Origin of the sequence: Pseudarthrobacter sp. fls2-241-R2A-168 (assembly GCF_030209335.1) — a bacterium.
GTDB lineage: Bacteria > Actinomycetota > Actinomycetes > Actinomycetales > Micrococcaceae > Arthrobacter.
The window spans coordinates 1-56,975 of the sequence record NZ_JARVSG010000019.1 but is presented as its reverse complement, the minus strand read 5'-3'; the positions used below and the strand labels follow the sequence as shown (position 1 = coordinate 56,975).

Annotated in this window: 51 protein-coding genes and 1 tRNA gene; 18 read left to right on the top strand and 34 right to left on the bottom strand. The window is 67.0% G+C overall.

The genetic code is table 11. The features are described from left to right. Positions 1-71 precede the first annotated feature (71 nt). Positions 72-1,085, top strand: coding sequence for a pirin family protein (locus QRN11_RS13145; protein WP_285251339.1), 1,014 nt, complete (start codon positions 72-74; stop codon positions 1,083-1,085). 6 nt (positions 1,086-1,091) lie between these two features. Here QRN11_RS13145 and QRN11_RS13140 read toward each other — a convergent pair whose 3' ends face one another. After that, positions 1,092-2,039, bottom strand: a complete 948-nt coding sequence (locus tag QRN11_RS13140) for an N-acetylglucosamine kinase (protein WP_285251338.1) — start codon at positions 2,037-2,039, stop codon at positions 1,092-1,094. Between the two features lie 9 nt (positions 2,040-2,048). Beyond that, complete coding sequence (locus tag QRN11_RS13135) at positions 2,049-3,056, bottom strand: LysR substrate-binding domain-containing protein (RefSeq protein ID WP_285251337.1); 1,008 nt, start codon at positions 3,054-3,056, stop codon at positions 2,049-2,051. 110 nt (positions 3,057-3,166) lie between these two features. Between QRN11_RS13135 and QRN11_RS13130 the strand changes: the two genes are divergently transcribed. Beyond that, on the top strand, positions 3,167-4,408 hold the full coding sequence (locus tag QRN11_RS13130; RefSeq protein WP_285251336.1) for an MFS transporter: 1,242 nt from the start codon (positions 3,167-3,169) through the stop codon (positions 4,406-4,408). Between the two features lie 67 nt (positions 4,409-4,475). Next, a complete protein-coding gene (locus tag QRN11_RS13125; protein ID WP_091415270.1) occupies positions 4,476-4,979 on the top strand; it encodes an Lrp/AsnC family transcriptional regulator in 504 nt (167 codons plus the stop codon). A gap of 27 nt (positions 4,980-5,006) precedes the next feature. Here QRN11_RS13125 and QRN11_RS13120 read toward each other — a convergent pair whose 3' ends face one another. Then, positions 5,007-6,257 (bottom strand): MFS transporter, encoded by a 1,251-nt coding sequence (locus QRN11_RS13120; protein ID WP_285251335.1) that lies wholly within the window; start codon positions 6,255-6,257, stop codon positions 5,007-5,009. A 149-nt stretch (positions 6,258-6,406) separates the two neighbouring features. On the opposite strand from QRN11_RS13120, the gene QRN11_RS13115 reads away from it, so the two are divergent. Both QRN11_RS13115 and corA read left to right on the top strand, forming a co-directional pair. After that, positions 6,407-6,958 carry an Lrp/AsnC family transcriptional regulator gene (locus QRN11_RS13115; RefSeq protein ID WP_091415263.1) on the top strand — a complete coding sequence of 184 codons (552 nt, stop codon included), beginning with the start codon at positions 6,407-6,409 and terminating at the stop codon, positions 6,956-6,958. A 10-nt stretch (positions 6,959-6,968) separates the two neighbouring features. Then, positions 6,969-7,964: a magnesium/cobalt transporter CorA gene (gene corA / locus QRN11_RS13110; protein ID WP_091415260.1), complete on the top strand. Its 996-nt coding sequence runs from the start codon at positions 6,969-6,971 to the stop codon at positions 7,962-7,964. An 82-nt stretch (positions 7,965-8,046) separates the two neighbouring features. Here the strand turns inward: corA and QRN11_RS13105 are convergent, their stop codons facing one another. Both QRN11_RS13105 and QRN11_RS13100 read right to left on the bottom strand, forming a co-directional pair. Beyond that, positions 8,047-8,217 (bottom strand): hypothetical protein, encoded by a 171-nt coding sequence (locus tag QRN11_RS13105; RefSeq protein WP_285251334.1) that lies wholly within the window; start codon positions 8,215-8,217, stop codon positions 8,047-8,049. 100 nt (positions 8,218-8,317) lie between these two features. Next, entirely contained in the window at positions 8,318-8,857 is a 540-nt protein-coding gene (locus QRN11_RS13100) for a hypothetical protein (RefSeq protein ID WP_285251333.1), read from the bottom strand. 464 nt (positions 8,858-9,321) lie between these two features. Here QRN11_RS13100 and QRN11_RS13095 point away from each other — a divergent pair, with 464 nt between their 5' ends. Further along, on the top strand, positions 9,322-9,720 hold the full coding sequence (locus QRN11_RS13095) for a nuclear transport factor 2 family protein (RefSeq protein ID WP_285251332.1): 399 nt from the start codon (positions 9,322-9,324) through the stop codon (positions 9,718-9,720). A 38-nt stretch (positions 9,721-9,758) separates the two neighbouring features. Here the strand turns inward: QRN11_RS13095 and QRN11_RS13090 are convergent. The 4 genes from QRN11_RS13090 to galU form a co-directional block, all read right to left on the bottom strand. After that, positions 9,759-9,831 (bottom strand) — tRNA-Ala (locus tag QRN11_RS13090). 119 nt (positions 9,832-9,950) lie between these two features. Beyond that, positions 9,951-10,868 carry a hypothetical protein gene (locus QRN11_RS13085; RefSeq protein WP_285251331.1) on the bottom strand — a complete coding sequence of 306 codons (918 nt, stop codon included), beginning with the start codon at positions 10,866-10,868 and terminating at the stop codon, positions 9,951-9,953. An 81-nt stretch (positions 10,869-10,949) separates the two neighbouring features. Continuing rightward, complete coding sequence (locus QRN11_RS13080; RefSeq protein WP_142061447.1) at positions 10,950-11,570, bottom strand: GNAT family N-acetyltransferase; 621 nt, start codon at positions 11,568-11,570, stop codon at positions 10,950-10,952. A 4-nt stretch (positions 11,571-11,574) separates the two neighbouring features. Then, on the bottom strand, positions 11,575-12,480 hold the full coding sequence (galU, locus tag QRN11_RS13075; RefSeq protein WP_091415252.1) for a UTP--glucose-1-phosphate uridylyltransferase GalU: 906 nt from the start codon (positions 12,478-12,480) through the stop codon (positions 11,575-11,577). A 105-nt stretch (positions 12,481-12,585) separates the two neighbouring features. Here galU and QRN11_RS13070 point away from each other — a divergent pair, with 105 nt between their 5' ends. The 3 genes from QRN11_RS13070 (at position 12,586) to cpaB (ending at position 14,419) form a co-directional block, all read left to right on the top strand. Then, a complete protein-coding gene (locus tag QRN11_RS13070) occupies positions 12,586-13,206 on the top strand; it encodes a 5-formyltetrahydrofolate cyclo-ligase (RefSeq protein WP_285251330.1) in 621 nt (206 codons plus the stop codon). Between the two features lie 123 nt (positions 13,207-13,329). Next, the gene (locus QRN11_RS13065) at positions 13,330-13,593 is read left to right on the top strand and encodes an FmdB family zinc ribbon protein (protein ID WP_285251329.1); all 264 of its coding nucleotides are present in this window, start codon (positions 13,330-13,332) and stop codon (positions 13,591-13,593) included. A gap of 100 nt (positions 13,594-13,693) precedes the next feature. Next, a complete protein-coding gene (gene cpaB, locus QRN11_RS13060) occupies positions 13,694-14,419 on the top strand; it encodes a Flp pilus assembly protein CpaB (protein WP_285251328.1) in 726 nt (241 codons plus the stop codon). Positions 14,420-14,535: 116 nt separating this feature from the next. Here the strand turns inward: cpaB and QRN11_RS13055 are convergent, their stop codons facing one another. The 7 genes from QRN11_RS13055 to QRN11_RS13025 all read right to left on the bottom strand — a co-directional run bounded on the left by QRN11_RS13055 (position 14,536) and on the right by QRN11_RS13025 (position 25,537). Continuing rightward, the gene (locus QRN11_RS13055) at positions 14,536-18,765 is read right to left on the bottom strand and encodes a DUF4011 domain-containing protein (RefSeq protein ID WP_285251327.1); all 4,230 of its coding nucleotides are present in this window, start codon (positions 18,763-18,765) and stop codon (positions 14,536-14,538) included. A 130-nt stretch (positions 18,766-18,895) separates the two neighbouring features. After that, positions 18,896-20,485, bottom strand: a complete 1,590-nt coding sequence (guaA, locus tag QRN11_RS13050; RefSeq protein WP_091415239.1) for a glutamine-hydrolyzing GMP synthase — start codon at positions 20,483-20,485, stop codon at positions 18,896-18,898. A 113-nt stretch (positions 20,486-20,598) separates the two neighbouring features. After that, a complete protein-coding gene (locus QRN11_RS13045; protein ID WP_285251326.1) occupies positions 20,599-21,117 on the bottom strand; it encodes a DUF3817 domain-containing protein in 519 nt (172 codons plus the stop codon). Beyond that, positions 21,114-21,974 (bottom strand): SURF1 family protein, encoded by an 861-nt coding sequence (locus QRN11_RS13040; RefSeq protein WP_285251325.1) that lies wholly within the window; start codon positions 21,972-21,974, stop codon positions 21,114-21,116. The genes QRN11_RS13045 and QRN11_RS13040 overlap by 4 nt, the downstream gene beginning before the upstream one ends. A gap of 61 nt (positions 21,975-22,035) precedes the next feature. Then, positions 22,036-22,524 (bottom strand): PTS sugar transporter subunit IIA, encoded by a 489-nt coding sequence (locus QRN11_RS13035; RefSeq protein ID WP_091415232.1) that lies wholly within the window; start codon positions 22,522-22,524, stop codon positions 22,036-22,038. A gap of 39 nt (positions 22,525-22,563) precedes the next feature. After that, on the bottom strand, positions 22,564-24,303 hold the full coding sequence (locus tag QRN11_RS13030) for a glycerol-3-phosphate dehydrogenase/oxidase (RefSeq protein ID WP_285251324.1): 1,740 nt from the start codon (positions 24,301-24,303) through the stop codon (positions 22,564-22,566). 97 nt (positions 24,304-24,400) lie between these two features. Further along, complete coding sequence (locus QRN11_RS13025; protein ID WP_285251323.1) at positions 24,401-25,537, bottom strand: GuaB3 family IMP dehydrogenase-related protein; 1,137 nt, start codon at positions 25,535-25,537, stop codon at positions 24,401-24,403. Positions 25,538-25,587: 50 nt separating this feature from the next. Between QRN11_RS13025 and QRN11_RS13020 the strand changes: the two genes are divergently transcribed. Continuing rightward, a complete protein-coding gene (locus QRN11_RS13020) occupies positions 25,588-26,193 on the top strand; it encodes a hypothetical protein (protein WP_285251322.1) in 606 nt (201 codons plus the stop codon). On the opposite strand, the gene QRN11_RS13015 is transcribed toward QRN11_RS13020, so the two are convergent. The 7 genes from QRN11_RS13015 to QRN11_RS12985 form a co-directional block, all read right to left on the bottom strand. Next, positions 26,190-28,049, bottom strand: coding sequence for an ABC transporter ATP-binding protein (locus tag QRN11_RS13015; RefSeq protein WP_142061419.1), 1,860 nt, complete (start codon positions 28,047-28,049; stop codon positions 26,190-26,192). The two genes, QRN11_RS13020 and QRN11_RS13015, sit on opposite strands and share 4 nt — an antisense overlap. Positions 28,050-28,319: 270 nt before the next feature. Then, on the bottom strand, positions 28,320-29,831 hold the full coding sequence (gene guaB / locus QRN11_RS13010) for an IMP dehydrogenase (protein ID WP_050054391.1): 1,512 nt from the start codon (positions 29,829-29,831) through the stop codon (positions 28,320-28,322). A gap of 236 nt (positions 29,832-30,067) precedes the next feature. Then, a complete protein-coding gene (locus QRN11_RS13005; protein ID WP_502935031.1) occupies positions 30,068-32,146 on the bottom strand; it encodes an acyltransferase family protein in 2,079 nt (692 codons plus the stop codon). A 9-nt stretch (positions 32,147-32,155) separates the two neighbouring features. Then, positions 32,156-33,265 carry a flavin-containing monooxygenase gene (locus QRN11_RS13000; protein WP_285251321.1) on the bottom strand — a complete coding sequence of 370 codons (1,110 nt, stop codon included), beginning with the start codon at positions 33,263-33,265 and terminating at the stop codon, positions 32,156-32,158. Continuing rightward, on the bottom strand, positions 33,262-33,609 hold the full coding sequence (locus QRN11_RS12995; RefSeq protein ID WP_285251320.1) for a hypothetical protein: 348 nt from the start codon (positions 33,607-33,609) through the stop codon (positions 33,262-33,264). The genes QRN11_RS13000 and QRN11_RS12995 overlap by 4 nt, the downstream gene beginning before the upstream one ends. 94 nt (positions 33,610-33,703) lie before the next feature. After that, a complete protein-coding gene (locus tag QRN11_RS12990) occupies positions 33,704-35,338 on the bottom strand; it encodes a helix-turn-helix transcriptional regulator (protein ID WP_285251319.1) in 1,635 nt (544 codons plus the stop codon). A 132-nt stretch (positions 35,339-35,470) separates the two neighbouring features. Beyond that, on the bottom strand, positions 35,471-36,994 hold the full coding sequence (locus QRN11_RS12985) for an ATP-dependent DNA ligase (protein ID WP_285251318.1): 1,524 nt from the start codon (positions 36,992-36,994) through the stop codon (positions 35,471-35,473). Positions 36,995-37,053: 59 nt separating this feature from the next. Between QRN11_RS12985 and QRN11_RS12980 the strand changes: the two genes are divergently transcribed. Both QRN11_RS12980 and QRN11_RS12975 read left to right on the top strand, forming a co-directional pair. Beyond that, positions 37,054-37,650 (top strand): dihydrofolate reductase family protein, encoded by a 597-nt coding sequence (locus QRN11_RS12980; RefSeq protein WP_285251317.1) that lies wholly within the window; start codon positions 37,054-37,056, stop codon positions 37,648-37,650. A 5-nt stretch (positions 37,651-37,655) separates the two neighbouring features. Next, entirely contained in the window at positions 37,656-38,255 is a 600-nt protein-coding gene (locus QRN11_RS12975) for a dihydrofolate reductase family protein (RefSeq protein ID WP_285251316.1), read from the top strand. Positions 38,256-38,334: 79 nt separating this feature from the next. Here QRN11_RS12975 and groL read toward each other — a convergent pair whose 3' ends face one another. Both groL and groES read right to left on the bottom strand, forming a co-directional pair. Then, positions 38,335-39,951 (bottom strand): chaperonin GroEL, encoded by a 1,617-nt coding sequence (groL, locus tag QRN11_RS12970; protein ID WP_091415198.1) that lies wholly within the window; start codon positions 39,949-39,951, stop codon positions 38,335-38,337. Between the two features lie 78 nt (positions 39,952-40,029). Next, positions 40,030-40,326, bottom strand: coding sequence for a co-chaperone GroES (groES, locus tag QRN11_RS12965; RefSeq protein ID WP_050054380.1), 297 nt, complete (start codon positions 40,324-40,326; stop codon positions 40,030-40,032). A 224-nt stretch (positions 40,327-40,550) separates the two neighbouring features. Between groES and QRN11_RS12960 the strand changes: the two genes are divergently transcribed. Continuing rightward, entirely contained in the window at positions 40,551-41,480 is a 930-nt protein-coding gene (locus QRN11_RS12960; RefSeq protein ID WP_285251315.1) for a DMT family transporter, read from the top strand. Here the strand turns inward: QRN11_RS12960 and QRN11_RS12955 are convergent. After that, positions 41,405-41,782, bottom strand: coding sequence for a hypothetical protein (locus tag QRN11_RS12955; RefSeq protein ID WP_285251314.1), 378 nt, complete (start codon positions 41,780-41,782; stop codon positions 41,405-41,407). The two genes, QRN11_RS12960 and QRN11_RS12955, sit on opposite strands and share 76 nt — an antisense overlap. A gap of 54 nt (positions 41,783-41,836) precedes the next feature. On the opposite strand from QRN11_RS12955, the gene QRN11_RS12950 reads away from it, so the two are divergent. Next, on the top strand, positions 41,837-43,066 hold the full coding sequence (locus tag QRN11_RS12950; RefSeq protein WP_285251313.1) for a class I SAM-dependent methyltransferase: 1,230 nt from the start codon (positions 41,837-41,839) through the stop codon (positions 43,064-43,066). An 18-nt stretch (positions 43,067-43,084) separates the two neighbouring features. On the opposite strand, the gene QRN11_RS12945 is transcribed toward QRN11_RS12950, so the two are convergent. Beyond that, complete coding sequence (locus tag QRN11_RS12945; protein ID WP_285251312.1) at positions 43,085-43,903, bottom strand: shikimate 5-dehydrogenase; 819 nt, start codon at positions 43,901-43,903, stop codon at positions 43,085-43,087. 19 nt (positions 43,904-43,922) lie between these two features. Beyond that, the gene (locus QRN11_RS12940; RefSeq protein ID WP_285251389.1) at positions 43,923-45,359 is read right to left on the bottom strand and encodes a glycoside hydrolase family 3 N-terminal domain-containing protein; all 1,437 of its coding nucleotides are present in this window, start codon (positions 45,357-45,359) and stop codon (positions 43,923-43,925) included. Between the two features lie 384 nt (positions 45,360-45,743). Between QRN11_RS12940 and QRN11_RS12935 the strand changes: the two genes are divergently transcribed. Continuing rightward, positions 45,744-46,895: a glutamate--cysteine ligase gene (locus QRN11_RS12935; RefSeq protein WP_142061391.1), complete on the top strand. Its 1,152-nt coding sequence runs from the start codon at positions 45,744-45,746 to the stop codon at positions 46,893-46,895. A gap of 78 nt (positions 46,896-46,973) precedes the next feature. On the opposite strand, the gene tsaD is transcribed toward QRN11_RS12935, so the two are convergent. The 6 genes from tsaD to QRN11_RS12905 are packed head-to-tail and all read right to left on the bottom strand — an operon-like array spanning position 46,974 to position 52,250. Then, positions 46,974-48,062 carry a tRNA (adenosine(37)-N6)-threonylcarbamoyltransferase complex transferase subunit TsaD gene (gene tsaD, locus QRN11_RS12930; RefSeq protein WP_142061388.1) on the bottom strand — a complete coding sequence of 363 codons (1,089 nt, stop codon included), beginning with the start codon at positions 48,060-48,062 and terminating at the stop codon, positions 46,974-46,976. Then, positions 48,059-48,562: a ribosomal protein S18-alanine N-acetyltransferase gene (gene rimI / locus QRN11_RS12925; RefSeq protein ID WP_142061604.1), complete on the bottom strand. Its 504-nt coding sequence runs from the start codon at positions 48,560-48,562 to the stop codon at positions 48,059-48,061. Before rimI ends, tsaD begins: the two co-directional genes overlap by 4 nt. A gap of 44 nt (positions 48,563-48,606) precedes the next feature. Further along, on the bottom strand, positions 48,607-49,278 hold the full coding sequence (tsaB, locus tag QRN11_RS12920; RefSeq protein ID WP_285251311.1) for a tRNA (adenosine(37)-N6)-threonylcarbamoyltransferase complex dimerization subunit type 1 TsaB: 672 nt from the start codon (positions 49,276-49,278) through the stop codon (positions 48,607-48,609). Next, the gene (gene tsaE, locus QRN11_RS12915; protein WP_285251310.1) at positions 49,278-49,907 is read right to left on the bottom strand and encodes a tRNA (adenosine(37)-N6)-threonylcarbamoyltransferase complex ATPase subunit type 1 TsaE; all 630 of its coding nucleotides are present in this window, start codon (positions 49,905-49,907) and stop codon (positions 49,278-49,280) included. The genes tsaB and tsaE overlap by 1 nt, the downstream gene beginning before the upstream one ends. Further along, entirely contained in the window at positions 49,904-51,121 is a 1,218-nt protein-coding gene (alr, locus tag QRN11_RS12910) for an alanine racemase (protein ID WP_285251309.1), read from the bottom strand. The genes tsaE and alr overlap by 4 nt, the downstream gene beginning before the upstream one ends. Before the next feature lie 37 nt (positions 51,122-51,158). Continuing rightward, positions 51,159-52,250 carry a carbohydrate kinase family protein gene (locus tag QRN11_RS12905; protein WP_091415175.1) on the bottom strand — a complete coding sequence of 364 codons (1,092 nt, stop codon included), beginning with the start codon at positions 52,248-52,250 and terminating at the stop codon, positions 51,159-51,161. Between the two features lie 81 nt (positions 52,251-52,331). Here QRN11_RS12905 and QRN11_RS12900 point away from each other — a divergent pair, with 81 nt between their 5' ends. The 3 genes from QRN11_RS12900 to QRN11_RS12890 all read left to right on the top strand — a co-directional run bounded on the left by QRN11_RS12900 (position 52,332) and on the right by QRN11_RS12890 (position 56,847). After that, a complete protein-coding gene (locus QRN11_RS12900; RefSeq protein WP_285251308.1) occupies positions 52,332-53,750 on the top strand; it encodes a family 4 glycosyl hydrolase in 1,419 nt (472 codons plus the stop codon). Between the two features lie 77 nt (positions 53,751-53,827). Beyond that, the gene (gene mshA, locus QRN11_RS12895; RefSeq protein WP_285251307.1) at positions 53,828-55,093 is read left to right on the top strand and encodes a D-inositol-3-phosphate glycosyltransferase; all 1,266 of its coding nucleotides are present in this window, start codon (positions 53,828-53,830) and stop codon (positions 55,091-55,093) included. A 77-nt stretch (positions 55,094-55,170) separates the two neighbouring features. After that, positions 55,171-56,847, top strand: coding sequence for a formate--tetrahydrofolate ligase (locus QRN11_RS12890; RefSeq protein WP_142061602.1), 1,677 nt, complete (start codon positions 55,171-55,173; stop codon positions 56,845-56,847). Positions 56,848-56,975: the final 128 nt, after the last annotated feature.

The window sequence follows — 56,975 nt, the reverse complement described above, 5'->3', positions numbered from 1 at the left end:
CCGTGGACGGCGCCGCTTCCGGCTGGGGGCCAGGCGTACCGCAGGATGGCCGCCCGGCTTAGAGTGGGGACGTGACCAATTTGGAAGTATCCCCCCAGCAGGAAGTCTGCCCGCCGGCGAGCCCGGAAGGGAGTTCCGGCCCGTGCCTGCAACTATGGCCGGAGCGTGAAGTGCCGCTGGGCGGCGTGCGGGCCATGAACGTGCAGCGGACGCTTCCCCAGCGCGGCCTGCCCACCATCGGGGCGTGGTGTTTCCTGGACAGTTTCGGCCCTGACCGCACCGCCATGTCAGTGCTTCCGCACCCGCACATAGGGCTGCAGACAGTGACGTGGCCGCTCGCCGGCACCATCCGGCACCGGGACAGCGTGGGCAGCGACGTGGTGGTCCGTCCGGGCGAGCTGAACATCATGACAGCCGGCCATGGGGTGTCGCATTCGGAATTCGCCGTGCTTCCGTCCGACGGCGTGTTGCCGGTGCAGCGCGGACTCCAGCTGTGGGTGGCCCTTCCTGATGGGCAGCGGCACCGGCAGCCGGCGTTTGAGCAGCACCGGGACCTTCCTGTCCTGGCCGGTGAGGGTTTTACCGCCACTGTGATGGTGGGGGAACTGGGCGGGGTGGTCTCTCCTGCCACCATGTATTCGCCCATTGTCGGAGCTGAGGTTTCCTGCGCGGGCAGCAGTGTGCTTCCGCTGAATGAGCATTTTGAGCATGGCATCCTGGTGCTCGACGGCGCCTTGGCGGTGGACGGACAGGACATCCCGCCGGGACCGCTGGGCTATCTGGGCATCGGACGCCGGGAGCTCAGGATTGAGGCGGCACCGGGCACGCGTTTCCTCCTGATCGGCGGCGAGCCCTTACAGGAGGAGCTGCTCATGTGGTGGAACTTTGTGGGCCGCACGCACGAGGAAGTGGAGCAGGCCCGGGATGAGTGGGAAGCCCAGGCCGCCATGTCAAACGGCAAGGCAGCGGCAGCACGCTACGGGCTGGTCCCGGGACACGGCCCCGATGCCGGCGCCGAGGCAGGCCGGATCCCGGCTCCGCCGCTGCCCGCCGTCCGGCTCACTCCGCGCAAACGCGCGGTGTAGAGTCCGTCAGGCCATTTCCGCCAGCAGCTGCGGCACGCCGAACACCGGATCCTGGTCCAGGACCCGGACATCGGTCACGCCGGCCTCGGCAAGGTGCCGCCGGAAGGCCTCCTGCAGGGGCACCACGTTCATCCCCAGTCCGCTGCCCAGGATCACCGGGCCCTGGATGCCCAGCTGCTGCAGCACCTGCAGCGCCAGGGCGGCGAGGTCCTTACCCGCCTGGTCCAGCATCTCCTGGCTTGCGGCGTGGCCGGCGGCCGCGGCTTCAACTACGGACCGGGCCTGCTGCGCCCAGAACCGCCGGCCGGTGTCCGGGGAGTGGAACAGCGCAATCAGCTTGTTGGGGTGGTCCACACCGCAGGACTGAAGCAGGGCGGCCGTGAGCTGGTCCACCGGAAGGCCCTGGTTCATCCGCCGCAGGCTGTGCCGCACCGCCTCGCGCCCCAGCCAGTAACCGCTGCCCTCATCCCCCAGAAGGTAACCCCAGCCGCCTGCCCTGGCCTCGCCGCCGTCGGCATTCCGGCCCCACGCCGCCGAGCCCGTCCCGGCAATCACGGCCACTCCGGTGCTGGCGTGGCCGGCGGCGAGCAGCAGCCGCGAATCGTGCACCACCGTAATCTGTGCTCCCGGTACGTGCGGTTCAATGAGCGCTGCGAGGGCCGCGGCATCTTCCTCGGTATCAATACCGCCTGACCCGGCGTACACATGGGAGACATCGCCGCTGCCGATCCGCGCGAACAGACTGGCAAGGTTGTTCGCCGCTTCATCACGGGTGACGTTCTGCACGTTCGAACTGCCGGCGGACTCGTCCATTACCGGGACGCCGTCCTCGAACCGGACACCCCGGGTCTTTGTCCCGCCGATGTCCAGGCCGATCACCACACCACCTGGCGCATTAGGTGGAGGAGATGACGGTTGGGCAGGCAGGGCGTTGGGGTTTTCGGTGTTGGTCACGTCACAAGATTACTGGCCGCCGCCGCGTGGTCCGGCGCCAGGCATGCGGGAGCGCCGTTTGACCAGCCCGGCCAGGAGCCCGGGCCCGTCGGTGATGACCATTTCGCGGAACAACCGGGCTGCCAGCGGTTCCATGTCCCGGTTGCGCTGCCGCCAGCTCAGGCCCACGTCGCGGAAGGCCAGGGCGGAGTCGAGGGGCACTTCAACCCAGCCCAGGTTGCCTGTCTCTGCGCTCATGTTCCTTCCGGGGGCATCCCCGCCCGGCGGCAGGATGCTGACGCCGAGACCGGCGGAAACGAGGCCCCGGACGGTGTGGGTGTCCTGGCTTTCGAAGGCTATCCGCGGCCTGAATCCGGCTTCCCGGAACAAGGCATCAGTCAGTGAGCGCATTCCGTAGCCGGGGCCGAGCGCCACGAACGGGTCGGAACGGATGTCGTTGACGGAGGCGATGGTGCGCGCGGCGAGCGCGTGGGTGTGATGGACCACCAGGCGCAGGGGCTCGCGGTACAGCAGCGCTGACAACAGGTTGCGGCCTTCGGCGGCCACGGGCGCGGTCAGTGCGAGGTCGGATTCACCGGCAGCGAGCTCGGCCAGGCAGGTATCCCGCGCTCCCTGGGTCAGCGTGAAGACGGCGCCCGGGTGGCGGCTGCGGAAGGTGCTGATGAGGAGCGGAAGGGTGGACTCGCCGAAGGTGTGCTGGAAGGACAGCGAGATCCGGCCGCGGACAACGTCAGATTCGTTGCGGACCAAGTCCAGGCCGGCCTGGACCTCCGCCAGCGCCCGCTCAATGTAGGGCAAGAGGGAGCGGGCAGCGGGAGTGAGCCGCACTCCCCTGCCGTCCTTCACGAGGAGTTCCGTTCCGACGACGGCGCTGGCCCGGGACAGTGCCCGGCTCACCGTTGACTGGGGCACTCCGAGGAGTTCGGCCGTTTCCGTGACGTGCTGAGTCCGGCCCAGCTCCGCCAGCAACGGCAGGAGCGGAAGAAGCTGCACCAACTGCTTATGGTCGGGCTCCAAGGGGCCTCCTGGCTCTCTGCCCTCGCAGGGCTCATCGTTCCGGAATTGCTATGAGTATTGCATAAAAGATGCATTGGAAGGGTCAGTCCGGCCAGGGCTACGCTTGCCGGATGCAGCGCAGTGTCTCCCATCCCGGCTCCCAGGCTCCCGATCCGGGCTGGAACGGGCATGCGAAGGGTTCACGGGCGTATGGGCGGATCATCCTCGGCCTCGCCTTCGCCGGGGTGGCAACGTTCGCCCAGCTGTATTCCACCCAGGCTGTCCTGCCGATCCTGGCCTCGGACCTGAAGGTCACCGCCGCCGAGGCAGCACTGACCATTTCGCTGGCCACCGTCGGGCTGGCGGTCACGGTGATCCCCTGGTCCTTCCTGGCGGACCGGATCGGCAGGGTCAAGGCCATGGCCTGGGGTATCACGGTGGCCACCGCCCTGGGCCTGCTGGTTCCCCTGGCCACCAGTTTTCCCCTCCTCCTGGGCCTGCGGCTCCTCGAAGGCATGGCCCTGGGCGGCATCCCGGCCATCGCCATTGCCTACCTCAACGAAGAGGTGACCAAGGCGCACGCCGCACTCGCCGCGGGAAGCTACGTTGCCGGCACCACGCTCGGAGGTCTCGCCGGGCGCCTGGTGGCCGGCCCTGCCGGTGAACTGTGGGGGTGGCGCGCCGCGGCCCTGGCAGTGTCCGTCCTCGCAACGCTCGCGGCGCTCGCCTTCCTGGTGCTTGTTCCGCCGGCCCGGGGGTTTACCGCCGCCCAGGCTGCAGGATTCCGCGGCGCTGCCCGCACCCTCGGCCGGCACGTTCGAAACATGCGCCTGCTCGCGCTTTACATCCAGGCCTTCCTGATGATGGGCGGGTTTGTGGCGGTGTACAACTACCTCGGGTTCCGGCTGACCGGCGCCCCCTTCGGGCTGCCCGCCACCGTGGTCAGCCTCATGTTCCTGGCCTATCTCTCCGGGACCTTCACGTCGCGCTGGGCAGCAGGCCTGACCCAGCGGTTCGGACGCCGCACCGTTCTACTCACCGGGCTTGGCCTTTCGACGGCGGGCCTCGCCTTGACCCTGGCCCCGGCACTGGTACTGATCCTCGCCGGGCTGGTGGTATTCACCGGCGGCTTTTTTGCCGCCCACAGCATCGGTGCCGGCTGGACCGGCGCCATTGCCAGCACCGGCCGCGCGCAGGCGGCATCGCTTTACAACCTTGCGTACTACCTCGGGTCCAGCATCATCGGCTGGGCCGGAGGCCTGCTCTTCCAGTCCTATGGCTGGAACGCCCTGGCAACCGCCGTAATGGTCCTTGCCTGCCTCACCGCGGTGACTGTCGCCGTCGTCCATCCCAGGGAAGCAGTACCTCGCTAAGGCGCCGCCGCCTGAACGCCGCCGCCGGGCGTCTAGGATAAACGCAGGAACACTGTGAGGAGCCGCCGTGAGCACGAATGCCAGGAATGTCAGGCCGGGAGTGCACCTGGAGCCCCTGGATGCCATTGACGAGCGCCTGCTGGCGGCCCTGGTGGCGGACGCAAGGATCTCCAACAAACAGCTCGCGGAACTGGTGGGCATAGCGCCTTCTACTGCACTGATGCGGACCCGGGCCCTTTCGGAGCGGGGCATCGTGCAGGGCTATGAGGCGAAGCTCAACCTCTCCTCCATCGGCCGATCGGTGCAGGCGCTGGTTGCCGTCCGGCTCCGGGCACATGACCGCGACCAGATCGACCGCTTCACGGCGCGTGTCCCGCAACTGCCGGCCGTGCTGTCCACGTTCCACACGTCAGGTTCGGTGGATTACCTGCTGCACATCGCTGTGGCCACTACCGAGGACCTGCGGGACTGGGTGCTGGACAACCTGGCCACCGACCCCGTGGTGGGGCACACGGAAACCACGCTGGTGTTCGAACATATCCAGGGCAACCACGGGCCGCTGCCGGAATAGCCTTGTCAGGGCCGGCCCGAAGCCGCGCTACCGTCGCGCCGTCTCGCTCCGCACAGCCTGGCGCAGCGTGAGGGCCGCCATGATGAAGGCCGCCAAACCGCAGAGCACCACAAAGCCCGCAACGGACTGCTCCAGGCCGAAGAGGCCCGAGGACCAGCCAAGCCCCAGTACCGGTACGGCACTGCCCAGGTAGGTGATGACGTACAGCGAACTGATGGTCTGGGCCTGCCGTGCCGGCTCCACACGGCCGGCCACATCATTGAAGACGGTGCGGAAAGCGAGTCCTTGTCCTACGCCGGCGGCAAGGCTGGCCGCCACCAGCAGTGCCGCATTGTTCCAGGCCCCTGCGGCGCCGAGCAGCAGGGCAGAACCTCCCAGGACCGCCAGCCCGCCGGGCACCACAAAGCGTCCGCGAACGCTGACCAGCTGCGTCAGCGCCGATGCGGCCAGCGTGAGGCAGGCCAGGACACCGATCACCGGGCGGCTGTCCACGGCCAGGCTCCGGGCGAAGTAGCCCGGAGCCAGCGAGAGGCAGAACCCGAAGACAGCGAAGCTGAGGAAGCCGACGCCGGAGGCAAGCCAGAAGGCGCCCCGCGCCTCCCGCGTGACGGACGGACGCCGCGGCGCCAGCAGCTGCAGCGGCCTCGGTCCTGCGGGAGGTGCGATGGCGGGGCGGGCCCGAAGCAGGTAGAGCGGGACCAGGAGCACGGCGAGGACTGCGGAGTGGATGTAGTAGGGGGTCGAGGTGGCCCCGGGAAGCAGCGACAGCAGCCCGCCGATGACCGGGCCCGCGGCCACTCCCCCGGCTGATGCCAGGAGGGTGAAGCGGGACGCCCACTCCGGCCGGCTGGGAAGCAGTTCACGCAGGGCTGCGGCGCTGGCGCCAGTGGCCAGGGCCACGGCGGTGCCCTGGAGAGCGCGCGCGGCGCACAGGGCAGCGAGGGTGTGTGCTTCGGCGAACAGCCAGCCGCCGGCTAGGCCGGCAAGAACAGCCAGGATGAGGGCGGCCCTGCGGCCGATGTGGTCCGACCAGTGACCGGCCAGCATGAGCACGGCCACCAGCGCCAGGACGTAGGTTGTGAATGCTGCCGAAACATCGAGCGGGGAAAGCTCCAGCTGCACCTGCAGCAGCGGATACAGCGGAGTGGCCAGGTTGGCGCCCACCAGGAGCGTAAAAATGACGGTGCCGGCCAGCACCAGGCGCGCCGTGGTGGACGCGTTCCAGCCTGCTGTGGTGGCCGGTGCCGGACGCATCCGGAGCTCGCTGAAGACCGTCATAGTGCCGCCTTTGCTGCTGCCGCGGCAGGTGGTCCTTGTGGGAGCCCGGCGCGGGTGGATAGTGGTAGCTCCAGAGTGGGGCAGGATTGCTCTATTAGGCGGCCACGGCTGCAAGAATTGAGCACGATCATCAAAATAACTGCGCTGGCATGACGGAGAGTGATCATTTGAACAACCTGGACTCCACCGACCTGAAGATCCTCCTGGAGCTCATCAGGGATCCCAGGATCCAGATCGCGGAACTCAGCGATTCCCTTGGTGTTGCCCGGAACACGGCCCAGTCGCGCGTCCGGCGGCTGCTCCGGGCAGGGGTGCTCCGGTCCGGCGGCCGGGAAGTGGACCTGGATGCGGTGGGCTACGACGTTGTTGCCTTTGTGACCATCGAAGTGTCCCACCGGGAGCTGGACGGGGTAGTGGGTGCCCTGCGGATGATTCCGCAAGTCCTTGAAGTGCACGAAATTTCGGGACGGGGCGATGTGTGGTGCCGTGTGGTGGCCACCGATACCCATAACCTTCAAGCTGCCCTGCGGCAGGTGCTCAGGATCAAAGGCGTCATCCGGACCGAAACTGTCCTGGCGCTGCACACCCATATCCCCTACCGGACCGAACCGTTGATCAGCGGCCTGGCCAAAGCGTCGGCTGCCGGCCAACACGCCCAGGCCAAGTCACCGCGGACAGGCGGTGAAGGGGCGGACGGCTAGGATTTTGGGAATGACGATCATTGACAACGCCGTGTACGTCAACGGCATCCGCCACGCTGAGCCTGAGAACTTGGAACAGACCTTCGAGACGCTGGCGGAGCATGGCGGAATGGCCTGGATCGGCCTGTACCGGCCCACCGCTGAAGAAATGGCGGCGGTGGCTGCGGAGTTCGGGTTGCACGCGCTTGCCGTTGAGGATGCCATCTCGGCGCACCAGCGTCCAAAGCTTGAGCGGTACGAGGACAATCTGTTTACCGTGCTTCGGCCAGCCCGGTATCTGGACGCCACCGAAACGGTGGAGTTCGGCGAGTTGCATGTCTTCACGGGGAAGAACTTCGTCGTCACGGTCCGGCACGCGGAGACCGGAGGTGTGGCGCGGGTGCGGCAGCGGCTGGAAGGCCGGCCGGACCTGCTGCGGCATGGCCCCGAGGCCGTACTGTACGCACTGCTGGACCGGGTGGTGGATGACTATGGCCCGGTGGTCGCCGGGCTGGAGAACGACATTGACGAAATCGAGGACCAGCTTTTCAGCGGGGACACTGCGGTGTCGCGGCGCATCTATGAACTCGCGCGGGAGGTTATCCAGTTCCAGCGCGCCATCCACCCGCTGCCCGACATGATGCACCAGCTCAAGCGCGGCTTCGAAAAATACGATGTGGAGAGCGACCTGCGGCACAGCCTGCGCGACGTGGAGGACCATGTGGAGCGGGTCATCTCCCGGGCGGACTCCTTCCGGGACCTGCTGCAGAACGCCCTGACCCTGGACGGCACGCTCACGGCCAACCGGCAGAACGAGGCAAGCGCCGAACAGAATGAACAGGTGAAGAAGATTTCGTCCTGGGCCGCGATCTTCTTCGCACCGTCATTTGTGGCCGGCGTCTACGGCATGAACTTCGACCACATGCCCGAACTGCACTGGACCCTGGGCTATCCGATGGCCATCGTTTTGATGGCGGCAACAGCAACCGTCATGTACGCCATCTTCAAGAAGAAAGGCTGGCTTTAGGGACCGCCGTTGAGCAGCCGGAAGGGGCGTAGTTTGCTGCCGGCTGACGGGTTCAGACTGGCATCCTTCCGGCTGCGTCCAGTCACGCCACCACCACCCACTCATCGGTGAAGTCGGAGAAAGGCGGTCCGTCCGGGCAGTCAACAGATGTCGCAATCACCGAGTCCGACTCCAGCTCGAACCTGACGCAGGCGGCGACGGACATGGCCAGGATCAGCAGCCCACCCAGGCCCACAATGCCGCCACGTCGCACTTTTCCCCCAAAAGATCGGCTGCACAAAGCCTACCGGCGTTCCACTGCAACTCCCGGTCCAGGTGTTGCTGGAACTCGCAGGGATCCCGGGGACGGACCTTTATGGCCTGAACCTGAAGGATCCGATCACTGCTTCCGCCCCGGCTTCCCCAAGATAGTCGGTGAGGCTGTGCTGCTCGCTCACAGCGGTCACCTCCACCGCGACGTTTCCTCCCCTCCAGTCCAGCAGGAAGAGGCGCATTTCGATCGGAGCACCGACCACGTGATGCAGGTATGAAACACCGCCGCCGATGATCACCGGGACCGCATGGATGACTCCGCCAATAGGGCAGGCACTTCTCCACTCGTCACTCACCCGGAAGTCGAGTGCGATCCCGGACAAGCCGCCTACCGACGCCGGAACCTCCCGCAGGATTTCGAGGCCCGGTACTGTGCGGTACCACTCGGTAAGTTCCTTGGAGCTGGTGCCGATCCCTGGCTCTGGATATTCCCTGCAGAGCTCGGGTGCCCGGACATTCTGGTAGACACCTATGTAGCTGCCGCCCCATACGCCACCCTGGAGATCGCCGAGCCGGTTCAGCAGCATGTTTCCTGGCAGGTCCTCTCCGTTGGCCCAGCCTTCCGGGACTGTGTAGGTCAAGGGCGGTTCAAAGGACGTGGTGGAGTAGGTGCCCGGATCGAGGGGGCCCAGGCAGTCACCTCTGTCCCTTTCCGGACAGGTCAGCGACGTCGGTTCAGGTTGGCTGGACGTTGCGGTAAAGGAAGGCGCCGCGTCAGGATCCTCGTAGGTGCAACCCGAGAGGACTCCTGCCAGAAGGCCCACCACGAGTAATGCCACAGGTCGCGGACGGCGAAAGCGCCACGGCCGGCGCGAAGCGGCTCGTCGCAGCCCCCGGGCACTGAATTTCCTGACGACCATGATGGCCTCTTGTCATCGAATTAGGGAAAGAGCCGCATTGGAGCATCAAGATACGCCCGGCACAGGCTGGAGGGAAGGGTCGCCGGTCGGGAAAGCCCATCATTCATCCAGGACAGCCTGGGCAGGCCACAAGCCGGAGCCGCGGGGCCCTCGCGACAGCCGCGGCGCCGGGAGCATACTGAGGCATGAGCGATCGCAGTGATTTCCTGGACTGGGTGAAGACCTCCCTGTACGAGGCGGAGCTGGCTATTCACAACGGCGACGCCGGCCCACGGCGGGCCCTCTGGTCCCGCAAAGAACCCGTGAGTGTCCTGGGCGCCTGGCGCAACGCCACAGGCCAGCAGGAACTGGACGAATTGTTCGCAAGCCTTGCCAAGCAGTTCTCGAACTGCACTTCCTACCGTTTTGAGCTGGTCTCATACGACGTCGCGGGCGACATGGCGTACACGGCGGGCCTGGAACACACCTCCGCTTCCGTGGACGGCGAGCCGCGCAGCTATGTCCTGCGGGCTACCCAGGTTTACCGCCGGGAAGACGATGGCTGGAAGGTCGCCCATCGTCACGGAGACACAGTGACCGACTGAGGGCGCAGGCCAACAGAGATTGGCCTTGGGAGATTTTGTGGAGCTAAGGGGATTCGAACCCCTGACCTCTTCGATGCGAACGAAGCGCTCTACCAACTGAGCTATAACCCCGGGACGAGCCGCCCTGCAGCTGCTGTGCGGCTCCGGTGACCCTAGGCTACAAATTTTCCGCCGCCAATGCCAACTGGCATGCAAAAGGCGGCCGGAATGCCCGGCCGCCTTTCAAAGAGTCAGGCGCGGCGGCGCTGCAGGACGTCGTCGAGATTGCTGAGGGCGCTCTGCGCCTTGGTGAGCTGCTGGGCCTCGGCGGCCGGAGCAGCGGGGACACCGGCGGCGCCCTGCTTGAGGGACGGCTTGCCGGTGGCCTTGGGCGCCTCGGGCAGTTCAAGGGGTTCCGGAGCGGGGCGTTCGGCCTTGGCCGCCTCGACATAAACCGGCTTGGGCACCTCCACCGGATCCCAGGTGGTGCTTGGTGCCGCCTGCGCGGCACTCGTGTCCCCCGCTGCCACTGCGACAGCCAGTGCTGCCTCGCGAAGTTCCATCACTGTCAGCGGCTTGATCGCGGGCCGGTGGGCCTCGGCGTCAAAAAGGGGGCTTTCACTGCGCACCGGCGCGGCTTCGGGCTTCGGCGGGAGCTGGGCGGCCGCGGGCCTCACGGCCGGTGCCGCCATGGCTGAGCGAAAGGCAGCGTTGACCTTGGCTTTCCGGTCACGGACCGCGAGCCTGCGGAGCAGGACCACGGACGCCACGGCCAGGGCCGCGCAGGTCAAGGGAAGCACAGGACTTCCCAGCCCGAATGCCAGCAGGACGGCGGAAACGAAGGCGGTCAGCAGGGAAAGCAGCCCTGCCAGGGCAATTGCCGTGCGGCCGTACCGGATCTTGAAATGGCCCGTTGTTGCCGTGCTGCCTGCTGCCGTAGCGGATCCGGTGCTCTTCCTGGTGTCCATGGCTTTCTCCTGCTGGGCGGCAACCTTCAAAACCAGACCCGCTCGCGGGTCCGGCACGTCCTCGGCAGGAGTGTCTGCCAGGAAGTCGCCGGCGGGCTGGAACTGGTGCCGGCGGTTCCGGAGGACGTAGGGGGCAACCCATACAATCCAGAGCACAACGGCAACCACAAGGATCACGGAGCTGCTAAGGGGGAAGTCCACACTCAAAACCGTATGAGCAATACGGGGGCTGCAGCCGCATTGGCCACGGTGTGTCGTGGCGCGGCTGGCAAATCATTGGATTTATGAAGCCCGGGAACCCAGCCAGCGGTTCAGCAGCCCTTCCGGGACCTCCTCTGAGGTCAGGGCAAACGAGCGGTGGTCGGCCCATTCCCCGTTGATGTGCAGGTAGCGGGGCCGGTATCCCTCGTCCCGGAATCCGAGCTTCTCCACCACCCGGAGGCTGGGCCCGTTCTCCGGACGGATGTTGATCTCCATCCGGTGCAGGCCCAGGTTCCTGAAGCAGTGGTCTGTCACCAGCGCCACGGCGGTGGGCGCTATCCCGTGTCCCGCCCGGGCCCGGTCCACCCAGTAACCGAGGGTGGCCATCATGGCTGAACCCCAGACGATCGACGAGACGGTCAACTGGCCCACGATCACGGGATTCCGGGCTGCCGGGATACGTTCGGTAATCACGAAGGGAAGCGCGGTGGCCTGGGCGGCCTGGGCGTTGAGCGAACGGACCATCTGCCGGTAGTCCGGCAGCCCTCCAGCCGGATCCGGGTTCGAGGCCTCCCACGGCGCCAGCCATTCGCTGTTGCGGGCACGGACTTCTGTCCACTCTTTTTTGTCCCGGTACCTGATGGGCCGCAGGACCAGGTCGCCGCACTCCAGGGTGACGGGCCAGATGGGGCCGGCGCGCATTGTGCTACTTGGAGAGACCGGCGGTGAAGCCCGGCAGCCATTCCCGCAGGCCGGGACCAAGGTCGTCGCTGTCAATGGCCAGCTGGACACAGGCCTTCAGGTAGCTCAGTTTGTCACCGGTGTCGTAGCGGCGTCCCCGGAAGACAACACCGTAGACACCCTGCCCGTCGCCCTCTCCGGACGCGAGTTCCTGCAGGGCATCGGTGAGCTGGATTTCGCCGCCGCGGCCAGGACCGGTACGTTCCAGCACATCAAAAACGGCCGGGTGGAGCACGTAGCGGCCAATGATGGCCAGGTTGGACGGAGCCTCACCGGCGGCAGGCTTTTCAACCAGCCTGTTGATGCGGACATAGCCCTCGCCGTCGATCTCCTCGATGTCCGCGCAGCCGTAGGCGCTGATCTGTGAGGGTTCCACCTCAATGAGGGCCACGACGGAGCCGCCCGTTTTGGCCTGCACGTCGATCATGGTGCTGAGCAGTTCGTCACGGGCGTCAATGAGGTCATCGCCCAGGAGGACAGCGAAGGCTTCATTGCCCACGTGCTGCTTGGCGCGGAGGACAGCATGGCCCAGTCCGTGGGGGTCGCCCTGGCGGACATAGTGGATATCGCCGAGATTGCTCGCGGCCTGTACGGAGGCCAGTTTTTCGGCGTCCCCTTTGCCCTCGAGCGTGGATTCCAGCGATGGAACGCGATCAAAGTGGTCTTCCAGGGCACGCTTGTTCCGTCCGGTGATCATCAGGACATCGTTGAGGCCCACGTGAACGGCTTCTTCAACCACATACTGGATGGCCGGCTTGTCCACGACAGGAAGCATTTCCTTGGGCATGGCCTTGGTGGCAGGCAGGAACCTTGTGCCGAGTCCGGCTGCGGGTATAACGGCTTTGCGAACTCTGGGGTTACTGGTACTCACCCGACTAATCTAACGTCAGCGTCAAGCAATCAATAATTGTTGAAGGGCCGCCGGTTGTGCGGCCGCAGCGAAATCGCCGCAGCGGCGAGTGATGGAGGAATGCACGTGTTGGAGGACGCCAAGGCTGTCAAGAACAGAATCCGCACGGCACACCGCCAACGGCGGGCTACGCTGACCCCGCAGCAGATTGAGGCGGCAGGCGCTGCCCTGGCGCGCCACGGCGCCGCCTGGGCCGACTCATTGACCGGTGGTGCCCGGGCAACGGTCTGCGTCTACTTCGGCGTGGGCGTGGAGCCCCCAACGCTTCCCCTGATCACCGCGCTCTACAACAATGGTCACAGCGTCCTGCTCCCGGTTTGCGAGCCGGGACGGGAACTGGCCTGGGTCTTCTGGGACCCTGCCGCGGGTTTGGAGCAGAGCCGGTTCGCCCCGATCCTTGAGCCCAAGGGTGAGCGGCACGGGCCGGATGTGGCGGGAACGGCTGCCGCGCTCTTTATCCCGGCGACGGCCGTGGACGCTGCCGGCAACAGGATCGGACAAGGCGGCGGCTACTACGACAAGTTCCTGGGCCATCTGGCCACCGCCGGGAAGAATATTCCCCTGGCGGCCGTTGTGTACGACGAGGAACTGCTTCCCGCGGGGCAGATTCCGGAGGAGGAGTTCGACCGTCCGGTCCCGGCCATCCTGTCGCCATCAGGAATCCGGGTTCTTAGCGGCCACGGCTGAATCCAACTCCCCTGGTTCTGCGGGGATGATAGAATTAGCACTCAGGCCCTGCGACTGCTAACGGACGGACCATCCGGCCGGGCAGCACGGGACCTCTCGTTTTGCCCAAGAGGAGGAGCACCAGTGCCAACGTATGCGTACGCCTGCAAGGATTGCGCCCATGCCTTCGACATCGTCCAGTCGTTTTCGGACAGCACTCTGACCTCGTGCCCCGAGTGCCAGGGGACGCTGCGCAAAAAGTTCAACAGCGTAGGTGTCGTTTTCAAAGGATCCGGTTTCTACCGCACCGACTCCCGCGACGCCAAGGGCAGCACGGTCTCTGCCGCCGCTCCGGCCTCTTCAACGCCGGCACCCGCCGCGTCCGCTCCGGCTGCCGCGGCCAGCTAAGGCCAGCTGAACAGCATCGTTCGACGCCGGCCGGCCGGTTTGTCCACATAGGGCGCCTTGCGCCTGTCGCGGGCAGTCCGGCCGGCTTTAGCGTTGGCGCATGCCTGCATATCTTTTCCGTTCCGGCGGGGCCGCTTCCCGCTATCAGCGTGGCACCGGCAGTTCCCGCGGCTCCGGCCGGCGGCCCGCTGCTCTGCGTCTCGGCGGCTGGCTGAGCCGGAACCGCCGGCTGGCCATCGCCCTGCTGTTGTGCGCAGCTGCTGCGATCAGCGTCCATCAACTCACCCCCGCACCCGTTCAAACCGTGACAGGTATCGCTGCCGCGAGGGACCTCCCCGCCGGCTCGGCACTGGCGCCGGCCGACCTGGCGCACGTGCAAGTCCCGCCGGACATGATGGCTGCGGGTTTCCTGAACCAGGACAATGAACTGGCCGGCAAACAGTTGGCAGCTCCGCTCCGCAAAGGCCAGCTGCTGACAGACGCCCAGCTGCTCGGTCCCGGGCTGCTCGCCGGAACACCCCCGGGTTCAGCCGCCGTGCCCCTGCGAATGGCGGACCCGTCCTCCATCCAGCTCGTCTCGCCCGGGCAGCTGGTCAACGTTGTGCTGACGGCTGCCAACGGCTTCGACCAGCAGGCGCCGTCAGAAGTTCTGGCAACGGCAGTACCCGTCCTTTGGACGTCCGGCAAGGGTGGCCAGAGCGGGCAGTGGCTGGGCACGGCCGAAACGGACGGCCTGATTGTTGTGGCGGCAAGTGCCGAGCAGGCGGCGCGGCTGGCCGGCGCCTCAACGCAGGGCAAACTCTTCTTTGTCCTGGTGGGACCGTAACAAAAAGATGCGCCGGCCAAGGGTGTTTCAAACGGTCCCACAAAGGACAGCGGTGGCGCGAAGTACAGCGGTAGTGCGAAAGGAAAGCGGTCTGCGGCGGATGCCTGGCCCGGCTCTCAGCCCCAGTGCGGGGGCTTCTGTTCCTTCAGCCAGGCATCGTGGTCCTCGTCCGCGTCGCCCCAGCGCCGGGGGTCATCTTCGGCAGCCTTCGTGGGCAGGACGCCGCCGCCGGCCTGGTCTTTGCCCTTCCCCCGGCTCCGTACCTGGCCCTGATCCTGGCTTTGGTCCTGGTCCTGGCCTTGATCCTGGTTTTGGTCCTGGCCCTGGACGTCGCCGTCCCCCCGCGCAGCACCGGCCGCCAGGGATGGCTCATGGGAAGGGTGATTGTCCTTGTCTTCGGTGGCCACGTGGACCGCCTCCTTGCTGTCCGGATGCTGTACCTGCAAGCGGCCCCGGTCCCTGCCGGGCACGTTCTGTTCCACGCCGGCGCTGCGCCGGGACCGCTGCTCCCCGGCCTGGATGCCGTTGAGCGCCTGGTCCACGTCATCGTCCAAGAACCCAACCGACGTATCTCCCCTGCCCGGCAGGACCACCCGCTCAAGGCCCAGGTAGCCGGCGATACGGTCTGCACAGGTGGACGGATCGGTGAACACCTCGATGGTCCACAGCGGCATGTACCGCCACCCCAGCCGCTCCAGCAGCTGCGGCCGCAGCCGGCTCCGCTCCCGCACGCTCATGGTCCGGTATTGTTCGGTGCCGTCGGATTCGATCGCCACCGGCCATGGCAGGTCCGCGTCCTCCTGGCCCATGGTGCCCAACGGATCGGCGGCCGCCACCACGTCGATGGCACCGTCGTACTGGTGCCAGACCCGTGCTCCGCGTGCCCGCAGCCTGTCTCCGAGGTCAGCCACTAAAGGATCTGCCCCCAGGGCCTGTTCGCTGGCGGCCGCGCGCGACGCCGGAGTTCCGAGGTCCGTATTGCCTGAAATTTCGCGGTCCAGCAGCGAGTACAGGTCCACCGCACCGTGCGTCAGCCGGGTGTGGTCCAGGTCCTCCGGCCGGAAGCAGGTGAGCACATGCAGGGACCGGCGGGCACGGGTCATCGCCAGCGCGAACTTCTCCCGGCCCCCTTCGGCCGAGAGCGGACCAAAGTTGTGCAGCGCACGCCCGTGCGGGGTGCGGCCGAAGCCGGGAGAAAAGATGACGTGGTCGCGCACCAGGCCCTGGGCGCGTTCCAGGTCCACCACGCGGAAGGACTCAGGACCGGCGCCGAAGAAACTTGCCAGGCCGGGGTGGTTGGGCAGCTGCAGCCGGATGGACTCGCCGATCCTCGCGGCATGGCGGAGGCTGGCGGTGACCACTGCCAGTGACGTGCGGGGACGGGTGCGTGCGTGTTCGAAAACCAGCTGTACCACGCGGTTAACCTCAGCCACCACGGACTCCACGCCCTCATGGTCGGCACTGGGCAGTCCCGTACCGTCCGGCAGGTACTCCACCAGCAGCGCCCGGTCCAGGCCCGTGGCGGACTGGCCTTCGGGCAGCCGGCGGAGACCGCCGTCGTAAAAGTTCTTGCTGAGTTGAAGGACCAGGTCCTCATCCACCGCGCGGTACACAAAGTTGAGCCGCCACACAGGAAGCACCGCGGACAATGCCTTGAAAGCACTCTCCACCCTCTGGTGGGCCGTTTCCCCCGCCGCGAGCCGCTCCACCCCCACGGTGAAGGTCCGCGGGCTGGCGATCATGGCGTCGCCGAAGGCGATGACCTGGCGGGCGCGGGCGATGGACGGAAGGACGGCCTGGAGCGAGGTGGCCTCGGAATCGAGGATCACCACAGCGTCGAAGTGCTGTTCGGCCGGCAGGAGGCCTGTCATCAGGTAGGGGCTGACGGACCAGACCGGTACCAGGGTGCCGATGAGGTCCGGGGCCTGCGCAGTCAGTGCCGGCAGGGACACCCTGCCGTCCTTGAGCAGGCTCTTGAGGAGATCGGCCTGGCGGGGATGGGCGGCAATAGCGGCCCGCCAACGCTCGGCCAGGTCCCAACGAAGCCGTGCCGCCCCGCTGGCGATGTGGGCGTTGTCCGCCAGCCTGTATTCGGCCTCAAGCTGCCGCAGGGCGTCACCGTCGGACATCGCCAGGTAGTCGTCGCCGCTGATCATGGCCTCAAGCGCCGACTGCCACCAGGCCAGTTCAAGTTCTGCCGCCACCGAATGGGCCGGCACCTCGCGCTCGGCAAGGTCAGCCAGGAGCTCGCCGAGCCCGTGCTCGCGCATGTTCTCTACCAGGAGGGTGCGTTCGGGCAGGGTCTTGAGCGTGTCGGTGTCCGCCACCAGCCGCTCGAGCCGCTCCATGAGCTCCGCGTACCGGACGGCGGACAGGTCGCCCCCGGCACTGGTGTGCCGGAGTGCTTCGCCCAACTGGGCCAGCTCGCGGTCCAGGGCACGGTACATGGCACTGATTTCCGCGAGCCCGGAAGGAACGGCGGGGTGGCGCTGGGTGGTGGCGTAGCCTGCCCACAGCGCGCGCTGTTCCTGCACCAGGACAAGCGAGCTGTGCAGGTCGGCGATATGCACGCCCGGCCGGACGTATTCCTTGGCAACCCTGCGCAGGCGCGAACGCTGCATGGCAGTCATTTCGATGCCCCGCTCGCGGCGCCAGGCTGACGGCGCGGTGGCGGAGATCAGGTCCGTGACGGGCCGGTCGAAAATGTCCGGGGTGAACTTGTCCAGGCTTCCGCGCACAGCCATCAGGAGCTCGAGCTGCTCTCCCCATTCGGCAAAGGACTCCCCCAGCCGGATCTCGGCGTGCTCGGCCACTGCGTTCATCCGCTCACGCAGCGCGGGAAGGCTTTTTTCAACGGACCGGACCAGGTCCTGCGCTTCTTCGGTCTCCTTGCGGGTAAGCAGCCGCGCACCGTGCCAGGGGCTGGTGGTGGACGCCTTGCTGAAGCTTCCCAGCTCCGCCGCCCGGCGGAGCCGCTCCGCCAGCTCGTTGCGGTCCCGGATGCTGTCCAGGACACTTCGCTTCAACCGGACCGTGGTGGCCGGTGACGGGTGGATCGAGGTGAGCTCAGCCAGGGACTGCATGGCCTGGTACGGCGAGCAGCCCCACCGCTGGCGCACGTTGTGCAGCGACGCCACATGGTCCATCAAGGCGTGGCGGTGCTCGGTCAGGGTGTTGTGCAGGTTCCCCAGCTGGGGTTCGAGGGATTTCTCGTTCCGGACAATGGCCCGGACCAGCTGTCCCTTCAGCTGCTGTGGAGTAATGTTCCCGGACAGCTGGAAGAGGATGGATTCAAGGCCCAGGGCCTCCAGCTGCCCGGACACCTCGTTGAGGCTGGCCCGCCGGTCGCCCACCACCAGCACGGTCTTCCCGGCATCCACGAGGGCACCGATGGTGTTGATGGCGGTTTGGGTCTGGCCTGTTCCGGGAGGGCTGCTGACCACCAGGGAATCGCCTGCACGGGCGGCGTCGATGACGTACTGCTGGTCGACGTCGGCGTCGAGCAGGAGCATCTCGTCCCGCGGGTGCCTGCTGTCCAGTGGCGGGAACCGTGATGGATCCGGCTCCTCGACGTCCACTACTTCGCCGCCGGCGGCCGTGGCGAGGGCGGAGACGAGGGGGTTGGAGTCGTTGATCCACGGATCGTCCAGGTTGCCGGAAAGGTCCGCGAACGTGGACACCAGCAGGTTGTGCTGGGCCTCGGCCCCGTGGATGGGCCTGATCAGCGTCGCCAGGCGGTCCAGGACGGGCTGCGGATCGAACCGGGCAGTGCTGTAGGCGAGCCGGGTGACGGCGTTGACGTCAAAGACGATGCCGTGGACGTTCTTCAAATGCCGCACCAGGGCGGGATTGATGTGGGCCTGCTCGGTGAGCTGCAGTTCGTAGTCGTCCTCGCCCGGACGGACGGTGAGCGAAATCGCCGTGAGCATCACCGGCGCGGAGATGCGCTGCGGCTTGCCGCCCACGGCGGACGTCCACACCACCGTGCCTGCCGAGAGGTATCCGGCGTCGATGCCGCGGTCGTTGGCGAGCTCAAAGATCTTGGACCGGATGTTCCGGGAGGCGCGGGCTGCCACCACGTACTGCTGGCGGTCCCGGATGAGGGTGGAGAGCCGGGTCCGGCGCCCCGCCATGAGCTGGGCCAGGCCGGACGGGTGTGCATGGGTCAGGTCGATGGACCCTTCGGGCGTCTTGGTGAAGCGCAGCATGGTGTCCGCCCCGGTGACGGGTTTAAGCCCGGACAGCCATTTACGGAGCTCCTCCGAGCCCTCCGGGTGGCCTTGACCAACTGACACTACTGCCTTCTTTTCTGCGCTTGCGCGTGACGCCCTGGACCATACCGGCATAGATTCGAGAGTAGCCGCTCCGGCGCCGGACTGAGCGACCGCAACACTGGGGCGGGCTAAATTGGGCGAGGATTTCGGGGAAGAAACAGCAGTGGCCGGCCTCTTCACCAGAGGCCGGCCACTCATGCTGCTACTCCCACTCGATGGTTCCCGGCGGCTTGCTGGTGACATCGAGCACCACGCGGTTGACGCCTTCCACCTCATTGGTGATGCGGTTGGAGATCCTTGCGAGGAGTTCGTACGGCAGCCGTGACCAGTCCGCCGTCATGGCGTCCTCGGAAGAGACCGGACGGAGCACGATGGGGTGTCCGTAGGTACGTCCATCGCCCATAACGCCGACGCTGCGGACGTCGGCCAGGAGGACAACCGGCATCTGCCAGACTTCGTTGTCCAGTCCGGCTGCGGTGAGCTCGGCACGGGCGATCGCATCGGCCTTGCGCAGCAGGTCCAGCCGCTCTTTGTTGACTTCGCCAACGATGCGGATACCGAGTCCGGGACCCGGGAAGGGCTGGCGGCCAACGATTTCCTGGGGCAGGCCCAACTGGGCACCGACTGCGCGGACCTCGTCCTTGAAGAGGGCCCGCAACGGTTCTACGAGCTCGAACTGCAGGTCCTCAGGGAGCCCGCCCACGTTGTGGTGGCTCTTGATGTTCGCTGCACCTTCGCCGCCGCCGGATTCGACCACGTCCGGGTACAAGGTGCCCTGGACCAGGAATTTGATCTTCTCGCCGTGTGCGGCCGCCTCGGCGATGATGGCCAGTTCCGCTTCCTCAAAGGCGCGGATGAACTCGCGGCCGATGATCTTGCGCTTGGTTTCCGGATCGCTGACACCGGCCAGTGCGGACAGGAAGCGTTCCTGCTCGTTGGCAACGTAGAGCTTCACGCCAGTGGCGGCAACAAAGTCGCGTTCCACCTGCTCGGCTTCGCCTTCACGCAGCAGGCCGTGGTCCACGAACACACAGGTGAGCTGGTCGCCAACGGCGCGCTGGACGAGGGCAGCGGCAACTGCGGAGTCCACGCCGCCGGAGAGGCCGCAGATGACCCGCGCATCGCCGATCTGCTTGCGGATCCGCTCCACCTGCTCCTCGAGGATGTTGCCCGTGGTCCAGTTGGGTTCGATCCTGGCGCCCTTGAAGAGGAAGTTTTCCAGGACCTGCTGGCCGTAGGCGGAGTGCTTGACCTCGGGGTGCCACTGGACACCGAAGAGGCCCTTTTCCTCGTTGGCGAAGGCAGCCACTTCGGCGCCCGCCGTCGTCGCCAGTACTTCAAAGCCGTCCGGCGCCTCGTGGACGGAGTCGCCGTGGCTCATCCAGGTCTTCTGGTGCTGCGGCATGCCCTCAAGGACAGAGCGTCCCTCGCCCAGGATGGTTGTCTCCGTGGAGCCATACTCCCGCAGCCCGGTCTTGTCCACCTTGCCGCCCAGGGCGTTGGCCATGGCCTGGAAGCCGTAGCAGATGCCAAAGACGGGAACCCCGGCTTCGAACAGGTCTGCTCCGACACTCGGGGCGCCATCAGCGTAGACGCTGGACGGGCCGCCGGAAAGGATGATGGCGGCAGGGTTCTTGGCCAGGAGCTGCTCGGTTGTGTAGGTATGCGGAACCACTTCCGAATACACATTTGCTTCCCGGACGCGGCGGGCAATCAGCTGCGCGTACTGGGCACCGTAGTCAACAACCAGCACCGGCTTCTGGGAAGTCTGGGATGCAGTGGGAGTAGTCACCGTAATAGCCTACTTTGCGCCGTTGCACCGGCGCACCTTGGGACGCCCTGCTGTGACGGAGCGAACGTCCCCCTACGTCGGCAGCCGCGGCCGGCGGCCGCGGCTGCAGGACATCAGTACCGCTGGGGCGCCTGCGGGTGGGCCGCGAGTTCGGCCTCCACCTCGGCATGGAACTTCTTTTCCACGATGAAGGACAGGAACGGGATAACGCCGCCCAGTGCCAGCAGGACCAGTTTCAGGAAAGGCCACCTCATCAGCGACCACAGGCGGAAGTTGGAGACCAGGTACACCACGTACATCCAGCCATGCACGATCAGGACCGTCACGGACAGGTTAACGCCGCCCAGCACGCCCTGGGGTTCCGCGTCCGCGAACCCGAAGCCGAACGGCTGGCCCGTGACGGCGTTGGTGCCGCCGGCGAACAGGTACTGCCCGAAGCCGTACCTGGCAATCAGCTCGGCGCAGAGCAGCAGAAGCATGGTGCCCGTCAGGTAGGCCAGCACCTTGTAGAACTTCAGGGCGGACCGGATCTGCGCCTCGGTGCCGCCGAAGCGGCGCTTCTTGCCGGTGGCCTTGCCACTGGTGTTGGTGCTTGGAGCCGCGGCGGGGTTGGCCGGCTTCGGATCAATCATGGCTGTACCTTTTGCTGGTTCTGGTCAGGTTGCTGGTGCTGGCTTTGCCCGGCCGGCGGATGGTTGTCCTCGGCTTCGTCGAGGGCTTCTTCGAGGTCCCGGTGGTAGTCGTCCTTGACCAGCCGCCACCAGATGAAGAGGGCGAACCCGGCGAACACAACCCACTCAAGGGAGTAGAAAAGGTTGAGCCAGTTGATCTTCTGGGCCGGGGGCTGGGGCCCGATCTCAAGGGGAAGGAGGTCCCCCCGCACCGCCGCGGCGCTGACATCCGCGCCGTTGGCCACCTCGGCGGTGGCGGCCACGAAGCCGGGATAGCTGCTGACTTCCCAGTAGTTGATCAGTTCAGCCACGGACACCGCGGTGGCCTGCCCGGCTGCGGCCGCCGTGCCGGCCAGGGGCGCCTCGGACGGCAGGAGCCGCCCAGTGAGTTCAACAGTGCCCGACGGCGGGTTGCCGGCATCAGCGGGATCGGCCACCCATCCCCGGGCCACCGGGATCCACGTCTGGGGTGAGGCGGCCACGCCGCTCAGGGTGGGGGCGCCGGAGACGGCGAAGGCGGAGACCACCCAGTATCCGGTCTTGCCGTCGTGCAGCCGGCCCGGCACCAGGACCTGTTTGGCGGGATCGTAGGTGCCCTGCGCACTGACCATCTGGTCGGCGTCGGTCCCGTGGAAAAAGTCGCCGGGCTCCAGCGTCTGGGTGAGGGGCTGCACTTGCTCGGTGGCCGGGTTGACCGGCGCTTCCGGTTGGGTGGAGCGTCCGAACTGCCATTGGCTGAGCAGCACGAAGACCCCGGATATCACGATCGCAAAGACAAAGCCTGCGATCCATCGGGGCTTAAGGGCAGTTTTCCACACGTGTTAACCGTACTTCGTCCCGCTGTAGAACAACTAAACGCCTGGTGGCCTGGCCGGGGCGTCAGTGATCGAAAAACACCAGGCTGGAATTGATGAGCTCCGAAATAACTTCGGGGTCATAGGCACGCCGGAGCGATTCGCGGAAGGACTCCTTGGACAGCGAACGGGCCAGGGTGGCCAGGACTTCGAGGTGGTCCGAGAAGGAACTGGCTGGGGTGGCGATCAGCAGGATCACCGTGGCCGGGCCGTCCGCGGCGCCGAAGTCCAGGGCATGGCCGTACTTGGCAATACCGACGGCGATCGAGGTGCGCGAGACGTATTCGCTGCGGGCATGCGGCAGGCCGATGCCGCCGGGAAGACCGGTGGCCAGCTGGTGCTCCCGTGCGTTCACGTGTTCAAGGAATCCGGGCAGGTCCGACACGCGGCCGGCGGCGAAGAGCCGTTCCGCAAGCTGGGTGGCGGCGTCCGCCTTGTCTTTTGCCTCAAGCTCCAGGATGACCATGTCGGGGGTGGTGAGATCGGCATCGTACCGGTCAAGTGGTTCCGCCAAGGCGTATCCCTTCAGTGAGGAGCTGGTGCCGCGGGCCCTTCAGCGCAAGGGCACGATATCTTCCACGCCCAGCCGGGCGGCGTCTGCGGATTCGTCGTCCGGCTGTTGCTGGCTCAGGCGTTCCGCCTCCACCCGTGCGATGTAGTGCCTGATTTCGTTTTCGCGTTGGGCTTCGCTCCAGCCAAGGACGTCACCCATCAGTTTAGCGACTACGGGAACGGCTGACACACCGCGGTCCCACGCCTCGATCGAAATCCGGGTCCGCCGTGTGAGGACGTCGTGGACGTGGCGGGCGCCTTCATGCGTGGCTGCGTAGACCGCCTCAGCCTGCAGGTAGTCATCCGCGCCGGGGATCGGTTCGGCGAGGGCAGGGTTTTCCTTGATGATGGCCAGCACCTCGGGGGTCATGGAACCGTAGCGGTTGAGCAGGTGCTCTATCCGCGCCACATGCACGCCGGACTCCTCAGCGGTGCGGTTCCGCCGGTTCCAGGCCGCTTTGAAGCCGCTCGCGCCCAGCAGCGGGATGGTTTCCGTGCAGCTTGGCGGGACCCGTTCGTCCATGGTCCGGGTTGCCTCGTCCACTGCGTCCTTGGCCATCACCCGGTACGTGGTCCACTTGCCGCCGGCCACCACCACCAGGCCCGGAACAGGGTGTGCCACAACATGCTCGCGGGACAGCTTCGCGGTGGAGTCGTTTTCCCCGGCCAGCAGCGGGCGCAGGCCGGCGTAGACCCCTTCCACGTCTTCGCGGGTCAGCGGCCGCTTGAGGACCTTGTTGACGTGCTCCAGGATGTAGTCGATGTCCTTGCTGGACGCAGCGGGATGGGCTTTGTCCAGGTGCCAGTCCGTGTCCGTGGTGCCAATAATCCAGTGGCGGCCCCAGGGGATAACGAACAGCACGGACTTCTCGGTGCGCAGGATCAGGCCCACGGTGGACTGGAACCGGTCGCGGGGAACCACCAGGTGGATTCCCTTGGAGGCGCGGACCTTCAGCTGGCCGCGTTCGGTGACCATGGCCTGGGTTTCGTCGGTCCAGACGCCGGTGGCGTTGATGACCTGCTTGGCCCGGATGTTGAACTGCGTCCCGTCTTCATGGTTGACCACCTTGGCGCCCACCACCCGTTCGCCTTCGCGCAGGAAGTCCACCACTGCCATCTGGTTTACGGCGTGGGCGCCGTAGTAGGCGGCCGTCCGCACCAGGTTGGCGACGTATTTGGCGTCATCCACCTGGCCGTCGTAGTACCGGATGGATCCCACAAAGGCGTCGTCCTTCAGGCTTGGCGCCGCGCGCAGCGTTCCCCGTCTGGTGAGGTGTTTGTGGAACGGCACTCCCCTGCTGTGGCCGCTGGAGACGGACATGGCGTCGTACAGGGCGATGCCCGCGCCAACGTAGGGCCGTTCGAGGAAGGGTTTGGTCAGCGGATACAGGAAGGGCACGGGCCGGGCCAGGTGCGGCGCGAGCTCGGAGAGCAGCAGCCCGCGCTCTTGCAGCGCCTCCTTGACAAGCGCGAAGTCAAGCATTTCCAGGTAGCGCAGTCCACCGTGGATGAGCTTGGAGGACCGGGAGGAGGTTCCGGCCGCCCAGTCGCTCGCCTCAACGATGCCCACGTCCAGCCCCCGGGTGACGGCATCCAGGGCAGCTCCGGTACCCACGATGCCGCCGCCAACAATGAGGATGTCCAGCTCCCGGCCGGGGTCCGCCGTCGCCCTCAGCCGCCCGATGGCAGCTTCCCTGGCCGCAGGCCCCAGGGCTCCGCCGTTGTCAGGAAAACTCTTCATTGAACGCCTCCAGTGCCGCTAGTCCCGGTCGTGGAACCACACTACTTTGTCGCGGCACGCTTGGGCAGGGCAGGCACGGATTGGCCTGCCCCCTGCGTCAGTTCCCGGAATAGGGGGAAACCACGACGTCGACGCGCTGGAATTCCTTCAGGTCCGAATAGCCGGTGGTTGCCATGGAGCGGCGGAGGGCACCGATGAGGTTCGCGGTTCCGTTGGTGTGGTGGCCGGGTCCGAAGAGGACCTCTTCAAGGGGGCCGACCGTCCCGACGTTGACGCGGTCTCCTCGGGGCAGTTCCAGGTGGTGTGCCTCCTGGCCCCAGTGCCAGCCCTTGCCGGGTGCTTCTTCCGCGCGGGCCAGCGCGCTGCCGAGCATCACGGCGTCGGCTCCCATGGCGATCGCCTTGACGATGTCGCCGGAGGTGCCCATGCCGCCGTCGGCGATCACGTGGACGTAGCGGCCGCCGGACTCGTCCATGTAGTCGCGGCGGGCCGCGGCGACGTCGGAAATGGCCGATGCCATGGGCGAATGGATACCCAGGGCGCGGCGCGTGGTGGTGGTGGCGCCGCCGCCGAAGCCCACCAGGACGCCGGCTGCGCCGGTGCGCATGAGGTGCAGGGCGGGGGTGTACCCGGCTGCGCCGCCCACGATGACGGGGACGTCCAGTTCGTAGATGAACTGTTTGAGGTTCAGCGGTTCGTGGTCCTTGGACACGTGCTCGGCGGACACTGTGGTTCCGCGGATCACAAAGATGTCGACGCCGGCAGCCAGGACGGTCTTGTAGTGCTCCTGGGTGCGCTGCGGGGTGAGGGAGCCGGCCACCGTCACGCCGGCGGCCCGCATCTCAGCCAGGCGCGACGTAATCAAGTCGGGCTGGATGGGTGCCATGTACAGCTCCTGCATCCGCCCGGTCACGGCGGGGCTGTTGACCTCGTCTTCGAGCGCACCGATCTCGTCGAGGACCGGCTGCGGGTCCTCGTACCGGGTCCAGAGCCCTTCGAGGTCCAGCACACCCAGGCCGCCGAGCTTGCCCAGGGCAATGGCTGTTGCCGGGGACATAGCTGAGTCCATCGGGGCCGCGATGACGGGCATATCGAACTGGTAGGCGTCGATCTGCCACGAGACGGAGACGTCCTTGGGGTCGCGGGTACGACGGTTAGGGACAATTGCAATGTCATCCAGGGAGTAGGCACGACGCCCACGCTTGCCACGGCCGATCTCGATCTCGTAAGTCACTGCTCTAGGTTATCCCAGCCGCAGTGCTGTCCTTGGCTACAGTGGACCGTATGGGCAGCCGCTGGATCTTCGACGGCCATATTGCCGGCATTGGCACCGGATCGGGCCTGCGGGCAGTGGTGGGAATCTGGGACTCCTCCCCGTTTGGTCCGTTCGCCGACGTCATGATGCAGGAGCCTTCCGGGCACCGGCTGCTGCTCGCGCCAACGCAGGACTTGGCTGACTTCATCTCAAGCACCTACAACTTCGATGAGATCCGGGTGGTTGGCCTGTCCGCGCGGCTGGAGCACCCGGCATTGAAGGTCGACGCCGGCCCGCTGGCCATCAGCGCACGCTTCGGCGGGCGGACGCTCCTGGGCCGGACGTTGCGGGCAGTCCCCCGCCCCCTCGCCGTCCATCCCCGGTGGCTGCGGGCTGTCAGCCCGGTAGCGGGTTTGCTCAGCGGAGGCTCCCGGACAGCCGGCACTGCGGGAAGCGGCAGGCGGGAGTTTTACGGGGTGAGCGACCTTCACACCATCGCATCCGCCGTCGTCCGTTGGAAGGGCGCCGACGCCGGCCCGCTGGCGTCTATTGCACCGGCAGTAACCTTTGGCTTCAGCAGCGTCCCGCCCCGTCCCAGCCTGGCCCGGGTCCGCACCACCATTGTGGAGGCTTAAGTTCCGGTGGCTTCCTCGACGGGGATTTGGGATTCGAACATCCGGAAGTAGCGGCCCCGAAGGGAGACCAGTTCCTTGTGCGTGCCCTGCTCCACGATCCTGCCGTCCTCCAGCATGTACACGATGTCTGCTTTTTCGATGGTGGCCAGGCGGTGGCTGATGGCGATGATGGTGCTGCTCCGGTCCGCGAAAAGGCGGGTGAAAATGCGGTGCTCGGCCAGGGCGTCGATGGCGGACGTCGGCTCGTCCATCACCATGAATGAGGCGTCCCGGTAGAAGTTCCGGGCCATCGCCAGGCGCTGCCACTGGCCGCCGGAAAGGCCGCTGCCCTTACGTCCGCGCGGGTCCTCCATCCAGTTGCTGACGTGGTTGTCCAGCCCGTTCGGCAGCTTGTTGATGAAGTCCAGTGCCTCGGCGTCCGCGGCGGACCTGCGGATGCGGACCTCGTCCCGGGGCGAGTCGACGTCGCCGAAGTAGATATTTTCGGCGGCGGTGGCGAATTCGTATTTGAGGAACTCCTGGCTCAGCACGGCCAGGTGGCGGTGCCAGGAGGTGACGTCGACGGCGGCGAGGTCCACGCCGTCGAGCATTACCTGCCCGGAGTCGGGGCGGTAGAGGCCCGCGAGGATGCGGATCAGCGTGGACTTCCCGGCGCCGTTCTCCCCCACGATGGCGATGTGCTGCCCTTCACGGATGGTCATGCTGATGCCGCGGATCACTTCAATGTCACTGCCGGTGTACGTGAACCGGATGTCTTTCAGTTCAACGGTTTTCGGGGATTCCAGCAGCGGCGGGGCGTGCTCCGAGTGCACCGGCAGGGCCATAAACAGTTCGTAGTCCTTGAGGTTGGCCAGGTCCTCGTCGATCGAGCTGAGGGAAGAGACCAGGTTGTTGGCCGTGGACAGCGCCCGGCTGACGATCTGCTGCACGTACAGGAACTGGCCCACCGGCTGTGCGCGGGTGATGATCTGCCCCACCACCCAGATCAACGAGACCACTTCTGCGCCGTACTGGAGGGCGTCCGCGGCAAGCTGCTTGGGGATGTAGCGGCGCTGGAAATCAAGACGGCGGCGCTCGTCGGCGTCGCGCAGGCGGGAACGGAGATCCATCAGGAAGCCCACGATGCCGTACAGCCGCATCTCGGCGATGTGCTGCGGCCGGAGCAGGTTCTGTTCGATCATCCGGCGCTGCCGCCGGGAGTCCACCTGCGTGTTCCAGTGCGCAATCTGCTCCCGGGACAGCTTGAACTGCAGGTAGACGCTGGGCACGATGGCCACCAGGACGATCACCGCGATCCACCAGCTGACCAGCAGCAGGGCGCCCACGGCGAGGACCACGGAAACGAGCTGGGTGAAGATGGCGGCAATCCGGTCCAGCACGCGGGCGTAGGAGTCGGAGAAACGTTTGGCGCGGTCGTACAGGTCAACAGTTTCTTTGTCGTCGTAGCGCCAGAACTCGAGCGCGAGGAACCGCTCGTACATCTGGTCGCCCACGATGGCGCCCACCTTGAAGCTCATCAGTTGCTGGATGTAGCGGTCCACGCTGTTGAAGGCGCCCCAGAAGAGGCCGAGCGCGGCGGTGATGATGACGTAGACAATTGCCAGTTGGCCCGCCCCGGCGTCACCGGAGTAAGCCGCTGCCAGGGCCGTGGTGGTGAGCGCGGCGAAGTACGTGGTCACCAGGGGTAGCACGGCCGAGATCAGCGAGCCGAGCACCTTCATGATGACGGCGCCCGGGGAGGCGCGGAAACTGACCCGCAACACCTGGGCTACGGCCCGGGCGTAAGGGCGAAGGGCCAGGCGCCGCGAGGGTTCCCGCTTGGGGGTCAGTTCCGCCGGATGGCGTGATGGGGGCATGAGATCAGCCTAGTGGCGGCAGATCCCGGCGGTTGAGTGTGCCGAATCGGGTTACGACAACCCCAACCACCGGGTCCCGGAAGGCGTCGGTTGGGCCCACGGCGCCAGGGTTCCCTGGCCGCAGCGAAGCAAGGTCAGGGACGCGCCGGTTGGGCCCACGGCGCCAGGGTTCCCTGGCCGCAACGAAGCAAGGTCAGGGACGCGCCGGTTGGGCCCACGGCGCCAGGGTTCCCTGGCCGCAGCGAAGCAAGGTCAGGGAGGCGCCGGGGATTAGCGGGAGCCGTAGTTCGGCGCCTCGACGGTCATTTGGATGTCGTGCGGGTGCGATTCCTTCAGTCCGGCGGGGGTGATCCGGACGAACTTGCCGCGCGCCTTCAGCTCCGGGACGGTGGGTGCGCCGGTGTAGAACATGGTCTGGCGCAGGCCGCCCACCAGCTGGTAGGCCACGGAAGCCAGCGGCCCGCGGTACGCCACGCGGCCTTCAATGCCTTCGGGAATGAGCTTGTCATCACCGGAAACGTCCGCCTGGAAGTAGCGGTCCTTGGAGTAGGACGTGTTCTTGCCCCGGGACTGCATTGCGCCGAGGGAGCCCATGCCGCGGTAGGACTTGAACTGCTTGCCGTTGACGAAGATCAGCTCGCCCGGTGACTCATCGCAGCCGGCCAGCAGGGAGCCGAGCATCACGGTGTCGGCGCCGGCCACCAGGGCCTTGCCGATGTCGCCCGAGTACTGCAGGCCGCCGTCGGCAATGAGGGGAACCCCGGCAGGGATAGCTGCCTTGGCGGATTCGTAGATGGCAGTGATCTGCGGAACGCCCACACCGGCCACCACACGGGTGGTGCAGATGGAGCCCGGTCCCACGCCCACCTTGATGCCGTCAGCGCCGGCGTCGATCAGGGCCTGGGCGCCTTCACGGGTGGCCGCCTGGCCGCCGATGACGTCCACATGCGCTGCCACGGGATCGGACTTGAGGCGGCGAATCATGTCCAGCACGCCCTGCGAGTGGCCGTTGGCCGTGTCCACGAACAGGGCGTCGACGCCGGCATCAACCAGTGCCATGGCGCGCTCCCAGCCGTCCCCGAAGAAGCCGATGGCAGCGCCTACGCGGAGGCGGCCTTCATCGTCCTTCGTGGCCAGCGGGTACTGCTCCGCCTTGGTGAAGTCCTTGGTGGTGATCAGGCCCTTCAGCCGGCCCTGCTCATCCACCAGGGGCAGCTTTTCGATCTTGTTGGTAGCCAGCTTGTGCGAGGCCTCTTCGCGACTGATGCCCACATGCCCGGTGACCAGGGGCATCTTGGTCATCACGTCGCTGACGAGCCGCAGCGGAAAGTCGGACTCAGGCACAAAGCGGGTGTCGCGGTTGGTGACGATGCCCAGAAGGCGGTTGTCCTCGTCAACAACCGGCAGGCCGGACACGCGGTACTGGGCGCACAGGTCATCGAGTTCGCGCAGCGTGGCCTCGGGCCGGATAGTCAGCGGGTTGGTGATCATGCCGGACTCGCTGCGCTTGACGCGGTCCACCTGGTCCGCCTGGTCGGCGATGGACAGGTTGCGGTGCACCACGCCCAGGCCGCCCTGGCGGGCCATGGCGATAGCCATCCGTGACTCTGTCACCGTGTCCATGGCCGCGGACAGCAGCGGCGTCTGCACGGTGATCCGCTTGGAAATCCGGGAGGACGTGTCCGCTTCGGAGGGGATGACCTCCGTGTGGCCCGGAAGGAGCAGGACGTCGTCGTAGGTCAGGCCGATGAAGCCAAAGGGGTTGTGTTCGGGCTCGGTCATGAGTGCGCCTCTTACCTTGGTTGCGTGCGGGTAGGGGTTGCAGCCGATGACCAGCCCGTCATTACGGGACTGGCCTGTGCAGGAAGTTGTGCAGATCACCGCTGCGCGGCGGTCCGGAGGTCAGAAAGTGTTGAGTAAATATTAGAACCTTGGCGCCGATCCCCCTATTCCAAGCCGACAATGTGAGCAACCGCACGCCGCACCCGCTCCTAACGTCCAAGCCGCGGGCTAACTCTTCAGCTCCAGCCTGTGGCGGCGAGGAGGCGCTGCTCGAACATGGGGATCATGGTCTCCACGTAAGTCCGGGTGAGGTGGTTGTCATCCTTATAGACGTACACGTTCCCTACCACGCCCGGGCAGATGCCGCGGGCGCAGATGAAGTCGCTCAGGTCCATCAGGTGGAGCCCCCCGACTTTGCCCCGGTAGGCCTCCAGCGGAGACGGGTTTGCCAGGGACTCCTCCACAGGGACGCTGCATTCGTGGGCGTCCGCGCCGTTGCGCTGCACGCACTCGGGCATGTTGAAAGTGAACCGCGGGTTGTCCCGGATCCCTACGATCTCGATGCCCGCGTCGGCGAACGGCCGGACGCCGTCCAGGTAGCCCGGCACCTCGGTCTCGAACGGCGCTTCTTCATGGGTCAGCGATGCCACGGTGAACACTGCGTCCGGCCGGTGTTCCAGGACATAGGCGGCGCTGGCCTGGTTGTAGGCGTTGCACTCGGCGTTCCGGGTCTCCGATTCTGCACCGAAGCGGCAGGCCGGCATCAGCAGCGTTACCAGTTCCCAGCCGCGTGCCGCCGCGATGGGCGCGAGGGCGCCCAGGTATTGCTGCGAGTGCGAATCCCCCAGGACCACGATGCGCTTGGTCACCTCCCCCTCCGGAACCGCCTGCCGGCAGCCTTCGAGGATGGGATCAAGGGTGGCGTTGGCACCGATGCACGGGTCCTGGATGCCGGCCCAGTCGTTGTCCAGGGCGGCGGGGCCTGGAATGATCCTGGCGTCAGGGGCGGGTACGGGGGCGTTACCGGGGCTGAGCGCCGCGGCCCCCGGCGTCAGCTCCCGTGGCTGTGCCGCCGTCGCGCTTTCCTCAGCGGTGAGGGTGGTCTGCCAAATGGCCACGGGACCTGCCAGCAGGGCGCCGCAGGCAACAATCACGACGGCGGTGCGCCACGCGCGCAGTTTCGGCCAGTGCCAGTCCCGCAGCGGCTTCTCCACGAAGCGGGTGGTGAGGACGGCCAGGACCACGGAGGCCCCGACGATGGCGAGGCCCTGGACCAGGTTGGGTGCCTCCACGCCGGTGGCGGCGAGCGCCAGGACAAGGACCGGCCAGTGCCACAGGTACAGCGCGTAGGAATTGTCCCCCAGCGCCACCAGCGGCCTGCTGCTGAGGATCCTGTCCACGCCGAAGCGGCTCCCGGTCTGCCCGGCCGTAATGATGGCGGCGCCTGCCAGCGTCGGCCACAGCGCAACGTATCCGGGGAAGGATCGGTCCACGGTCAGCAGCAGGCCGCACGAGACCATGGCCGCCAGCCCGGCCCAGCCCAGCATTACCCGCAGCCCACGTGCGGGTTTGAGGTAGGGCAGTGCGAGGGCCAGCAGGGACCCCAGGGCGAACTCCCAGAGGCGGGCGCGGGTGTCGAAGTAGGCGTACGCCTGGTTGGTGGCGGTCTGCTCCACCGAGTAGGCGAGCGACCAGGCAAAGACCGCGCCGAAGACCACCGCCAGCAGCCCGCGGTAGGTTATGCCGGCACAGGCAGGAACCCGGCGCAGAAGCGCCAGCAGCCCCGCAGTTCCGGCGAAGACCAGCGGCCAGAGGATGAACACCTGGCCCTGGATGGAGAGCGACCAGAAGTGCTGGAGGGGGCTGGCCCCGGCGTGGTCCTGGGCGTAGTAGTCAACGGCGGTGTCGGCGAGCAGCCAGTTCTGGCTGTACAGGAGGGAGGCCCAGGCCTGGTCCAGCACCTGCGGCCAGCGGCTTTGCGGCAGGATCAGCCAGGTTCCGGCAAGGACGCCCAGGATCACCACGACGGCGGCCGGCAACAGCCGCTTGAACAGGTGCAGCCAGTGCGCCACAAGGCCGAATGGACGCCCGGCCTCGGCTTTCCGGACGAACGACAGTGTGAGCAGGAAGGCCGAGATCAGCAGGAAGATATCCACGCCGCCGGACACCCGGCCAAGCCACACATGGTAGGCAACTACCATCAGCACGGCGAGCGCCCGGAGCCCTTGGACCTCGGGCCGGAAGGTGGGTTTCCGGCTTCTGGTACTGGCTCCGGGCAGCGGTTTGGCTGCAGCCTCTGTTCTCGCTACGGACACTAATAGACCTCACTGGCGCATAGGCAAAACATCGATTCTACCCAGGGAGGGTATTTTTCCGGCCAAGTACCGCGCGTCGCGGCCCGCTCCCGGCAGTGTTGCCGATGCCGCAGCGTACAAAAATTCCTGCCCCAGGAAGAACAAACCCGGCGTATCGAGCGCCACGCCGCGATGCTGCCGCGGCAGCTCACCGTCCACGAGCAGGTCCGGATCGATCCAGCTGAAGTCGTCGCGGAAACCGGTGCACCAGATCACGTTTGCAACGTCCAATCGGGTGCCGTCCGCCAGGACCGGCTTCCCGTCCTCCACGCCTGTGACACGTGGCACCAGGCGCACCCCTGCTGCGGCCAGGTCCTTGGTTTTAGTCCGGATCAGGGGCGCGGCGTGTGCCTTGAAGGCGGGCGCCACTTTGCGTCCCACCGGAGTGTTGAGGTTCAGGACGTGCAGGCCGAGGAAGCGCACCACCGGCAGCACATAGCGGGCGGCGGCCCGCCCGTGCTTCACCGGCAGTTCGCCCCCGGGCTTTCCGGCGACAGTGGTGGGATGCGTCCTGCTCACTTCGAAGGCGATCTCTGCGCCCGAGTTTCCCAGCCCCACCACCAGGACGGAGCCGTCCTGCAGCTGCCCCGGATTCCGGTAGGCGGCCGAATGGAGCTGGACCGTGGAAGGTGCCAGATCCGTGGCGAAGCCGGGAACCTTGGGGGTCTGGCTGACTCCGGTGGCGACGACGGCGTTGCGCGCCTCCCAGCGGCGTCCGTCGGCTGCTGCTGCGATGAAGTGCCCGCCTTCCCGCCACAAGCGTTCCACCCGGGTGCCGTGCAGCACGGGCAGGGCGTTCCGTTCGGCGTATCCTTCCAGGTATCCGGCCACCTCATCCTTGGTGGGGAAGGACAGCGGGTCTGCCGGGAACGGCTCGCCCGGCAGGCCGTCGTACTTGGCGGGGGTGAACACCCGGAGCGAGTCCCAGCGCTGGCGCCATGCGTCTCCCGTTCGCGGGTTTGCGTCCAGGATGAGGAAGTTCCGTTGCTGCTTCTTCAGGTGATGGCCCACCGTGAGGCCTGCCTGGCCACCGCCGATGATGATCGTGTCCAGCATGCCGGTCACGTTGTTGTTGTTCATGGCTGTGCTCCTGCTTCTTTAAGGGGGATGCCTGCTGTTGAACGTTCCTGGTGTCCTGCTGCCCGGGTGCTCCGGCCGTCGCCGTCCGCTTCCCGGTAGCGCAGCCACCACGCCAGCATCAGCGCGGAGGCGAGGACGTAGGCGAGGTGGAGGACCCAGATGGGCCCGGCCGGGAGGTTGAAAACGTAAACGCAGTGCACGGCGTTGGCTACATTGCTCAGGACCAGGTTCCCCAGGCTGTAGGAAGCGAGGTCCCGCGTGCGTGCGGCTTTCACCAGCATTGGCAGCATTCCCACGGCAAAGAGCACCGTCGAGAGGGTGCCTGCAAGGACTGGAAGGTTCATGCTTCGAGGCTATGATCGGGGCCTTCTTCCCGGCTTCGGGGAAATTATGCAAATGCGCGGCGGGCACTGGATGGGTAATTCTGTGCAGGTCCCGTCAGCCGGCCAGCCCGTGTTCAAAGGCATACCTGGTGGCCGCGGACCTCGAGGACAGGCCCAGCTTCAGGAAGATGTTGCTGATATGCCGTGCCACCGTCTTTTCGCTGAGGAAAAGGAGCGCCGCAATGGCCCGGTTGCCCTGGCCGGAGGCCACGAGCCGCAGCACCTCCGCTTCCCTGGGGGTCAGGGGCCCGGCGGTCCCGCCGTCGTTCGTTGGCATCAGCGAGGCCGCCCAGGCAGCCGCCGGCGCCGCTCCCAGCTCCAGGAACTCCGCATGCGCCGCTTCGAGCTCCATCCGTGCTGACGCTTCATCGCCAAGATCCCGGCAGGCCCGTCCGATCAGGACCCGGCAGCGGGAAGCCTCGTACGGCACGCCAAGTTCAAGCCAGAGATGCCAGGCCTGGCGCAAGGATTGGGACGCGCCGCCCGGATCACCTTCCTCCAGCCGGACCGCTCCTTCAGCCTGGCGCGCGACCGCCCGCACCATGGGCAGGGGGCACTCCTGCGCGAAGCGGGCCAGTTCCGCGGCACCCTTGCCCGCTGCGGGCAGGTCAGGGACTGCCAGCTCGATGTCCACCAGCGCGGGCAACAGATGCCGGCGCGTAGCCGCGTCAGCCAGGCCAGCGGCCCGCCGGATCATTGCCTGCGCCTGCTGCACCTCGCCGCGCGCCAGGGACACCAGGGCCAGTCCGGGTTGCGGCTCATAACCGCTGCGCGCCGCCTGCATGAAGGAAGTTTCCGCCAGATCCAGTTTCCCGGTCAGCCGCTCTACTTCGCCCTGCTGGTAATGGCCCCCGTACATCGCCTGGGGATCACCCCGGCCGGATCGATCCTGGGCCGCGGTGGCTGCTTCGAGCGCTTCCGCCCAGGCTCCGTGCAGCCGGAACAGTTCTGCCCTGTGGGCCTGGCATTGTCCGCTGAAGGCGACCATGTCGGGGCGGTCCCGGCACCAGCGGTCGAGGGCGGCCGTCCATTGCAAGGCCCGTTCCAGGTCGAAGGCAATGTGGCAGTTTCCGATCACGGCGCAGTAGGCAATTCCTGACGGCACTGCTGAGAGTTCCCCCGCCGTGACAGCCACCATCACTTCATCGAAGATCCGCAGGCCCTCCTCGGGTCGGCCCAGTTCCAGGGTGGCCTGGCCGGTGCCGAGCAGCGCGAGAGCGGACAGGTCCCTGTCCTGGAACCGTTGGCCGATCTGCGCAGCCTCGGAAAACAGCTTGAGGGCTCCTGCGGGGTCGCCGCCGTACAGCATTCCCAGGCACTGCGGGATGAGCAGGAAGCCCTGCACCGCGTCCGGTTCGGCGAGTTCATCCACCAGCCTCCGGCCGCGTGCCAGCCAACCTCCGGCCCGCGCCCCCTCCCCCAGATGCGTTAAGTGCATCGCCATCCAGCCAGCACACCGTGCGGCGCCCACGATGTCGCCCATGACCAGGTACTCCTCGTGGGCCCGGGTGAGCGATTCCAGGCCGGTCACCGCGTTGCCGGTCAGAATCTCCGCCGTGGCCAGCCGTTCAAGGTCCGCTGCCGGCAGTCCACCCCGCTGGTCCGCATCGCGGAAGTTTTCGAACGCATCGGTCCACCGGTGGTCACGAAAGGCTGACCGGCCCTGGTCCAGGCCTGTCTCAGCTGTCACCTGGCCTCCTTTCGGATCCCGCCCGGCCGGCCCTCCATGCGGGTGCTTTCAGGACCTCTTTACAATGCGCGGCCAGCCGTGCTTAAGCGCCACCGTACGCCCGCCGCGCAGCTGAGACAACAGCCTGACCGGCTAGGAACGGAGCAGCCCGCGAAGCGTTTGGATGGTGTCTGCCTCCGCCGCGGTTTTGTCGTCGCGGTAGCGCTTGACGCGGGCGAAGCGGAGCGCGATCCCGCCCGGATAGCGCGTGGACTGCTGCACGCCGTCGATCGCGATCTCGACAACGGTGGCGGGTTCCATCCACACGGTTCCGGCTGTGCGGCGCACCTCAAGATCCTGGAACCTTTCGGTCTGCCATTGCAGTAACGCGTCGGTGAGGCCCTTGAAGGTTTTGCCCACCATCACGTACCCGCCGGGCGGGCCGAACTCTCCGGCGGGGTCAAGCGCGCCCAGGTGCAGGTTGGAGAGCAGCCCGGTGCGGCGCCCCGACCCCCACTCGCAGGCGAGCACCACCAGGTCGTAGGTGAGCACCGGTTTCACCTTGATCCAGTTGGATCCACGCCGGCCGGCCGCGTAGGCCGATCCCACGGCTTTCACCATCACGCCCTCGTGGCCGGCGGAGAGCGCATCACGGGACACTTGCCCGGCAACACCGGCATCAGCCGTGATTCTTCCAGGGATTCTGTGCCCGGGCGCGATGCGTTCGAGCACCGCGAGCCGCGTGGCCAGCGGCTCGTCCAGCAGGTCGCGGCCGTCCAAGTGCAGCACGTCGAAAAACCATGGGTGCAGCAGGGTGGTGCGCGCCGCCTCCGCCCCGAAACGGGACATCGTCTCCTGGAATGGGCGGGGCCCGCCGTCCTCGTCCAAGGCGAGGGTCTCGCCGTCGAGGATCACGTCGCGCACCGGCAAACCGCGCACCACCTCCACCACTTCGGGCAGGCGGTGGGTCACCTCGGCGAGCGTTCGGGTGAAGATGCGCACGTCGTCGCCAACCCGGTGCACCTGGATGCGGGCGCCGTCGAGCTTATATTCCACGGAGGCCTCGCCCGTGACCTCAAGCGCCGCGTCCACGCTGGCCGCTGTGGCGGCGAGCATGGGCTGCACAGGACGGCCGACGACGAGGCCCACCTCATCCAGCTCGGCCGCCGTGCCCGTCAGCGCCAGCAGTGCGGTTCCGCCAAGATCGCCGGAGAGCATAGCCGCGCGGCGAACTGCTTCAACCGGACGGTCCGCGGCGCGCGCCACCGCATCAGTCAGTACGCCTTCGACTGCGCCGGTCCGCAACTCGCCCAGCAGCACTCCGGCGATGAATGCCTGCTCGCGTTCGGTGGCTGCCGCGGTCAGTGTCCGGAGGGTGGCAGCGCGCTCCGCGGCTGATCCGGCACCGGCAGTAGCGAGCAGCCGGTCCAATGCGGCGTCGAGGTCGGCCACGGTGAGGCTGGGTGCAGCGGCGGGCTCCCCCATGGCCGCCGACATGCCGCGCCAGCCGACCCCGACGCGGCCTTGGCGCGGCTTGGCACTGAGCAGGCCCACCGCCGTCGTGATCTCCGCCGCGTCCAGCCGGCGCAGCAGGTCCGCCAGCGCGTCCACCTTCGCGAGCCTGGAGCGGGTGGACGCGACGGCGTCCGTGGTCTTCACGAGCTCATCGAGCAGCATGGCATCAGTCTGCCACGCGGACTCTGGACAGCGCCCGGAGGCTGCTCCACACTGGACGCGTGGGAATCATCGTTGCAAACCTGTTCCTTACCCTTGACGGCGTGTACCAGGCGCCCGGCGGCCGCGAAGAGGACACCGAGGGCAACTTCGCCTTCGGTGGCTGGCAGGCGCCGGTGTCCGATGACGAGGCCGGGGCCGCCATCGGCGAGGAGATCGCCAAGATTGACGCCCTGCTTCTGGGCCGGAAGACCTATGACATCTTTGCCGCCTACTGGCCCCACCAGTCCGACGAGATCGGGGGCACGCTGAACCGGGTGCCCAAGTTCGTTGTGTCCAAGGGCCTTACATCGCCTGGATGGGAGGGCACTACGGTGCTGCCGGATGCCACCGCCGCGGGAAGGCTCCGCGACGAGTACGGCGAGGTGCACATGTTCGGCAGCGGCGTCCTCATCCGCTCGCTGCTCGCGGCCAACGTGCTGGACCGCCTCCACATCTGGCTCTACCCGGTCACGTTAGGGCAGGGCAAGCGCCTCTTCGACGCCGGAACCATCCCCGCCGCCTTCCGCCTCGCCGAGCCGGCACGAAGCTTCCCGAAAGGGGCGGTGTCCCTGGTCTACGAGCGCGCAGGTGAGGTCGAAACCCGGGAGATGGGCTGACAGCCTTGGCCAGGGTCATCGCGGCCATCACCACCTCGGTTGACGGTTTTATTACCGGCCCCGACGACGGGCCAGCCTACGGCCTGGGCAAGGGCGGCGAACGGTTGCACTACTGGGTGATGGGCGGCCCCTGGACCTACGACGGCGGACACGACTTCGCGATGCAGGGCCCCGACAAGGACTTCTACGACGAACTTGTTGCCGGCCTGGGCGCCGGCATTGTGGGCCGCGGGATGTACGACGCTGCCGGAGCATGGGGAGGAACCAACCCGTTCCCCGGCCCACTGATGGTGCTTACCCACCGTGTGCAGGACCAGCCTGCGACAGAGTCCGGCTTCACGTTTGTGTCCGGGCTTGAAGAGGCCCTGGCGCGGGCTGTTGCGGAGGCCGGAGGCAAGGACGTGTCGATCGGCGGGGGCGCGGACGTGATCCGGCAGGCACTGGCCGCCGGGCGGGTGGACGAGCTCGTGCTGTCCACGGCACCGGTGATCCTGGGAGCGGGCAAACGCCTGTTCGACGGCTTCGATCAAGACGTGGACCTCGAAATCATCAAAACTGTCAGCTCCACATTCGCCACCCATGTGCGTTACGCCGTGAAGAAGTAGGCTTGCTTCCCCCGGGGTTTCCCGGGTACAAAAAAACCGGCCCAGCTGATGCTGGACCGGTTTTTTGCGACGGTGGGGCTTAGTGGCTGTGGCTGTGGCCTGCGTGCTCGTCTTCGTCGGCGGGCTTCTCCACAACAAGGGTCTCGGTGGTGAGAACCAGGGCAGCGATGGAGGCTGCGTTGCGGAGGGCTGCGCGGGTGACCTTGACGGGGTCGATCACGCCGGCGGCGATCAGGTCCTCGTACTCGCCCGACTTGGCGTTGAAGCCGTTGTTGGTTTCGAGTTCGGCAACCTTGGCCGTGATGACGTAGCCGTCGAAGCCGGCGTTCTGGGCGATCCAGCGCAGCGGCTGGACCAGGGCGCGGCGGACGATGCCCACAGCAGCTGCTGCATCGCCGTCGAGGGCCTTGACAGCGGGGTCCTCATCCAGTGCCTTGAGGGCGTGGATCAGGGCCGAACCGCCACCGGCCACGATGCCTTCTTCGAGGGCAGCGCGGGTGGAGGATACTGCGTCCTCGATGCGGTGCTTCTTTTCCTTCAGCTCAACCTCGGTGGCTGCGCCAACCTTGATGACGCCAATACCGCCGGCCAGCTTGGCCAGGCGCTCCTGGAGCTTCTCCTTGTCCCAGTCGGAGTCGGTGCGGGTCAGCTCGGCACGCAGCTGTGCCACGCGGGCTGCCACGTCCTCGGCCGTTCCGGCGCCGTCAACGATGGTGGTGTTGTCCTTGGTGACCGTGATGCGGCGGGCGGTACCCAGCACCTCGAGGCCAACGGTGTCCAGGCTCAGGCCCAGCTCCGGGGAGACAACCTGCGCACCGGTGAGGGTGGCGATGTCCTGCAGCATGGCCTTGCGGCGGTCACCGAAGCCGGGAGCCTTGACGGCAACGACATTCAGGGTGCCGCGGATGCGATTGACGATCAGCGTGGACAGGGCCTCGCCGTCGACGTCTTCGGCAATGATGAACAGCGGCTTGCCGGCCTGAAGTGCCTTCTCCAGCAGCGGCAGGAAGTCCTGCAGCGAGGAGATCTTGCCCTGGTTGATCAGGATGAGTGCGTCTTCGAGGACTGCCTCCTGGCGGTCCGCATCCGTGATGAAGTACGGCGACAGGTAGCCCTTGTCGAACTGCATGCCCTCGGTGAGGACCAGTTCGGTCTGCGTGGTGGAGGATTCCTCGATGGTGATCACACCATCCTTGCCAACCTTGCCGAAAGCCTCGGCCAGGAGCTCGCCAACCTCGTCGCTCTGGGCGGAGATGGCTGCAACGCTGGCCACCTGGGTGCCTTCTACGGGGCGGGCGTTCTCCAGCAGGCGGGCGGCGACGGCTTCAACGGAAACCTCGATGCCGCGCTTGATCTGGCCGGGGGCAGCACCTGCTGCAACGTTGCGCAGGCCTTCCTTGACCAGTGCCTGGGCCAGGACCGTTGCGGTGGTGGTGCCGTCGCCGGCAACATCGTTGGTCTTGGTGGCAACTTCCTTGGCCAGCTGGGCGCCAAGGTTCTCGTACGGGTCGTCCAGCTCGACTTCGCGGGCGATGGTGACGCCGTCGTTCGTGATGGTGGGCGCGCCCCACTTCTTGTCCAGGACAACGTTGCGGCCGCGGGGGCCGAGCGTCACCTTGACGGTGTTGGCGAGCTTGTCGATGCCGGCTTCAAGAGACCGGCGTGCAGCGTCGTTAAACGCAAGCTGCTTTGCCATGATTCAGTCCTTTCAAGACAGAACCCCGTGCAGCTGACCAGCAGTAGGCATGACCAGCGGCACGGGGATCCGAAAGAGTTACTTTACGACGATCGCCAGGACGTCGCGGGCGGACAGCACGAGGTACTCGGTGCCGCTGTGCTTGACTTCGGTTCCGCCGTACTTGGAGTAGATAACAACGTCGCCCTCGGCAACGTCCAGCGGGACGCGGTTGCCGTTGTCGTCAAAGCGGCCGGGGCCTACTGCAACAACTTCGCCTTCCTGGGGCTTCTCCTGCGCGGAGTCCGGGATAACCAGGCCGGAAGCCGTGGTCTGCTCGGCTTCGAGCGGGCGGACAACAATACGATCCTCAAGAGGCTTAATAGAGACCGACACTCGGACCTCTCCTTTTCGTCAGCAAATTCGTGGACTGGAAAGCTTCCCGCCCTGGCTGGCAAACCGTCGTCGCGGTGCCGGCAGCAGCCTGGCTGGCAGCTCTTCATGTATTAGCACCCTCCTAGGGAGAGTGCTAATGAAGACTCTATGTAAGGGTTAGCACTCGGTCAAGGCGAGTGCCAGAGTTTCGTCATCTGCGAACCCTCCATGTGTACATTTGACCGGTGCGAGCCGCTGCCTACCTGATCCTTGCCACCCTCTTCTGGGCCGGAAACTTCGTCGTGGGCCATGCCGCCATGGAGACCATGCAGCCGCTGCAGCTCACTTACTGGCGCTGGACCTTCGCAGCGGCGCCGCTGCTGGTCCTCGCGCAACTGGTGGAGCGCCCGGACTGGCGGGGCGTCCTGCGCCGCTGGCCCGTCCTGCTGCTCCTGAGTTCCCTGGGCATGAGCGCCTACACCTTGCTTCTCTACAGCGCACTCGGCCACACCTCCGCCCTGAACGCCTCGCTGGTGACGGCGGCCAACCCTGCGCTGATCGTGGTGCTCGCCGTGATCCTGCTCCGGGACAGGCCGCGTCCGCTGGGCTGGGCGGGTATCGGCCTGGGCCTGGCAGGGGTCCTGCTGGTCCTCACCGGCGGCGACATCAACCGGTTGCTGACGTTCTCCATCAACAAAGGGGAACTGTTGATCCTCGCGGCCATTACAGTGTGGGGCCTCTACACCATCATTGCCCGGAGGGTGGATATCCCGGCGATCACGTCCACGGCGCTCCAGGTGGCGATGGCCGCCGTCGTCCTCAGCCCGCTGGCCCTCATCACGGGGGCCGGGCTGCCACAGACACCCTCCGAGGGCTGGTCCCTTGCCTTTATTGCCCTGTTTCCGTCACTGGGTTCCTACCTGCTCTGGAACCTTGCCCTGAAACGCACCACGGCCGCGAACGCGGGCAACTACCTGAACCTCATTGCGGTCTTCACCGCCCTGATCACCGTCGCCCTGGGCCAGCGGATCACACTGCCGCAGATCCTGGGCGGCGTTTTGGTGATCTCCGGAGTCCTGCTGACCAGCGCTGGCGGGCCTCAGCGGCCGAGGTCCTCGAAATCGACGTCTTCGCCGCCTTCGCCGTCCCCCGCTCCGGAGTTCCGTTCGCGGTAAAGAAGGGCCCCCGCCCCTGCAGTCACCAGCAGCGCGGCAACCAGCACGGCGATGCTTCCGGCGCGAGCGCCGTCGTACAACCCTCGGATGTCCCGGGCTTCCTGCGTGTCACCGGCGATGTCGTTGCCGCCCACTGAATAGACGGTTGCATTGAACGTGTCCAGGGAGAAGATCACCACCAGGAGCCCAATGCACACCACAGCCACGAGGGCGCCGGCAATCAGAGCTGTCCGGGCATATCTGGCGGGCCCCTTGTCCTTGGCTGGTTCGTCGGACTGCGGGGGGCCTGCGCTCTCTTCCATGGTTTCAACACTATCCCGCATCCCGCCCGGGCCTGCTCCACTAGGCTGGAACGCATGCCTCACGCTCCCCAGGACCAGATCGCGCCACTGCTCACTCCCGAAGGCTGGGACCTGCTGGCGTCCCTGGGCCCCTACAAGGAGGAGACTTCCTTTGAGTTGAACTCGGCGCTGCGCAAGGCCGGGCACTCCCCCGAACTGGTTTCCGCCGTCCTGACCCAGTCCCGGCTCCGCACCAGGGCCGAGGCGAAATTCGGCGAGTTCGCCCGCCAGATGCTGTTCACCCAGGCCGGCCTGGAGCAGGCCACCCGGTTTAACGTCGCCGCCCGCCACGCCCAGAGGTTCGCCGGGGCCAACATCAGCCACGTGGCCGACCTGGGGTGCGGCCTCGCCGCCGACTCCATGGCACTGGCGTCCATGGACATCAACGTCACCGCGGTGGAGATGGATGAGACGACGGCGGCCTGCGCCACAGTGAACCTCATCCCCTTCCCCAACGCCACGGTGGTCCACGCCGATGCCACAGCTGTTCCCTTGGACGGGATCGACGGCGTCTGGCTGGATCCTGCCCGCCGGGTCACCTCGACGTCCGGCACCAAACGCATCTGGGACCCGGAGGCCTTTTCGCCTCCGCTGTCCTTTGTGGAGTCCCTGGCCGCATCCGGCAAGGCAGTCGGTGTCAAGATGGGCCCGGGCATGCCGCACGACTCCGTACCGGCCGGCTGTGAAGCCCAGTGGGTTTCCGTGGCCGGCGACGTGACCGAGATGGCGCTGTGGTTCAACGCCGTCCGGCGGCCCGGAATCCGCAGGGCCGCCCTGGTCCTGGGTGCGGCCGGCGCGGCCGAGCTGACCAGCCCCGAGGACTTCGGCGCCGGCCCCGCCGCTCCCGTTGGTCCGGCAGAGGGCTACCTCTATGAGCCCGACGGTGCGGTGATCCGCGCAGGGCTGGTGGCCGACGTCGCGCTGCAACTGGGCGGGCACCTGGTGGACGAGCACATCGCCTACATTTGTGCACCCCAGTTGGTGGACACTCCCTTCGCGCGGGCCTACAAGATCCTTGACGTGATGCCCTACAACGTCAAGGCTCTCAAGGCGTGGGTGAAGGCGGAGGGCATCGGTGTGCTGGACATCAAAAAGCGCGGCACCGCCGTGACGCCTGAGGAACTGCGCAAGCAGTTGCTCCCCGGCGGGAAGGCAGCTGCGAAGAAGGCCGGCAACAAAACGGCCACCCTTGTCCTGACCCGCATCGGGGAGGACCGGGTGGCCATCGTGGTGGAGCCGGTCTAGCTATCCGAAGGATGCCACCTACTGGGCGCGCATGAACTCCTCGGCGGCGCGGACCTGTTCCGGGGTGGGTCGGACGCCGGTGTAGAGGACAAACTGCTCCAGCGCCTGAATGGTGGCCACTTCGGCGCCGGTAATCACGGGCTTTCCGGCAGCGCGGGCGGCCTTGATCAGCGGGGTTTCGGCGGGCAGGGCCACCACGTCGAAGACCACGCTAGCTGCGTCGATGGTTTCCTGCGGGAACGCCAGGGTCTCCACGTCGGGTCCGCCGGCCATTCCCAGGGGTGTCACGTTGATGATCAGGTCTGCTGTCCCGCCGCCGAGCTCCGGACGCCACTGGAACCCGTACTGGTCGGCGAGTGCGCGGCCCGTGGTTTCGTTCCGGGCGAGGACGGTGACATCGGTGAACCCGGCGTCCCGGAGCGCGGCCACCGTTGCTTTGGCCATGCCGCCGGCGCCCTGGACCAGCACGGAATAGCTGGCGGGGACCTCGTTTGACGCGAGGAGCTGTTCGATCGCGGTGTAGTCCGTGTTGTAGGCCTTGAGGTGGCCGTCCGTGTTCACGATGGTGTTGACGGAGTCGATGGCCTTGGCGGAGGGGTCCATCTCGTCAACGAGGGCGATCACGTCTTCCTTGTACGGCATGGACACGGCGCACCCGCGGATGCCCAGCCCGCGAACCCCGGCAATGGCTTGTTCCAAGTTGGTGGGGGCGAACGCCTTGTAGATCCAGTTCAGGTCCAGCTGCTCGTAGAGGTGGTTGTGGAACCGGGTCCCGTTGTTGCTGGGCCTGGCCGAGAGCGAGATGCAGAGGGTCATGTCTTTATTCAGAATGGGCACCAGACCATTAAACGCGTTCTCACGGGCAGCCGGTGCCTGCCGGGTAGCTTCCGACCGCGGCGGGCAGCTTCCCGGGGGCGGTCGCCTTTCCGGCCAGGACGGCAGCAAGCGCGTCGAACGCCCCCTGGCTGCGGCCATACACGGCCATCTTCACGGGCGCGGTGGCATCCTGCAGTGGCCAAGGTGCATCGAGGGCGACGGCGATGTCCCCTCCGGCGGGGCGGCCGCCGTACCCGATAAGGCTGACAACAGGCCCGGAACCGACGGTGAGCCCGGCGTGGGCGGCAGCAGCCGCGAACCGTTCCCTGTCCGCAGCGCTGCCGCCAGCCACCTGGACTCCGCCGGACGTGAGGGGGCCGGAACACTGGCCCGTGAGAACCGTCACCGCGGCAGCAGAAACCTTGGCAGACAGGGCGCCACCGGTGCCGGCCGGGGCGCCTGCCGGCGCGGCTGCTGTCCTGGCGTGCCAGGTCATCATGGTGGCCACCCGCAGGGCGGCTTCGTCGAGCCGGGCGGCGGGCAGGGCACCGGACGCTACGGCCTGAACAATGGCGGCGTGGGCCTGCTGGACATCCGCAGGCATCAGCAGCAGGTCGGCACCCGCTGCCAGCGCCTTCACGGCGGCGGAGCCTGCCGGATACTGCTTGCTTACCGCCCCCATGTTCAGGGCGTCAGTCACGGCCACACCCTTGAAGCCGAGCCCCCGCAGCGCGGCATAGGTAGGGGCGGAGAGCGACGCGGGCACGCCGGGTTCCAGGGCAGGCACGGCGATGTGCCCCGTCATGATCATGGGGGCACCCGCGGCGATGGCAGCCTGGAAGGGCTTCCAGTCGCGCGCCTGTAGTTCCGCCACGGAGGCCGGCTGCGAGGGAAGGTTCAGGTGGGAATCAGCCGTGACGGAGCCATGTCCGGGAAAATGCTTGACGACCGGGAGGACGCCCGCGGCGAGCATGCCTTGGGAGAACGCCGCACCCAGGCTGCCCACGGCGTCCGGGTCGCCGGACATGGAACGGGCACCGATGGTGGGATCCTTCGGCCCGACGGTCACGTCGGTATCCGGGGCGAAATCCGTGTTGAAACCCAGCGGCACCAGTTCGCCGGCCAGGCCCTGCCCGGCTTCTTGCGCCAGGGGGCCGCTGCCGGCGGCGCCGTAGCTCATGGGTACCGGCCACTCCGTCAGCGGTGCCCCCAGCCGTGCCACCATCCCGCCCTCCTGGTCCACACCGATGATCCCCGGCCATGGCCTGCCGTCAGCCCCGAAGGCCTGCGCGAGCCGCTGGTTTATGGCGGTCATGGCGGCAACATCCACCTTTCCCTGAGGATCCAGCGGGACGTTGTCGCCCATGATGATGGAACCGGCCAAGTGCAGGCGTTCGACGACGGCGGCATGGGCGGCTGCGTCCTTCCCCGCAAAGAAGGGCAGGAGGACCTGGCCCGCCTTCTGTTCGGGCGACATCGCGGCAACCGCCGCGGCAGCGGCGTCCTGGTCCTGTTGCCGGGGTCCCCATCCCAATGGCCGCAGCGCAGGGTCGGCCGTCGCGGAAGGTGACGGGGAAGCAGTGCCAGGTGCCGGCGTCGTACGCGGTGTTGCCGAAGGCGCGGCAGGCGTGGAGGGTGCCTGTGAAGGGGCAGCCGGCGGGGCGGCAGAGCAGGAGGCGAGTGCCACCGCAGCGGAGGCTGCAGCCAGGACGGGGAAGGTTTTGTGAAAACTGTCACGCAGGTGTTGGAACGAGGCCATCAATACGATGCTACCCCTGCACTAGACTTGAACCACCGCGCGCCCGCCAGCAACAGCCTGTCAGCGGCGTGCCCAGCGGCAACCCGGACAGTGAGGAAACGCGTGAAGATTGACTTCGCTTCATCGAGGCAATCGACCCTCGGTGTGGAATGGGAGCTCGCGCTGGTGGACGGCCGGACCGGCGAACTCGCCTCCGTTGCCAACCAGGTGCTGCGCGGCGTGGCCTCCCGGCACCCCGAGCTGAACGAGGATGACGAGCACCCGCACATCAAGCAGGAACTGCTGCTGAATACGGTTGAGCTGGTCACTGGAATCTGCGAAACCGCCGGCGAAGCCAAGGAGGACCTCAGCCGGTCCTTGGCTGCGGTCCGGGAAATCACCGACCCCATGGGCGTGGAAGTGTTTTGCGCCGGAAGCCACCCCTTCAGTCCGCCGCAGCTGCAGCCGGTGACGGACAAGGAGCGTTACGCCAAGCTCATCGACCGCACTCAGTGGTGGGGCCGCCAGATGGTGATTTACGGCGTGCACGTGCATGTGGGACTGGACCGCCGCGAGAAGGCACTTCCCGTGCTGGACGGGCTGGTCAACTACTTCCCGCACTTCCAGGCGCTGTCGGCGTCGAGCCCGTTCTGGGGCGGCGAGGACACCGGTTACGCGTCGCACCGGGCCCTGATGTTCCAGCAGCTGCCCACCGCCGGCCTGCCCTTCCAGTTCGCTTCATGGGAAGAATACGAGTCCTACGTGCAGGACATGTTCACCACGGGGGTGATCGATACCCTTTCGGAAATCCGCTGGGACATCCGGCCCGTGCCGAACCTGGGCACCATCGAGATGCGCATCTGCGACGGCCTGGCCACGCTCGAGGAAGTGGGCGCCATCGCCGCCCTCACCCAGTGCCTGGTGGATGAGTTCTCCACCACCCTGGACAACGGCGGGACCATTCCCACCATGCCGCCCTGGCATGTGCAGGAGAACAAGTGGCGGGCTGCACGGTACGGGATGGACGCCATCATCATCCTGGACGCCGCCGGCAAGGAACAGCTGGTGACCGACCACCTGTTGGAAACCCTGAACCGGCTTGAGCCGGTGGCCGCCAAGCTGGGCTGCCCCGATGAGCTGGCTGACGTCGAAAAGATCATCCGCCGCGGCGCCGGCTACCAGCGCCAGCGCCGGGTGGCCGAAGAACACGGCGGTGACCTCCAGGCCGTGGTCCTGGACCTGGTCAAGCAGATGCGGAACGGCCCCACCGCCTGACCTACTTCGCGTTGACCTATCAGTTTTGGTCCCCAAACAGGTGTTTTGGGGACCAAAACTGATAGGTCAAGCGGGGTTTCAGGCGGGGAGCGATACCGACGTGACCGGCATGGATGAGTCCGGGGCAAAATCGATTCCGCTCGGTTCCACCCCTGCCATCACCAGCTGTGCGCCCAGGGCTGCCACCATGGCACCGTTGTCCGTGCAGAGGTCCAGCGGCGGCACGTGCAGCCTGATCCCCGCCGAGGCGCAGCGCTGGCCGGTCAGCTCCCGAAGCCGCGAGTTGGCCGCCACGCCGCCGCCCAGCAGAACATCCTTGATGCCGTGTTCCCGGCACGCGAGCACGGCCTTGGAAGAGATGATGTCCACCACGGCTTCCTGGAAGGCCGCCGCAATGTCCGCTACCGGAACTTCCTCGCCGCGCGCCTCGAACTGCTCCACGCACCGGGCCACCGCGGTCTTGAGTCCACTGAAGGACCAGTCGTAGCGGTGCGGGCCGGGTTCTTCGGCGGTGCCCATGTACTTGGGCTGGCTGAGGCCGCGGGGGAAGCGGATGGACTTGGGGTTGCCGGTGCGGGCCATCCTGTCGATGGCGGGGCCGCCCGGGTAGCCGAGGCCGAGGATGCGGGCCACTTTGTCGTAGGCTTCGCCGGCGGCGTCGTCAATGGTGGAGCCGAGGAGGGCAACGTCCTCCGTGATGCTGTTGATTTTCAGGATTTCGGTGTGCCCGCCGGAGACCAGCAGGGCGCCGAGGTTTTCCGGCAGCTCCGGCGCCTGCCCGTCCTCGCCGTCGAGCAGGCCGACGCCGACGTGCGCCACAAGATGGTTGATGGCGTACAGCGGTTTTCCGGTGGCCACGGCGAGCGCCTTGGCCGCGCAGACCCCCACCATGAGGGCGCCGGCCAGGCCCGGGCCCGAGGTGACGGCGATGGCGTCCACCTCATCGAGGGTGACGCCGGCCTCGGACAGCGCCTGCTCGAGCGTGGGAACAAAAGCATCGAGGTGGGCGCGCGAGGCGATTTCGGGGATGACCCCGCCGAACCGGACGTGCTCGTCCATAGAGGAGGAGACGGTGTTGGTCAGGAGGGTGGTCCCCCGGACAATGCCCACTCCCGTCTCGTCGCAGGAGGATTCGATACCGAGCACCAAGGGTTGCGAGCGGTTCATGGCTGGCCTGCTTCCGTTGATGCTTCGTCCCCTTTTTCCTTGCTTGTTTCCTTGCCGCTGTCCCGTGCGGCATCGCCGGTGAGCTGGAGCCGCATGATGAGGGCGTCCACGCCATCGCGGTAGTAACCGGGGCGCACGTGGATCTGCTCGAAGCCGAAACGGAGGTAGAGCTGCTGGGCGCGGGGATTGTCGGCGCGGACCTCCAGCAGCAGGTCCGCCGCGTACCGGCGTCGGGCCTCCTCGATGAGCCGCGTCAGCAGCGTGGTGCCGATCCCCCGCCCTTCGTATTCAGGCACGACGGCGATAGTCTGCACGTCCGCGATGGGTTCGATGCACATCAGCCCGGCGTAGCCCACGATGCCTTCACTGCCCTCGGCCACCAGGTACCACCGGGTGTCCGGCTGGGCCAGCTCGTCGTAAAACATGTGCAGCGGCCAGGCGTCCACCGGGAAAAGCCGTTGCTCCAAAACGCTGACGGCGATCACGTCGTCGGGGGTCATCTCCCGCACGGAGATTCCGTGGTTGCTGATATCCGGGGCGGGGTTCACAGGGCCCTCTTCCGTGGTCCGGGAACCTGGGCGTCGGATTCGCGCAGGTAGAGGGGCGTGGAATCCAGAAGGTCAGCACCGGCGGCGAGGCGGGCCAGCGCGAACTGGCCAAGGTAGAGCGCGTCCGGCTGTTCATGGGCGAATTCTTCGTTCGCCTTCAGAGTGTCGGCGTAGAGCCCGGCGCCGGCACCGTAGGCGGGAAGATCCGGCAGGTCTGTCGCGAAACTGACGTGCGGGCCGTCTTCCAGCACCGGAAGCTGTCCTTCCGTGAGGGCGTACCGCGCCCAGTAGACTTCCTTGCGCCGCGCGTCCGTGACCACCAGAAATTCCGGGGCGGCGGTAGTGGATTCCGCGACTTCCAGCGCCACCGCGTCCAGGCTCATCATCCCGTACAGGGGTTTGCCCCAGACAAACGACAGGGTACGGGCGGTGGCGATTCCGGACCGCAACCCGGTGAAGGGACCCGGCCCCACGCCCACCACGAGGCCGTCAATGTCATTGCCGCTGATACCGGCGTCAAGCAGCAGTTGCTGGATTTCCGGTGCAAGGACTTCCGCGTGGCTCCGGGTGTCCTCGGTGGAGAAGCTGGCCACCACGCCTTCAAGGGCGTCGTCCGAGACCAGGGCAGCGCTGGCCACGGCCGAGGTGTCGATGGCGAGGATCAGCATCAAATTGTCCCTTCGAAGGCGGCCACCGGTTCCGGAACGGAGGCCCAGCGCGGACCATAGCCGCGCATCACAATGGTCCGGGGCTCGTCGGTGTCCTCATTGTCGAAGTCGAGGGTTTCGCCGTCGCTGGTGCGGCCGGCAGTCAAGGCGGCTGCACCGTCCCCGGCACCGAGCCCGATGGCCCGGTGAAGGTCGATTTCAAGCCGGCTCTCGCTCAGGTGTTCCACCCGGTCGTGTCCCCACTCGACCACTGTCACGGAGGAGTCCAGCGTGTTCTCGAGATCGATATCGTCAATTTCGGCTGCCGAACCCAGGCGGTATGCGTCCACGTGCACCAAGTCCGGTCCGCCGGGGCGCGGCCCGTCCTGCAGGTTGGGGTGGATGCGGACCAGGACAAACGTGGGGGAAATGACGCCGGCACGGACGCCCAGCCCCTCACCGAGCCCCTGCGTGAAGGTGGTTTTCCCGGCACCCAGCTCACCGGAAAGCACCAGCAGGTCCCCGGCTTCGAGGACCTCCGCAAGGCGCACGCCGAGGTTATGGGTCTGCTCCGCCGTCGTCGCCGTTAACGTTTTTTCCCAGTTGGGCCGGACACCAGGGCTGTCCTCCGCAGGCTGGCTTGCACTCATGCAGCCCCCTCCCCACCGTGTGCGGTGGCCAACTGTTCGTTGACGAAACGGCGCGGAACCCGGGGGCTGATCCGCGTCACGATCTCGTAGTTGATGGTTCCGGCGGCGTGGGCCCAATCGTCAGCGGTGGGGCCGCCGTCGGCTCCGTCGCCGAATAGCTCGGCTTCGGCCCCCAAGAGGCCGGCACCCCCGGGGCCAACATCACCGAGGTCGATCACCATCTGGTCCATGGCGATCCGCCCCACCACGGGGTAGGTCCTGCCGGCCACACGGACCGGGCCGCCGGTGGCAACACGCGGAATCCCGTCGGCGTAGCCCATTGGAATCAGGCCCAAGGTGCTGGGGCCGCTCGTGTGGTAGCGGAGGCCGTAGGACACGCCTTGACCGTCCGGCACCTCCTTGCACTGCGACACCACGGTCCGCAGCGTCATGGCCGGGCGGAGTCCCAGCTCGGCCGAGGTCTGGCCGTCAAAGGGCGAAAGCCCGTAAATGCCCAGGCCCACGCGGACCAGGTCGAAGTGGGTGTCGGGACGGGACAGAGTGGCGGGGGTATTGGCCAGGTGCCGTACCTCCGGGTCCACTCCGGCGTCCTCGGCAACCGCCAGCACTTCGCGGAACGCGGCGAGCTGCTGGTCGGTCTCCGGCCGCTCCGGCTCGTCAGCGACGGCGAGGTGCGAGAAGATCCCCACCACGCGCAGCAGCCCCTGGTCCTGGTATTCCATGGCTTCACCCACCAGGTGGTCCCAGGTATCAAGGGTGGCGCCGTTACGCCCCAGGCCGGTATCGACTTTGAGGTGGATCCGGGCCGGGCGCTCCTGCTCGCGGGCCGCCGCCACGATACGGTCCAGCTCCCAGCCTGAGCATCCGATGTCGACGCCGGCAGCCACCGCCGCCCCGAAGTTGCTTTCAGTGGTGTGCAGCCAGGCGAGCAGCGGCGCGTCGATACCCGCGGCGCGCAGGGCCAGTGCCTCGGAGATGTGCGCGACGCCCAGCCACGATGCACCGGCCTCGAGGGCCGCCCGGGCCACCGGAACCGCACCGTGGCCGTAAGCGTCAGCCTTCACCACGGCCATGACCTTCGCCGGGGATGCTGCTGCGGCCAGCCGGCGGACGTTGTGCCGGATGGCATCAAGGTCGATCACGGCGGACCTTTCGTGGCGGTGGTCCTGTGCGGGCGCAGCGTCGAAATCACCGGTTGTAGCGGGGTAAGTCACCTAAGTGATTCTAGTGCTGGCGCTTCGGGCCGAATAATCACGCGTCGGAGAGGTGTGCGATGGTGGCTGCTGCCCTGCGCTGGGCGGCGAGGGGAACATCGTGGACGATGTCGGCCAAAAACGAGAACCGCCGCAGCCATTGGCTGGTCTGCCGTTCCGGCCGGGCGTTGGCGCGCTTCCACCAGTCGGCGATGTCACCCCACCCTGGTGCGGCCAGTGAGCCGCCCACTTCCTGCACTGCCAGGGAGGCACAAAGGTTCGCGAAACGCAGCCTGTTCCCCAGCGGCCAGCCGGCCAGGCTCCCAACGATGAACGCGGCGTCGAAACAATCACCGGCGCCGGTGGGATCAAAAGCCTTCACTGGCAGCGAGGGCACCCACTCTTCCTCCCCTGTCTCCGAGTCCACAGCCATGGCACCCTGCGGCCCCAGCGTCACGACTGCCACAGGAACGCGGTCGGCCAGCGCATACAAGGCAGTCCAGGGATCGTCCTTGCCGGTGAAGGCCATGGCTTCGCGCTGGTTGGGCAGGAACGCGTGGAAGTACTGCAGGTTCTCCAGCCGGACCGGCGCCCAGACCCCGCTGGGATCCCAGCCAACATCGCCAAACAGCTTCACCCCGGACTGGTGCGCCGCCTTGGCCCACGGCTCCACTTCAAGTCCCACTTCGGCAATCCCGGCGAGCGCAGGCGGCGGATCGCCGATGAGCTCGGAGGATGTCACGGGGGCGGCGTGGCCGTGGGTCACCAGCGAGCGGTCCTTGTCCACGCACAGCGAGACCGTGACCGGTGAGTGCCAGCCGGGGACCTTCTTGGACAGGCTGAGGTCCACGTGCTCCTGGCCGGAAAGGATCTTCCAGTTGAAGTCCCCGTAGCCGTCGTCGCCAAACGCCGCCGCGAGGCCGGTCCGCAAGCCCAGCCGTGCCGCGGCAATCGCCTGGTTGGCCACGCCACCGGGACAGCTGCCCATGCCGTCGCTCCAGATTTCCGTACCCGGTTCCGGCCCATGGGGCAGGCCGGTAAAAATAATGTCCTGGAACACCGTGCCGGCGAGCAGCACGTCAAAGCCAGGATCCGAGGGCGACCGGACGGCGGCCAAGGGATCAAAAGGGCGTGCTGGTATCGCGTCCATGCCCGCACACTACGCCCTGCCGTGCACAGGCGGTAGGGGCGGCCGTAGGTGCTGTGGACAGCCGCACCTAGACTGCTGTTTATGCGGCTTCTCATTGTGGGCGGCGGGGGTTTCCGGGTTCCGTTGATCTACCGTGCGCTGGCCTCCGGCCCCTTCTCCGGCCTGGTCAGCGAACTGGTGCTGTATGACGTGGACCTCTCCCGGCTGGCCGCGGTCACGGCGGTCCTGCGCAGCATGCCCGCCCCCGCCGCACGCGTGCAGATCCATCCCACCACTGATCTCGCCGAGGCGCTGACGGGTACCCGGATGGTGTTTGCCGCCATCCGCCCCGGCGGCACCGCCGGCCGGGTGGCCGACGAAAAGGTTGCCCAGGACCTGGGCGTCCTGGGCCAGGAAACCACCGGGGCAGGCGGCATCTCCTACGCCCTGCGGACCATCCCGCACATGCTGGACCTCGCGCACCTGATGAAGGAACACTGCCCGGACGCATGGCTGATCAACTTCACCAACCCCGCCGGAATGGTCACCGAGGCGCTCATGCCCGTGCTTGGCCGGCGCGTCATTGGAATCTGCGACTCAGCGGGTGGCCTGGTGCACCGCGCGGCACGCGCAGCCGCCGTGAGGCTGCCTGAGGGAACGCTCGACGGCGTGGGCTACTACGGGCTGAACCACCTGGGTTGGCTGTACCGGCTGGAGTCCGGGGGGCGTGACATGCTGCCTGCCTTGCTGTCTGACCCGCGCGCCCTTCAGTCCTTTGAAGAGGGCCGGCTGTTCCCCCAACCGTTCCTTGAGCGCCTGGGCGCCCTCCCCAACGAGTACCTGTATTACTACTACGAGCAGGACCATGCCCGGGAGGCAATGCGGGCCATGGCCCAGACCCGCGGCGAATCCATTCACAGCCAGCAGCAGGAGCTCTACCCCCGGTTGGCCGCTGCGGGTTCGGCGGCGTTCGAGTTGTGGGAGGCTGCCCGCCGCTCCCGCGAGGAGGGGTATCTGGCCGAAGCCCGGGGGAAGGACGAGCACCGGAATGAGGACGACCTCGCCGGCGGGGGCTATGAGCGGGTGGCACTGGCAGCGATGCGGGCCCTCTCCGGTTCCGGGGAGGCACAACTGATCCTCAACACACGGAACACGGTGCCTTCGCTGGAGGCGACGTCCGCTCCCCTGCCGGCCGACGCTGCGCCAGCGGCCCCTGAAGCGGCCATTCCGGGACTGCCGGCGGACGCCGTCGTCGAACTTCCCTGCACGGTGACAGCCGACGGCGCGCTGCCGCTGCCCCAGCAGCGTCCCCGCGAAGATCAGCTCGGACTGCTGCAGCGGGTGAAGGAGGTGGAGCGGCTGACCGTCCGGGCCGTGGTGGACGGAGACCGGGATGCGGCACTCCAGGCCTTCGCCCGGCACCCCCTGGTGGGGTCCGACGAGCTCGGCGCGGCCCTCCTGGCGGGGTACGAGCAGGCGTTTCCTGACTTGGGGAAGATGTGGCGGGGCGGTTGGCGTTGACACAGGAGTAGTGTTTTATCGAATGCCCAGCACTGACCCGGCGCCCTAATCCGCGCCGGCGGCCGGAAGGAGGTCCCGTGGCGCCTGTCCGCAGGGTGGCACTACTGTCCCTCCACACCTCCCCCATGGAACAGCCCGGTTCCGGCGACGCCGGCGGCATGAACGTCTACATCCGCGAACTGGCCTCCGCGCTGGCCGAAGCCGGCGTGGAGGTGGAAATCTTCACGCGTTCCACATACGCCGGCCAACCCGCCGTCGAGCACCCGGACCCCGGCGTGTGCGTCCACAATGTCCTGGCCGGTCCGCCCACGAAGATCCCGAAAGAAGAGCTTCCCGGCCTGCTGCACCACATGGTGGAGGAAATCGAGCAGATCCGGCAGCGGCAGCCGCACGGCCACTACGACGTCATCCACTCCCATTACTGGGTGTCCGGGATCGCGGGGCTGGAGCTGTCGGGGCTGTGGGGCGTGCCGCTGGTCCACACCATGCACACCATGGCCAAGGTCAAGAACCTCCTGCTCGAGTCCGGGGAGCAGCCCGAGCCGCGCCGCCGCGAGCTGGGTGAGCACCGGATAGTGGACGGGGCCGCGCGGCTGATCGCCAACACGAGTGCTGAGGCGGCCGAGCTGGTGTCGCATTACGGGGCCTCATACGACCGCATCGACATCGCCCCGCCCGGAGTGGACCTGAGCACCTTCACGCCTGCCTTCCGCGCCCGGTCAAGGACTAAGCGCGGCATCGGCCCGGACACGTTCCACCTGGTTTTCGCGGGGCGGATCCAGCGGCTGAAAGGGCCCCAGGTGCTGGTGAAGGCAGCCGCGCTGCTGCGAGACCGGCGCCCGGACATCGACCTCCGGCTCACCATCCTGGGCTCGCTGAGCGGCAACAAGGAATTCAATCTGCGGCGCCTGGTGGCGGAGGCAGGGATGGACGACGTCGTCACGCAGCTTCCGCCGGTGAAGGCACCTGAGCTTGCGGGCTGGTTCCGCGCGGCAGACGTGGTGGTGATGCCCTCCTACAGCGAGTCCTTCGGGCTGGTGGCGCTCGAGGCCCAGGCCTGCGGTACGCCTGTTGTGGCCACCCGGGTGGGCGGGCTGTCGCGGGCCATCTTCCATGGCAGGACCGGACTGCTGGTGGACGGCCACCATGCCGCCGACTGGGCCGATGCCCTGGAGGCTTTGTACGACGACCCCGTGACCCGGGAGGACATGGGCCGGGCCGCGGCAATCCGGGCGCAGAACTCAGGATGGCAGCGCACTGCGGCCATCACGCTGGAAAGCTACCATGCCGCCGTCGACAATTCTGTGCGGCCCCACCTGGCCACTGCCCTTCCGGCTTCCTGAACCTGCCACCCTAGGGGCTCCGAGCTGTTAGCTTAGGGGCAGGTGTCCGGCGCGGGCCGGTGCAGGAAAGGACAATGATGTCTCGTCTTCCAACTGATCTTGAAATAGCCAGGGCTGCCAGGATCCGGCCCATCGACGAAATTGCCGCGGCTGCAGGGATCAACCTGGAAGCGCTGGAGCGGTACGGGCGGTACAAGGCGAAGATCGACCCGGCCGGCCTCGCCGCGCTGGCCCCGCACGGCAAAGTGGTGCTGGTCTCGGCCATGTCCCCCACGCCGGCCGGCGAAGGCAAGTCCACCACCACCGTGGGGCTCGGCGATTCCCTCGCCCGGGCAGGGCACCGGGTGATGATCGCCCTGAGGGAGCCGTCGCTGGGCCCGGTCCTGGGGATGAAGGGCGGAGCCACCGGCGGCGGCTACTCTCAGGTGCTGCCGATGGACGAGATCAACCTGCACTTCACTGGCGACTTCCATGCCATCACCTCAGCCAACAACGCGCTGATGGCGCTGGTGGACAACCACATCTTCCAGGGCAACGAGCTGAACATCGACCCCCGGCGGATGACCTTCAAACGGGTTCTGGACATGAACGACAGGGCTTTGCGTGAGGTGGTGATCGGCCTCGGCGGGCCGTCCCAGGGGGTCCCGCGTGAGGACGGGTTCGATATCACGGTGGCGTCCGAGATCATGGCCGTTTTCTGCCTGGCAACGGACCTGGCCGACCTCCGCGACCGCCTGGGCCGCATCACGTTCGGCTATACCTTTGACCGCTCCCCTGTCACGGTAGCCGACCTCGGTGTGCAGGGGGCGCTAACCCTGCTCCTCAAGGAGGCCATCAAGCCCAACCTTGTCCAGACCATCGCCGGTACGCCAGCGTTGGTCCACGGCGGTCCGTTCGCCAATATCGCCCATGGCTGCAACTCCCTGATTGCAACCCAGACGGCCAGGCGGCTGGCGGACATTGTTGTGACCGAGGCCGGTTTTGGGGCGGACCTCGGCGCGGAGAAGTTTATGGACATCAAGGCCCGGTCCGCCGGGGTGGCCCCGTCAGCGGTGGTGGTGGTGGCGACGGTTCGGGCGCTGAAGATGCAGGGCGGGGTGGCCAAGGGCCAGCTCACAGCCCCGGACCTTGCAGCCTTGGAGGCCGGGGTGGAGAACCTGCGCCGGCACGTGCGGAACGTGGAGAAGTTCGGGGTGACGCCGGTGGTGGCCATCAACAAGTTCGCCTCCGACTCCCAGGAGGAGCTCGACTGGTTGCTGGCCTGGTGCGCGGCTGAAGGCGTCCGGGCCGCCGTCGCCGATGTGTGGGGGCGCGGCGGCGGGGGCGACGGCGGCGACGAACTCGCGGCCCTCGTGGCGCAGGTGGTGGCCGGCCCCAACTCTTTCCGGCACCTCTACCCCCTGGACATGCCTGTGGAGGAGAAGATCCGGACCATCGCACAGGAGATCTACGGCGCAGACGGCGTCGAGTTTTCCGTGCCGGCCCTGAAGCGGCTGGCCGACATCGAACGCAATGGCTGGTCCCACCTGCCGGTATGCATGGCCAAGACTCAGTATTCCTTCACCGACGACGCCTCCCGCCTCGGCGCACCCAAAGGTTTCACCATCCATGTGCGGGACCTGCTGCCCAAGACCGGCGCAGGGTTCATCGTGGCGCTGACCGGAGCGGTGATGACCATGCCAGGCCTGCCCCCCGCACCGGCCGCGATGCGCATGGACGTGGACGACGCCGGCAACCCCATCGGCCTCACCTAACCCACCGCCAACCAACGCGCCATCACCTCCCACACCGAAATCACCAACGCCCCACCACCTCCCACACCCAAAACACCAACGCCCCACCACCTCCCACACCCAAAACACCAACGCCCCACCACCTCCCA

What these genes read in the sequence shown, in the direction of transcription:
- QRN11_RS13130 (WP_285251336.1), top strand. Translation starts at nt 3,167, where the DNA reads ATGCAGCGCAGTGTCTCCCATCCCGGCTCCCAGGCTCCCGATCCGGGC.
- QRN11_RS13120 (WP_285251335.1), bottom strand. Translation starts at nt 6,257, where the DNA reads ATGACGGTCTTCAGCGAGCTCCGGATGCGTCCGGCACCGGCCACCACA.
- QRN11_RS13115 (WP_091415263.1), top strand. Translation starts at nt 6,407, where the DNA reads ATGACGGAGAGTGATCATTTGAACAACCTGGACTCCACCGACCTGAAG.
- corA (WP_091415260.1), top strand. Translation starts at nt 6,969, where the DNA reads ATGACGATCATTGACAACGCCGTGTACGTCAACGGCATCCGCCACGCT.
- QRN11_RS13095 (WP_285251332.1), top strand. Translation starts at nt 9,322, where the DNA reads ATGAGCGATCGCAGTGATTTCCTGGACTGGGTGAAGACCTCCCTGTAC.
- QRN11_RS13080 (WP_142061447.1), bottom strand. Translation starts at nt 11,570, where the DNA reads ATGCGCGCCGGCCCCATCTGGCCCGTCACCCTGGAGTGCGGCGACCTG.
- cpaB (WP_285251328.1), top strand. Translation starts at nt 13,694, where the DNA reads ATGCCTGCATATCTTTTCCGTTCCGGCGGGGCCGCTTCCCGCTATCAG.
- QRN11_RS13055 (WP_285251327.1), bottom strand. Translation starts at nt 18,765, where the DNA reads ATGCCGGTATGGTCCAGGGCGTCACGCGCAAGCGCAGAAAAGAAGGCA.
- QRN11_RS13045 (WP_285251326.1), bottom strand. Translation starts at nt 21,117, where the DNA reads ATGATTGATCCGAAGCCGGCCAACCCCGCCGCGGCTCCAAGCACCAAC.
- QRN11_RS13030 (WP_285251324.1), bottom strand. Translation starts at nt 24,303, where the DNA reads ATGAAGAGTTTTCCTGACAACGGCGGAGCCCTGGGGCCTGCGGCCAGG.
- QRN11_RS13020 (WP_285251322.1), top strand. Translation starts at nt 25,588, where the DNA reads ATGGGCAGCCGCTGGATCTTCGACGGCCATATTGCCGGCATTGGCACC.
- QRN11_RS13015 (WP_142061419.1), bottom strand. Translation starts at nt 28,049, where the DNA reads ATGCCCCCATCACGCCATCCGGCGGAACTGACCCCCAAGCGGGAACCC.
- guaB (WP_050054391.1), bottom strand. Translation starts at nt 29,831, where the DNA reads ATGACCGAGCCCGAACACAACCCCTTTGGCTTCATCGGCCTGACCTAC.
- QRN11_RS13000 (WP_285251321.1), bottom strand. Translation starts at nt 33,265, where the DNA reads ATGAACAACAACAACGTGACCGGCATGCTGGACACGATCATCATCGGC.
- QRN11_RS12995 (WP_285251320.1), bottom strand. Translation starts at nt 33,609, where the DNA reads ATGAACCTTCCAGTCCTTGCAGGCACCCTCTCGACGGTGCTCTTTGCC.
- QRN11_RS12985 (WP_285251318.1), bottom strand. Translation starts at nt 36,994, where the DNA reads ATGCTGCTCGATGAGCTCGTGAAGACCACGGACGCCGTCGCGTCCACC.
- groL (WP_091415198.1), bottom strand. Translation starts at nt 39,951, where the DNA reads ATGGCAAAGCAGCTTGCGTTTAACGACGCTGCACGCCGGTCTCTTGAA.
- QRN11_RS12955 (WP_285251314.1), bottom strand. Translation starts at nt 41,782, where the DNA reads ATGGAAGAGAGCGCAGGCCCCCCGCAGTCCGACGAACCAGCCAAGGAC.
- QRN11_RS12950 (WP_285251313.1), top strand. Translation starts at nt 41,837, where the DNA reads ATGCCTCACGCTCCCCAGGACCAGATCGCGCCACTGCTCACTCCCGAA.
- QRN11_RS12940 (WP_285251389.1), bottom strand. Translation starts at nt 45,359, where the DNA reads ATGTCGCCCGAACAGAAGGCGGGCCAGGTCCTCCTGCCCTTCTTTGCG.
- tsaD (WP_142061388.1), bottom strand. Translation starts at nt 48,062, where the DNA reads ATGAACCGCTCGCAACCCTTGGTGCTCGGTATCGAATCCTCCTGCGAC.
- rimI (WP_142061604.1), bottom strand. Translation starts at nt 48,562, where the DNA reads ATGACCCCCGACGACGTGATCGCCGTCAGCGTTTTGGAGCAACGGCTT.
- tsaB (WP_285251311.1), bottom strand. Translation starts at nt 49,278, where the DNA reads ATGCTGATCCTCGCCATCGACACCTCGGCCGTGGCCAGCGCTGCCCTG.
- tsaE (WP_285251310.1), bottom strand. Translation starts at nt 49,907, where the DNA reads ATGAGTGCAAGCCAGCCTGCGGAGGACAGCCCTGGTGTCCGGCCCAAC.
- QRN11_RS12905 (WP_091415175.1), bottom strand. Translation starts at nt 52,250, where the DNA reads ATGGACGCGATACCAGCACGCCCTTTTGATCCCTTGGCCGCCGTCCGG.
- QRN11_RS12900 (WP_285251308.1), top strand. Translation starts at nt 52,332, where the DNA reads ATGCGGCTTCTCATTGTGGGCGGCGGGGGTTTCCGGGTTCCGTTGATC.
- QRN11_RS12890 (WP_142061602.1), top strand. Translation starts at nt 55,171, where the DNA reads ATGTCTCGTCTTCCAACTGATCTTGAAATAGCCAGGGCTGCCAGGATC.